The sequence below is a fragment of the Streptomyces sp. NPDC030862 genome (genome assembly GCF_055571835.1).
The window spans coordinates 1-55,334 of the sequence record NZ_JBVIEN010000013.1; the positions used below are offsets into that span (position 1 = coordinate 1).

At 73.7% G+C, this 55,334-nt stretch carries 54 protein-coding genes and 1 pseudogene; 30 read left to right on the top strand and 25 right to left on the bottom strand.

All coding sequences use genetic code 11. From position 1 onward, the window contains the following. Positions 1-106: 106 nt before the first annotated feature. From ACZ42X_RS29550 to ACZ42X_RS29560, 3 genes are all read right to left on the bottom strand, one after another. Complete coding sequence (locus ACZ42X_RS29550) at positions 107-277, bottom strand: hypothetical protein (protein WP_468296322.1); 171 nt, start codon at positions 275-277, stop codon at positions 107-109. After that, a complete protein-coding gene (locus ACZ42X_RS29555) occupies positions 270-1,625 on the bottom strand; it encodes an MFS transporter (protein ID WP_468296324.1) in 1,356 nt (451 codons plus the stop codon). Before ACZ42X_RS29555 ends, ACZ42X_RS29550 begins: the two co-directional genes overlap by 8 nt. Positions 1,626-1,938: 313 nt before the next feature. After that, the gene (locus tag ACZ42X_RS29560) at positions 1,939-2,730 is read right to left on the bottom strand and encodes a DeoR/GlpR family DNA-binding transcription regulator (protein ID WP_468296326.1); all 792 of its coding nucleotides are present in this window, start codon (positions 2,728-2,730) and stop codon (positions 1,939-1,941) included. A gap of 259 nt (positions 2,731-2,989) precedes the next feature. Between ACZ42X_RS29560 and ACZ42X_RS29565 the strand changes: the two genes are divergently transcribed. The 6 genes from ACZ42X_RS29565 (at position 2,990) to ACZ42X_RS29590 (ending at position 9,030) form a co-directional block, all read left to right on the top strand. Then, a complete protein-coding gene (locus ACZ42X_RS29565; protein ID WP_468296329.1) occupies positions 2,990-4,501 on the top strand; it encodes an FGGY family carbohydrate kinase in 1,512 nt (503 codons plus the stop codon). After that, entirely contained in the window at positions 4,494-5,978 is a 1,485-nt protein-coding gene (locus tag ACZ42X_RS29570; protein WP_468296332.1) for an FGGY-family carbohydrate kinase, read from the top strand. The genes ACZ42X_RS29565 and ACZ42X_RS29570 overlap by 8 nt, the downstream gene beginning before the upstream one ends. Beyond that, positions 5,975-6,598: a histidine phosphatase family protein gene (locus ACZ42X_RS29575; protein WP_361423621.1), complete on the top strand. Its 624-nt coding sequence runs from the start codon at positions 5,975-5,977 to the stop codon at positions 6,596-6,598. Before ACZ42X_RS29570 ends, ACZ42X_RS29575 begins: the two co-directional genes overlap by 4 nt. Positions 6,599-6,619: 21 nt before the next feature. After that, positions 6,620-7,663, top strand: coding sequence for a 2-hydroxyacid dehydrogenase (locus ACZ42X_RS29580; protein WP_468296335.1), 1,044 nt, complete (start codon positions 6,620-6,622; stop codon positions 7,661-7,663). A 348-nt stretch (positions 7,664-8,011) separates the two neighbouring features. Beyond that, entirely contained in the window at positions 8,012-8,467 is a 456-nt protein-coding gene (locus tag ACZ42X_RS29585) for a YybH family protein (protein WP_468296338.1), read from the top strand. A 20-nt stretch (positions 8,468-8,487) separates the two neighbouring features. Beyond that, positions 8,488-9,030 carry an allene oxide cyclase barrel-like domain-containing protein gene (locus ACZ42X_RS29590; protein ID WP_468296341.1) on the top strand — a complete coding sequence of 181 codons (543 nt, stop codon included), beginning with the start codon at positions 8,488-8,490 and terminating at the stop codon, positions 9,028-9,030. Between the two features lie 88 nt (positions 9,031-9,118). On the opposite strand, the gene ACZ42X_RS29595 is transcribed toward ACZ42X_RS29590, so the two are convergent. Then, positions 9,119-9,973 (bottom strand): SDR family NAD(P)-dependent oxidoreductase, encoded by an 855-nt coding sequence (locus ACZ42X_RS29595; RefSeq protein ID WP_468296344.1) that lies wholly within the window; start codon positions 9,971-9,973, stop codon positions 9,119-9,121. 96 nt (positions 9,974-10,069) lie between these two features. Between ACZ42X_RS29595 and ACZ42X_RS29600 the strand changes: the two genes are divergently transcribed. The 4 genes from ACZ42X_RS29600 (at position 10,070) to ACZ42X_RS29615 (ending at position 14,076) form a co-directional block, all read left to right on the top strand. After that, positions 10,070-11,575 carry an MFS transporter gene (locus ACZ42X_RS29600; RefSeq protein WP_468296347.1) on the top strand — a complete coding sequence of 502 codons (1,506 nt, stop codon included), beginning with the start codon at positions 10,070-10,072 and terminating at the stop codon, positions 11,573-11,575. Positions 11,576-11,815: 240 nt separating this feature from the next. Continuing rightward, positions 11,816-12,229 carry an SRPBCC family protein gene (locus ACZ42X_RS29605; RefSeq protein WP_361423639.1) on the top strand — a complete coding sequence of 138 codons (414 nt, stop codon included), beginning with the start codon at positions 11,816-11,818 and terminating at the stop codon, positions 12,227-12,229. A 6-nt stretch (positions 12,230-12,235) separates the two neighbouring features. Continuing rightward, positions 12,236-12,547, top strand: coding sequence for a hypothetical protein (locus ACZ42X_RS29610; protein ID WP_468296350.1), 312 nt, complete (start codon positions 12,236-12,238; stop codon positions 12,545-12,547). Between the two features lie 62 nt (positions 12,548-12,609). Continuing rightward, entirely contained in the window at positions 12,610-14,076 is a 1,467-nt protein-coding gene (locus ACZ42X_RS29615) for an aminotransferase class I/II-fold pyridoxal phosphate-dependent enzyme (RefSeq protein ID WP_468296353.1), read from the top strand. 54 nt (positions 14,077-14,130) lie between these two features. Here ACZ42X_RS29615 and ACZ42X_RS29620 read toward each other — a convergent pair whose 3' ends face one another. The 3 genes from ACZ42X_RS29620 to ACZ42X_RS29630 all read right to left on the bottom strand — a co-directional run bounded on the left by ACZ42X_RS29620 (position 14,131) and on the right by ACZ42X_RS29630 (position 17,935). Then, complete coding sequence (locus ACZ42X_RS29620; protein ID WP_468296356.1) at positions 14,131-15,327, bottom strand: amidohydrolase; 1,197 nt, start codon at positions 15,325-15,327, stop codon at positions 14,131-14,133. Between the two features lie 109 nt (positions 15,328-15,436). Next, positions 15,437-16,609 carry a spore photoproduct lyase family protein gene (locus tag ACZ42X_RS29625; RefSeq protein ID WP_468296359.1) on the bottom strand — a complete coding sequence of 391 codons (1,173 nt, stop codon included), beginning with the start codon at positions 16,607-16,609 and terminating at the stop codon, positions 15,437-15,439. A gap of 90 nt (positions 16,610-16,699) precedes the next feature. Further along, entirely contained in the window at positions 16,700-17,935 is a 1,236-nt protein-coding gene (locus ACZ42X_RS29630) for an FUSC family protein (RefSeq protein ID WP_468296360.1), read from the bottom strand. Positions 17,936-18,074: 139 nt separating this feature from the next. On the opposite strand from ACZ42X_RS29630, the gene ACZ42X_RS29635 reads away from it, so the two are divergent. Next, entirely contained in the window at positions 18,075-18,890 is an 816-nt protein-coding gene (locus ACZ42X_RS29635; protein ID WP_468296363.1) for an SDR family oxidoreductase, read from the top strand. Between the two features lie 135 nt (positions 18,891-19,025). Here ACZ42X_RS29635 and ACZ42X_RS29640 read toward each other — a convergent pair whose 3' ends face one another. The 5 genes from ACZ42X_RS29640 to ACZ42X_RS29660 form a co-directional block, all read right to left on the bottom strand. Further along, entirely contained in the window at positions 19,026-20,684 is a 1,659-nt protein-coding gene (locus tag ACZ42X_RS29640; RefSeq protein WP_468296366.1) for a catalase, read from the bottom strand. Positions 20,685-20,796: 112 nt separating this feature from the next. After that, entirely contained in the window at positions 20,797-21,579 is a 783-nt protein-coding gene (locus tag ACZ42X_RS29645; RefSeq protein WP_468296368.1) for a metallophosphoesterase family protein, read from the bottom strand. After that, complete coding sequence (locus ACZ42X_RS29650) at positions 21,576-21,830, bottom strand: hypothetical protein (RefSeq protein ID WP_468296371.1); 255 nt, start codon at positions 21,828-21,830, stop codon at positions 21,576-21,578. Before ACZ42X_RS29650 ends, ACZ42X_RS29645 begins: the two co-directional genes overlap by 4 nt. Then, positions 21,827-22,564 (bottom strand): nucleotidyltransferase family protein, encoded by a 738-nt coding sequence (locus tag ACZ42X_RS29655; protein ID WP_468296373.1) that lies wholly within the window; start codon positions 22,562-22,564, stop codon positions 21,827-21,829. The genes ACZ42X_RS29650 and ACZ42X_RS29655 overlap by 4 nt, the downstream gene beginning before the upstream one ends. Positions 22,565-22,734: 170 nt before the next feature. Continuing rightward, entirely contained in the window at positions 22,735-23,586 is an 852-nt protein-coding gene (locus ACZ42X_RS29660; protein WP_468296376.1) for a GNAT family N-acetyltransferase, read from the bottom strand. Positions 23,587-23,634: 48 nt separating this feature from the next. On the opposite strand from ACZ42X_RS29660, the gene ACZ42X_RS29665 reads away from it, so the two are divergent. After that, on the top strand, positions 23,635-24,258 hold the full coding sequence (locus ACZ42X_RS29665) for a DUF6629 family protein (protein ID WP_468296379.1): 624 nt from the start codon (positions 23,635-23,637) through the stop codon (positions 24,256-24,258). On the opposite strand, the gene ACZ42X_RS29670 is transcribed toward ACZ42X_RS29665, so the two are convergent. The 3 genes from ACZ42X_RS29670 to ACZ42X_RS29680 are packed head-to-tail and all read right to left on the bottom strand — an operon-like array spanning position 24,255 to position 26,677. Then, entirely contained in the window at positions 24,255-25,025 is a 771-nt protein-coding gene (locus ACZ42X_RS29670) for an amino acid ABC transporter ATP-binding protein (protein WP_468296381.1), read from the bottom strand. The two genes, ACZ42X_RS29665 and ACZ42X_RS29670, sit on opposite strands and share 4 nt — an antisense overlap. A gap of 12 nt (positions 25,026-25,037) precedes the next feature. Then, positions 25,038-25,838 (bottom strand): amino acid ABC transporter permease, encoded by an 801-nt coding sequence (locus tag ACZ42X_RS29675; protein ID WP_468296384.1) that lies wholly within the window; start codon positions 25,836-25,838, stop codon positions 25,038-25,040. Further along, the gene (locus tag ACZ42X_RS29680) at positions 25,835-26,677 is read right to left on the bottom strand and encodes an ABC transporter substrate-binding protein (RefSeq protein ID WP_468296386.1); all 843 of its coding nucleotides are present in this window, start codon (positions 26,675-26,677) and stop codon (positions 25,835-25,837) included. The genes ACZ42X_RS29675 and ACZ42X_RS29680 overlap by 4 nt, the downstream gene beginning before the upstream one ends. Before the next feature lie 338 nt (positions 26,678-27,015). On the opposite strand from ACZ42X_RS29680, the gene ACZ42X_RS29685 reads away from it, so the two are divergent. The 11 genes from ACZ42X_RS29685 to ACZ42X_RS29735 all read left to right on the top strand — a co-directional run bounded on the left by ACZ42X_RS29685 (position 27,016) and on the right by ACZ42X_RS29735 (position 37,728). After that, positions 27,016-28,194 carry a 3-dehydroquinate synthase family protein gene (locus ACZ42X_RS29685; RefSeq protein WP_468296389.1) on the top strand — a complete coding sequence of 393 codons (1,179 nt, stop codon included), beginning with the start codon at positions 27,016-27,018 and terminating at the stop codon, positions 28,192-28,194. 16 nt (positions 28,195-28,210) lie between these two features. Beyond that, positions 28,211-29,434, top strand: a complete 1,224-nt coding sequence (locus ACZ42X_RS29690) for a sedoheptulose 7-phosphate cyclase (RefSeq protein WP_468296392.1) — start codon at positions 28,211-28,213, stop codon at positions 29,432-29,434. Then, positions 29,427-30,212, top strand: a complete 786-nt coding sequence (locus tag ACZ42X_RS29695; RefSeq protein WP_468296395.1) for a cupin domain-containing protein — start codon at positions 29,427-29,429, stop codon at positions 30,210-30,212. The genes ACZ42X_RS29690 and ACZ42X_RS29695 overlap by 8 nt, the downstream gene beginning before the upstream one ends. Next, on the top strand, positions 30,209-30,598 hold the full coding sequence (locus tag ACZ42X_RS29700; RefSeq protein ID WP_468296398.1) for a hypothetical protein: 390 nt from the start codon (positions 30,209-30,211) through the stop codon (positions 30,596-30,598). Before ACZ42X_RS29695 ends, ACZ42X_RS29700 begins: the two co-directional genes overlap by 4 nt. Further along, on the top strand, positions 30,595-31,140 hold the full coding sequence (locus tag ACZ42X_RS29705) for a VOC family protein (protein ID WP_468296401.1): 546 nt from the start codon (positions 30,595-30,597) through the stop codon (positions 31,138-31,140). Before ACZ42X_RS29700 ends, ACZ42X_RS29705 begins: the two co-directional genes overlap by 4 nt. Beyond that, the gene (locus tag ACZ42X_RS29710; protein ID WP_468296404.1) at positions 31,137-32,699 is read left to right on the top strand and encodes an FAD-dependent oxidoreductase; all 1,563 of its coding nucleotides are present in this window, start codon (positions 31,137-31,139) and stop codon (positions 32,697-32,699) included. The genes ACZ42X_RS29705 and ACZ42X_RS29710 overlap by 4 nt, the downstream gene beginning before the upstream one ends. 31 nt (positions 32,700-32,730) lie before the next feature. Continuing rightward, positions 32,731-33,852 (top strand): NAD(P)-dependent alcohol dehydrogenase, encoded by a 1,122-nt coding sequence (locus ACZ42X_RS29715; protein ID WP_468296406.1) that lies wholly within the window; start codon positions 32,731-32,733, stop codon positions 33,850-33,852. Positions 33,853-33,916: 64 nt separating this feature from the next. Continuing rightward, positions 33,917-34,606, top strand: a complete 690-nt coding sequence (locus tag ACZ42X_RS29720) for a response regulator transcription factor (RefSeq protein ID WP_468296409.1) — start codon at positions 33,917-33,919, stop codon at positions 34,604-34,606. A 256-nt stretch (positions 34,607-34,862) separates the two neighbouring features. Next, positions 34,863-36,956: a sensor histidine kinase gene (locus ACZ42X_RS29725; protein ID WP_468296412.1), complete on the top strand. Its 2,094-nt coding sequence runs from the start codon at positions 34,863-34,865 to the stop codon at positions 36,954-36,956. A gap of 40 nt (positions 36,957-36,996) precedes the next feature. Continuing rightward, positions 36,997-37,164 (top strand): hypothetical protein, encoded by a 168-nt coding sequence (locus tag ACZ42X_RS29730; protein WP_468296413.1) that lies wholly within the window; start codon positions 36,997-36,999, stop codon positions 37,162-37,164. Positions 37,165-37,308: 144 nt separating this feature from the next. Then, a complete protein-coding gene (locus ACZ42X_RS29735) occupies positions 37,309-37,728 on the top strand; it encodes a cold-shock protein (RefSeq protein WP_361423803.1) in 420 nt (139 codons plus the stop codon). A 27-nt stretch (positions 37,729-37,755) separates the two neighbouring features. Here the strand turns inward: ACZ42X_RS29735 and ACZ42X_RS29740 are convergent, their stop codons facing one another. From ACZ42X_RS29740 to ACZ42X_RS29750, 3 genes are all read right to left on the bottom strand, one after another. Next, a complete protein-coding gene (locus tag ACZ42X_RS29740) occupies positions 37,756-38,061 on the bottom strand; it encodes a hypothetical protein (protein WP_468296416.1) in 306 nt (101 codons plus the stop codon). Positions 38,062-38,150: 89 nt separating this feature from the next. Then, positions 38,151-38,396 (bottom strand): hypothetical protein, encoded by a 246-nt coding sequence (locus tag ACZ42X_RS29745; RefSeq protein ID WP_361423684.1) that lies wholly within the window; start codon positions 38,394-38,396, stop codon positions 38,151-38,153. Between the two features lie 55 nt (positions 38,397-38,451). Then, positions 38,452-38,922, bottom strand: a complete 471-nt coding sequence (locus ACZ42X_RS29750) for an NUDIX hydrolase (protein ID WP_468296419.1) — start codon at positions 38,920-38,922, stop codon at positions 38,452-38,454. Positions 38,923-38,965: 43 nt separating this feature from the next. Between ACZ42X_RS29750 and ACZ42X_RS29755 the strand changes: the two genes are divergently transcribed. After that, a complete protein-coding gene (locus ACZ42X_RS29755; RefSeq protein WP_468296421.1) occupies positions 38,966-39,733 on the top strand; it encodes a uracil-DNA glycosylase in 768 nt (255 codons plus the stop codon). Here ACZ42X_RS29755 and ACZ42X_RS29760 read toward each other — a convergent pair. Genes ACZ42X_RS29760 through ACZ42X_RS29770 form a run of 3 tightly spaced genes read right to left on the bottom strand, consistent with a single transcriptional unit; the run spans position 39,696 to position 43,755 of the window. Beyond that, positions 39,696-40,850 (bottom strand): NAD(P)/FAD-dependent oxidoreductase, encoded by a 1,155-nt coding sequence (locus tag ACZ42X_RS29760; protein ID WP_468296424.1) that lies wholly within the window; start codon positions 40,848-40,850, stop codon positions 39,696-39,698. The genes ACZ42X_RS29755 and ACZ42X_RS29760 overlap by 38 nt on opposite strands. Further along, the gene (locus ACZ42X_RS29765) at positions 40,847-42,232 is read right to left on the bottom strand and encodes an FAD-dependent oxidoreductase (protein ID WP_468296427.1); all 1,386 of its coding nucleotides are present in this window, start codon (positions 42,230-42,232) and stop codon (positions 40,847-40,849) included. The genes ACZ42X_RS29760 and ACZ42X_RS29765 overlap by 4 nt, the downstream gene beginning before the upstream one ends. A gap of 32 nt (positions 42,233-42,264) precedes the next feature. Continuing rightward, positions 42,265-43,755 carry an FGGY family carbohydrate kinase gene (locus ACZ42X_RS29770; protein WP_468296430.1) on the bottom strand — a complete coding sequence of 497 codons (1,491 nt, stop codon included), beginning with the start codon at positions 43,753-43,755 and terminating at the stop codon, positions 42,265-42,267. A 313-nt stretch (positions 43,756-44,068) separates the two neighbouring features. On the opposite strand from ACZ42X_RS29770, the gene ACZ42X_RS29775 reads away from it, so the two are divergent. Together ACZ42X_RS29775 and ACZ42X_RS29780 are read left to right on the top strand one after the other, a co-directional pair. Then, positions 44,069-45,067 carry a hypothetical protein gene (locus ACZ42X_RS29775; RefSeq protein ID WP_361423806.1) on the top strand — a complete coding sequence of 333 codons (999 nt, stop codon included), beginning with the start codon at positions 44,069-44,071 and terminating at the stop codon, positions 45,065-45,067. A 149-nt stretch (positions 45,068-45,216) separates the two neighbouring features. Continuing rightward, on the top strand, positions 45,217-46,743 hold the full coding sequence (locus ACZ42X_RS29780) for an amino acid permease (protein ID WP_468296433.1): 1,527 nt from the start codon (positions 45,217-45,219) through the stop codon (positions 46,741-46,743). Positions 46,744-46,769: 26 nt separating this feature from the next. Here ACZ42X_RS29780 and ACZ42X_RS29785 read toward each other — a convergent pair whose 3' ends face one another. Beyond that, positions 46,770-47,537, bottom strand: a complete 768-nt coding sequence (locus tag ACZ42X_RS29785; RefSeq protein ID WP_468296436.1) for a GntR family transcriptional regulator — start codon at positions 47,535-47,537, stop codon at positions 46,770-46,772. Between the two features lie 193 nt (positions 47,538-47,730). Here ACZ42X_RS29785 and ACZ42X_RS29790 point away from each other — a divergent pair, with 193 nt between their 5' ends. Next, entirely contained in the window at positions 47,731-48,921 is a 1,191-nt protein-coding gene (locus ACZ42X_RS29790; RefSeq protein WP_468296439.1) for a zinc-dependent alcohol dehydrogenase, read from the top strand. 7 nt (positions 48,922-48,928) lie between these two features. Here ACZ42X_RS29790 and ACZ42X_RS29795 read toward each other — a convergent pair whose 3' ends face one another. Together ACZ42X_RS29795 and ACZ42X_RS29800 are read right to left on the bottom strand one after the other, a co-directional pair. Next, positions 48,929-50,404 (bottom strand): FAD-dependent oxidoreductase, encoded by a 1,476-nt coding sequence (locus tag ACZ42X_RS29795; RefSeq protein WP_468296442.1) that lies wholly within the window; start codon positions 50,402-50,404, stop codon positions 48,929-48,931. A gap of 23 nt (positions 50,405-50,427) precedes the next feature. Next, positions 50,428-50,805, bottom strand: coding sequence for an ArsR/SmtB family transcription factor (locus ACZ42X_RS29800; RefSeq protein ID WP_355359436.1), 378 nt, complete (start codon positions 50,803-50,805; stop codon positions 50,428-50,430). A gap of 110 nt (positions 50,806-50,915) precedes the next feature. Between ACZ42X_RS29800 and ACZ42X_RS29805 the strand changes: the two genes are divergently transcribed. Together ACZ42X_RS29805 and ACZ42X_RS29810 are read left to right on the top strand one after the other, a co-directional pair. Continuing rightward, positions 50,916-52,892 (top strand): heavy metal translocating P-type ATPase, encoded by a 1,977-nt coding sequence (locus ACZ42X_RS29805; RefSeq protein WP_468296445.1) that lies wholly within the window; start codon positions 50,916-50,918, stop codon positions 52,890-52,892. 41 nt (positions 52,893-52,933) lie between these two features. Continuing rightward, on the top strand, positions 52,934-53,158 hold the full coding sequence (locus ACZ42X_RS29810) for a hypothetical protein (RefSeq protein ID WP_468296448.1): 225 nt from the start codon (positions 52,934-52,936) through the stop codon (positions 53,156-53,158). A gap of 74 nt (positions 53,159-53,232) precedes the next feature. Here the strand turns inward: ACZ42X_RS29810 and ACZ42X_RS29815 are convergent. Next, a pseudogene (locus tag ACZ42X_RS29815) lies at positions 53,233-53,325 on the bottom strand (PadR family transcriptional regulator); the annotation flags it as partial. Positions 53,326-53,824: 499 nt separating this feature from the next. On the opposite strand from ACZ42X_RS29815, the gene ACZ42X_RS29820 reads away from it, so the two are divergent. Then, on the top strand, positions 53,825-55,300 hold the full coding sequence (locus ACZ42X_RS29820; protein ID WP_468296450.1) for an MFS transporter: 1,476 nt from the start codon (positions 53,825-53,827) through the stop codon (positions 55,298-55,300). Positions 55,301-55,334 lie beyond the last annotated feature (34 nt).

Here is a 55,334-nt window from a genome sequence, read left to right on the forward strand (position 1 = left end):
CCCCCCCCCCCCCCCCCCCCCACCCCCCCCCCCCCCCCCCCCCCCCCCCCCCCCCCCCCCCCCCCCCCCCCCCCCCCCCCCCCCCCCCCCCCCCCGGCCCGGTCTCTCACGCCGTGTCCTCGCCCTTCGCCTCGCTCCCGACCTCCTCCGTCTCGGCGGTGCGCTCGCCCTCCGCCTGCGAGGGCGTCGAGCGGGCCACGTCGGGGTGTTCGTCGACGCCCGGCTCCCGCTCGCCTTCCGCCTGGGAGGGCGTCGGGTAGTCCCACGCATCACTCATGGCTCGCCTCCGGGGAATCGTCCCGCGCCCGCGCTGCCGGGGCGGGAGGCGACGAGTACCCGCCGGCCGCCGGTGATACCGCCTGCGGCAGCTTGAGGAAGAGGGTCATCACGGCGCTCGCCAGGTAGAGCAGGGCGAAGATCCACATCACCCCCTGCACGCCGAGCGGCCCGAGGAAGATACCCACCAGCGCCGGGCCCAGGAAGGTGCTGGCGCCCGCGCCCAGGTTGAGGGCCGACATCGCCTGGCCCTTGTGGGCCGGGTCGAGCGACGGCATGAGGGCCGAGAGCGGTACGTAGCCGGCGAGGGTCGCGCCGAAGAGGCCGACCAGCACCATCGCGAGGGCGTAGTGGTCGCCCGCCGAGACCGTGCCGTAGTAGAGCAGGAGCGTGGTCACCGCGCAGCCGACGCCGCCGCACCAGGCGACGGTGCGCTGCCAGCCGATGCGGTCGCCGACCACCCCGAAGATCAGGTTGAAGAAGATGTTGGTGGCGAACATCGCCGACAGCAGCTGAAGCCACTCGGTGAGCGAGAAGCCCAGCGTGTCGGTGAAGAACACCGGCAGGAAGACCAGGAACCCGAACTGCGGTGCCGTGTTGATCGCCCGTACCACCGCGCCCGTGCCGATCTTCGGGTTGCGCCAGACGATGGCGAGCGAGCCGAGCAGCGTGGCGACCGGGCGTTCCTTGGCGGGTGCGAGGCGGTGGGCGCCCGTGGGCTCGCGCACCAGCAGCAGCGCGATCAGACCGCCCGCCAGCACCAGGCCCAGCGAGAGCCACAGCGTTCCGTACGCGCCGATCGCCGGCACCGCGAAGCTGGCGACCAGCGAGCCCAGCGTCGGCAGGCCGCCCGTGAAGGCGAACCAGAACCAGCCCACCGCCGAGCCGAGGCGCCGCTGCGGCGTCACCGCCGTGACCCACACCAGGAAGCCGTACGCGAAGAGCGGATAGCCGAAGCCCCGCAGACCGTAGGCGGCCAGCAGGAGGCCGAAGTCGGCGGCCGGGACCGCGAAGGCGAGGAACACCACCTGGAACACCGCCCAGACGGCCAGGCCGAGCATCATGACGCGGCGCGGGCCCCACAGGTCGGACAGCGCGCCGGAGAACCAGGCCGCGACGCTCGCGGTCACGCCGTAGACGGTGAACAGCACCGCCACCCGCTCCTTGGACATTCCCTCGTCCAGGAGGTACGGCGACAGATATCCGGATTCGACTCCGTCGCCGATCATGAAAATGAGAACACCGAGGAATCCCCATGCGAGGGGCCGGGGAATGCCGATCCTGTCCAGCCAATGCCTCGGGGGTGATTCCTCGGCGGGGGAGGACGAGGGATCCAGAACGACGGCCACGAGAAACCACCTTTTCCACGGGGGACGGGGGAGGGGGGTGGGTGCCTAAGGCGTCACGATGAAACGGCCGCACGGGATGGCGGTCAATGCGCGGGGAGAAAACCTCGCCGTACGCGGACGCCGTGGCGTGAAATCGAGGGACACGCGCCCGGGCCCTGCCGCGCGAGGCGGCGGTTCTCCCAGCTCAGCGCGGTGGCCGGGGCGAGGCCGAAGCCGGGGCCCGCGTGAAGCCCATGTGATGTTCACGTGACCGCGTGACCGCTGACCGCGTGACCGCGTGGCACTCGGCCGGGGCGGCTCAGCCCGGAGGGACTCAGCCCTGCGTGCCCGACGCGTCGACCGTGCGGACGTCGACGCCTATGTCCCGCAGCCGCCGCACCTCACCCGCCGGCGCCGCGTCGTCCACCAGCACCAGGTCGAAGTCGGCGAGCGGCGCCAGCGCGTACAGCCCCTGGTTGGCGAACTTCGTGTGGTCGACCAGCAGCACCCGCCGCGCCGCCGAGGCCATCATCGCCCGCTTGACCTGCACCGTCTCCGGTGACATGTGGTAGCAGCGGCCCCCGGTCACGGCCGTGGTGGACATGAACAGCACATCCGCGCGGAACGACTCCACGCTCTGCGCCGTGTGCAGCCCCATGAACGCGTCGTACGCCGGGAAGTACGTGCCGCCCAGCGCGATCAGCGACACCCCGGGCTCCCGCGCCAGCGCCGAGATCGCCGGCAGCGAGTTGGTGATGACCGTCAGCGGCGTGTGGCCCGACATCTGCTGCGCCAGGCTGAGGCAGGTGGTGGAGTCGTCCAGCATCACGATCTGCCCGGGCGCGAGCAGGCCGGCCGCCGCCCGCGCCAGCCGGTGCTTGGTCCGCGCCATCGTCGTCATGCGCTCGCTGACGCTGCCGTGGAACTGCGTGGACGGCAGGCAGCTCGCCCCGCCCCGCACCTTCCGCAGCCAGCCCTGCGACTGGAGCGCGTCCAGGTCGCGGTGCACGGTCATCACACTCACGTCGAACTCCTCCGCCAGGTCCGCGGTGCGGACGAACCCCTTGGCGGTCACCAGATCGCGCAGTCGGCGCCGCCGCTCCTCCTGGGCGTCCATACGGGTCACGGCGTCCGGCTCCTTTCCGGTTCACTCCACCGGCGCGCCGGGAAGGGTGGGGGATGGGTGGGGTGAGGGATGAGAACCTCACGTGAAGTTAACACGACCGGAGTGCGGCGCCGCCCGGCCGACGGGAACGCCGTCGCGCACGCCCCCGCGTTTTCACACGGCGGCCCCGGCCGGTCACGGGAGGTTTTCCCAGCCGATTGACGCACCGCCCGACGGCACGTTTCCCTGACGTCCGCAAGTGCGAAGGGGCAGGTATTCCATGTCGGTTCTCACCATCGACGTCGGCACGTCGGTCATCAAATCGGTCGTGTTCGACGACCAGGGACAGGAAAGAGCGCTTTCCCGCATAGGGACCGAAGTGCTGCGCCCCCGCCCCGGCTGGGCGGAACAGGACATGGACGCCGTCTGGAACGCGGTCGTCTACACCGTCCGCAGCGCCCTCTCCCAGCTCGGCCCCGGCCACGACCCGGTATGGCTGGTGTCCTTCACCGCCCAGGGCGACGGCTGCTGGCTCGTCGACGCCGACGGCCGCCCCACCGGCCCCGCCGTCCTCTGGTCCGACGGCCGCGCGGGCGGCCTCCTCACCCGCTGGGCCGCCGACGGTGTCCTGGAGGAGGCCTACCGCCGCAACGGCTCCCTCACCTGCAGCGGCATGCCCAACGCCGTGATCAGCTGGCTCGCCGCCCACGACCCGGACCGCCTGGCGCGCTCCCGTACGGCCCTGACGGCGGCCGGCTGGCTCTTCCTCAAGCTCACCGGTGTCACCGCGATCGACGAGTCCGACGCGTCGGCACCCTTCCTCGACCACGCCACCGGCGCCTACGACCCGGCCGTCCTCGACCTGTTCGGCTTCGCGGAGCACGCCCGGCTGCTGCCCCGGGTGCTCGGCGAGCACGAACGCATCGCCGAGATCACCCATCGCACCGCGGGCGAGCTGGGCCTGCCCGCCGGGCTGCCCGTCGTCATGGCCCCGTACGACATCGCCGCCACCGCGCGCGGCGCGGGCGTCGTCGACCCCGGGCAGGCGTGCGCCATCCTCGGCACCACCCTCTGCACGGAGATCGTCACCCGCGAGGTCGACACCTCCGGCGAACCCTGCGGCATCAACATCGCCTACGGCGGCCGCGAACGCCTTCTGCGCGCCTTCCCCACCCTCTCCGGCACCGAGGTCCTCGACTGGGCCGCCCGCCTCCTCGCCGTCGACGGGCCCGCCGCCCTCGGCAAGCTGGCGTTCGCCACCCCGCCCGCGCCCGGCGGCCCGGCGTTCCTGCCGTACCTCTCGCCCGCCGGGGAGCGCGCCCCCTTCCTCGACCCGCACGCGCGCGGCACCTTCTGGGGCCTGTCCCTCGACCACACGCCCGCGCACCTCGCCCGCGCCGTCTTCGAGGGCCTGTCCCTCGTCGTACGCGACTGCCTGCGCGCCTCCCGGACCGACGTCCACGAACTGCGCCTGTGCGGCGGAGGCTCCGCCAGCGACCCGTGGTGCCGACTCATCGCCGACGTCACCGGCGTCCCCACCGCCCGCAGCGCCGACACCGAGCTCGGCGCCAAGGGCGCGTTCCTCACCGGGCTGGTCCTCAGCGGAGCCGAGCCCAGCATGCGCGCAGCCGCCGAGAAGTACGTCCGCATGCGCGCCGACTGGGAGCCCGACCCCGGGCGTGCCGCGCACTACGACGAGCTGTACGAGGCGTTCCTGACCTGGCGCGCCGCCGCCCGCTCCCTCGGCTGGGCACCTGTTCCCGAAACCGCACGGAAAGCGCCCCATGTCTGACGCCCTCACCGCCGACGCCGTCCACCTCGGCCTGGACCTCGGCACCCAGTCCGCCCGCGCGGTCGCCGTCGACGGCACCGGAAGGCTCCTCGCCGCCGCGTCCCGCCCGCTGACCGGCCACCGCGACGGACCCCGCCACGAGCAGGACCCCGAGCAGTGGTGGTCCGCCCTCGCCGCCGCCTGCCGCGAGGCGCTGGCCGGCATCGACCCGGCGCGCGTCCGGGGCCTGGCCGTCGACGCCACCTCCGGCACCGTCCTCCTCTCCGACGAGCACGGCACACCCCTCACACCCGGCCTCATGTACGACGACGGGCGCGCCCGCGCGTACACCGCACGTGTCAACAAGGCGGGCGCCGAGGTGTGGGAGGCGCTCGGCTACCGCACCATGCAGCCGTCCTGGGCCCTGCCCAAACTGCTCTGGCTCCTGGACGACACCGACTTCCCCGGCGCCCGGCTGCTGCACCAGGCCGACCTGATCACCTGGCGGCTCGCCGGCCGGCAGGTCCCGAGTGACGCCAGCCACGCCCTCAAGACCGGTTACCACCTGGTCGACGACCACTGGCCCGACGAGGAGCTGGGCGCGCTCGGCGTCCCGGCCGGCCTCCTTCCCGACGTCGTACGGCCCGGCACCGTCGTCGGCACCGTCTGCCCCGACGCCGCCACGGCGACCTCCATCCCCGCCGGAACGCCCATCGTCGCGGGCATGACCGACGGCTGCGCCGCCCAGATCGGCGCCGGAGCCCTCACCCCCGGCGCCTGGAACTCCGTCCTCGGCACCACCCTCGTCCTCAAGGGCGCGAGCCCCCACCTCGTACGCGACCCCGGGGGAGTGGTCTACTGCCACCGCGGTCCGGGGTCGACGTGGCTGCCCGGCGGCGCGTCCAGCAGCGGCGCGGGCGCCCTCGCGCACCGGTTCCCGGGAGCGGACCTGGAGGCCCTCACCGCCCGGGCCGCCGCCACCGGCTCCACCGCCGTCGCCTACCCCCTCACCGGCGCGGCCGGCGAACGCTTCCCCTTCCGCGCGCCCGACGCCACCCCCTTCGTGCTGGGCGACCCGGTCGGCGACGCGGAGGAGTTCCACGCCCTCCTCCTCGGCGTCGCCTGCGTCGAACGCCTCTGCTTCGACTACCTCGACCACCTCGGCGCCCCCGTCGACGGCCCGCTCACCCTCACCGGCGGCGGCGCCCGCAACCGCTACTGGTCGCAGCTGCGCGCCGACGTCCTCGGCCGTACGGTCGCCGTCCCCGAACACGCCGAGAGCGCCACCGGCATGGCGGTCCTCGCCGCGACCGCCTCGGGCGCCACGCTGGAACAGGCCGCGGCCGCCATGGTGCGCGTCCGCGAGCAGCTGACCCCCGACCCGTCCCGTACGGCCCGGCTGACCCCCGTCTACCTCGGCTTCGTCGACGAACTGACCCGACAGGGCCGACTGGACCCGTCCATGGCGGCACACGCCCGCAGAAAGGCCGAGCAGTGACCGACTTCATCCTCGTACGCCACGGCGAGACGGAATGGCACGCGGAGAACCGCTACGCCGGCCGCACCGACGTGCCGCTCACCGAACTCGGCCACAAGCAGGCCGCCACGCTCGCCGCCTGGGCCGCCGGGCAGCGCCTCGACGCCGTGCTCTGCTCGCCGCTCTCCCGCGCCCGCCTCACCGCCGAACCCGCCGCCACCGCCGTCGGCCTCACCCCGCGCGTCGACGAGCGGCTGTACGAGGTCGACTTCGGGCGCGGCGACGGGCTGACGCGCGCCGAGATGGCCGAGGAGTTCCCGGACGCGCTCGCCGCCTTCCTCGCCGACCCCGTCGCCCACCACCTGCCGGGCGGCGAGGACCCCGCGGCGGCGGCCGACCGGGCGATCGCCTGCCTGGAGGAGGCCGCCCGCGAACTCCCCGACGGGCGCGTGCTCGTCGTCGCCCACTCCACCCTCGTACGCCTCGTGCTGTGCAAGCTCCTCGGCATCCCCCTCGCCCGCTACCGCCAGGTCTTCCCGGCCCTGGAGAACGGCGCCCTGACCGAACTGCGGCTGCCGCCCGGCGGACAGGCGTCCCTGCTGCGTCTCAACGCACCCGCCGCCCTCGGCACCACCCACTGAACCCCCGTCTGGAGCACCACCGTGACCACCACCGTCCTCGCCGCCGGCGACCACTTCGTCCTGCCCCGCCTGCTGACCGAGGAACTGCGCGCCGCCACACCGGCCGCCGACCTGGACGTACGCGAGCTCGGACTGCCGTGGCCGCACACCCCCTTCGGCACGGTCGCCGAGGTCGACGAGGCGTCCGGCACCGAGGACGAGCTGATCGAGGCGCTGCGCGGCGTACGGATCTGCCTCACCCAGATGGCCCCGCTCACCGAGCGGATCCTCAAGGCCTGCCCCGACCTGGAGCTGTTCTGCGTCAGCCGCGGGGGCCCGGTCAACGCCAACCTGGAGGCCGCCACCCGCCACGGCGTCGCCGTCTGCTACGCCCCCGGGCGCAACGCCGTCGCCACCGCCGAGCACACCCTCGCCCTGATCCTCGCCGCCGCCCGCGGCATCGGCGACGTCCACACCGACCTCAGGCACGGCACCTGGCGCGGCGACTACTACGACTACGACCGCTGCGGTCTCGAGATCGACGGCGCGGTCGTCGGACTGGTCGGCTTCGGCGCGATCGGCTCGCGCGTGGCCCGCGTCCTGGTGGCCATGGGAGCGAAGGTCCTCGTCCACGACCCGTACGTCAAGCCCGAGGCGGTCGACGGCATCGCCGACCTCGTGCCCCTCGACGAGCTGCTCGGCCGCTCCCGGATCGTCTCGCTCCACGCGCGCGTGACCGACGAGACCCGCGGCATGATCGGGCGCGAGCAGATCGCGGCCATGCAGCCCGGCTCCGTCCTCGTCAACTGCGCGCGCGGCGCCCTCGTCGACTACGACGCCGTCTGCGACGCCCTCGACGCCGGCCACCTCGCGGGCGCGGGCTTCGACGTCTTCCCCGTCGAACCCGTCCCGGCCGGCGCCCGGCTGCTGTCCACGCCGGGCGTCGTCCTGACCCCCCACATCGCGGGCGGCAGCCGCGAGGTCGCCCACAAGGCGGCCCGCATCGTCGCGGCGGAAGCCGCCCGCTTCCTGCGCGGCGAGACCCTCGCCCACTGCGCCAACCCGGAGGTGCTGCGGCGCCGCTAGGGCCTGTATTCCGGATCTTGCCGGGCTCGCGTGCCCTGGTGCCGCTCCCCCAGAGCTTCGCCTGGGGGTGCCCCCACGCCGCGTTGTCGTCGGTCGCCACTGGCCCCCGTAGCCCTGCGGGCAACGGGGGAGGCTCCCTCCTCCGCCTTGCGATGCGTCCCCTCGGCCCCAAGGGGCCTGGGGAGACCCCATGCACCAGACCCCGCTCCCTTGTCCGGCCTGATCCGAAAGACAGGCCCTAGGTCGTGACGGCGCCCCGTGTCACATTCCGCCGGGCCGTCTCGTCGTACTGGCAGCGGGACCGGAAGCAGGCGTCCCGGAGGCACCGCACAACCGAAGGAGTACGCGATGACCACCCACGACACGACCACCCACGAGTCCGAGATCCGGGCGCTCCTGGCGCAGCGCGCCGACGCACAGCAGACGAAGGACATCGACCGGCTCATGTCGTTCTACGCTCCCGGCGCCGTCTACTACGACGTCGTCCCCCCGCTGCGGTTCACGGGCACCGACGAGATCCGCCGCAACTTCCAGCGCTGGTTCGACGGATACGTCGGCCCGATCAGCCTGGAAACGCACGACCTCACCCTCGCGGTCGGCGGGGACACCGCGTTCGCGCACATGCTCCACCTGGACTCGGGGGAGCGGAAGGGCGGGCTTCAGGCGTCGATCTGGGTACGGGAGAGCGTCTGCCTCCAGCGGACCGACGGCACGTGGTCGATCACACACGAGCACGTCTCGATCCCGATCGATCCGGCGACCATGACGGTCTGGCTCCCGTCCGACCGCGACCAGCTCGCCTGACACCGTGAGGAGCTTCCACCATGGTCACCACCGGTTCGGCGCCCACCGCCGTCGCCGTGCGTCGGGGGAGAGGACGGAGTACGCGCAGACGGGTGACGCTCACGAGGTTCGCCGCCGCAACGCTCGCCGCGGCCGCGGTGGGTGCGTGGGCCGTTGACGGTGCGAACGCCGGAACCCCGGAGAAGGCGCGTGTCGAGGTCCTCGAAGTCTCGGTGCAAAACGACCAGTACACGGCTGTCGACCTCGGCCCCAAGGGGCCGAGCCTGGGCGACATGGACGTCTACTCCGGCACCGCCGTCAAGGACGGGCACGCCATCGGACGCGGCGGCGGAACCTGTCAGGTCATACAGATGAAGGGCGACGCACAGACGTCGCAGTGCCTCATCACGATGGAGGTCGCGCAGGGGTCGGTGACGATGCAGTCGTTGTGGACGAAGGGCGTGGGCTCCCTCGACATGGCCATCACCGGCGGTACGGGCGCGTACAGCAATGCCCGGGGCATCGCTCGCTTCTGGGACATCGCGACACCGAACGAGCGGGCGCGGCTCGAGATCCGGCGCTGAGAGCACGACCTCACGCACGAGCCCCCCGAGAGGTGCCTTGGTGCCCTCGCTCCACTTCCGACGTGGGCGCGACACGCTGAGACGACCCCTAGGGCCGCCGCCCCACCTTCCGACGACGGCCTCGCCGCCGCCCGCCCCGCCGGCCCGGTCCGGCCGCGGCGGGCGGCTCCGACAGGTACCGCTGCCCGGCCGCCTTGAGCCGGTCGGGCACGGCCTTGACGGCCGTTCCGAGGACCCGGCTCCTCACCGAGCCCGCGACGATCCGGTTCCGGCCGCGCATCAGCGCCTCGAAGGCGTCCTCGGCGACCCGCGCCGGATCGTCCTTGTGCCGGAGGCGGCCCAGGCGGGTGTCGTCCATGCCCGCGCGGTGGAAGAAGTGCGTCTCCGTGGCCCCCGGCATCAGCGAGGTGACGGTCACCCCCGTGTCCTTGAGCTCCTCGCGCAGCGCCTGCGCGAAGGACTGGAGGAACGACTTGGAGGCGCTGTAGACGGACTGGAACGGCCCCGGCGCCATCGAGACCACCGAGGAGGTGATCAGCAGCCGGCCCTCGTCCTCGTCGACCATGGCGCGCAGCAGCCGGTGCGCGAGGTGCACCGTCCCGCTGATGTTGACGTCGATCACCCGGGCGTGGTCCGCCAGGGCGGTGTCGGTGAACGCCCCGCCCGTGCCGACGCCCGCGTTCAGCGCCGCGGCGGCGACCGGGCGGCGGGTGGCGAGCACCGCGGCGTGCAGTTGCTCGACGCCGTCGTAGGTGGCGAGGTCCGCCCGTACCGCCGTGACGTCGGCACCGCGGCCACGCAGCTCGTCGGCGACGGCGCCCACCGCCGCGTCCTCGGCGCAGAGCACCAGGTCGAAGCCGTGTGCGGCGAACGTGCGGGCCAGCTCACGGCCGATGCCGCTGGAGGCGCCGGTCACCACGGCCAGGGGTCTCACGGTGTCCATGACCGCCGGGGTACCCGCTCGCCCGGCGTGCAGGCCCGTTTCGCTGGATTGATCATGGGGTACACGCGTCGCGCCACGACACCCCGGAGGTGACCCATGAGCGAGCTCGGTCAGTCGACGAACGGGACCGTCACCACGCAGGTCCCCGCCAGATTGGACCGGCTGCCGTGGTCCCGGTGGCACTGGATGATCGTGATCGGCCTGGGCACCGTCTGGATCCTCGACGGCCTCGAGGTCACCATCGTGGGCAGCATGGCCAGCCGCCTCTCCGAGGAGGGCAGCGGCCTCGCCATCAGCAGCGCCCAGGTCACCGGTGTCGCCGCCGCCCTGTACGTCGCCGGCGCCTGCACCGGCGCGCTGTTCTTCGGCTGGCTGACCGACCGCTTCGGCCGCAAGAAGCTCTTCCTGATCACCCTCGCCGTCTACCTGGCCGCGACGGCGCTGACCGCGCTGTCGTACTCGTCCTGGTGGTTCTTCCTCTTCCGCTTCCTCACCGGCTTCGGCATCGGCGGCGAGTACGCGGCCATCAACTCCGCGATCGACGAGCTGATCCCCAGCAAGTACCGCGGCCGGGTGGACCTGATCATCAACGGCAGCTTCTGGCTCGGCGCCATGGGCGGCGCCCTGCTGTCCGTCGTCTTCCTGGACACCGCCATCTTCCCGAAGGACCTCGGCTGGCGGGTCTCCTTCGGCCTCGGCGTCGTGCTCGGCCTGGTCATCCTGCTGGTACGCCGGCACGTCCCGGAATCACCCCGCTGGATGTTCATCCACGGCAGCGCCGAGGGCGCCGAACAGCTCGTCTCCGACGTCGAACGCGAGATCGAGCGCGAGAAGGGCGCGCCGCTGCCCGAGCCCGCCGGCGCGATCACCATCAAGCAGCGGCACAGCGTCGGATTCGTGCAGATCGCCCGCACCCTGATCCGGGCCTACCCCCGGCGGGCCGTGCTGGGCCTGGCGCTCTTCATCGGGCAGGCGTTCCTCTACAACGCCATCACCTTCGGCTTCGGCGCCATCCTGGTGACCTTCTACGACGTGCCGAGCGGCTCCACCGGCTACTTCTTCGCGGTCATCGCCGCCGGGAACTTCCTCGGGCCGCTGCTGCTCGGGCACCTCTTCGACACCTGGGGACGCCGCCCCATGATCGCCGGTACGTACCTGCTCTCGGGCGTCCTGCTCTTCGCCACCGCCTGGCTCTTCGGCGACGGCAGGCTCACGGCGACGACCCTGACGGCCTGCTGGTGCGTGGTCCTCTTCTTCGCCTCGGCGGGCGCGAGCTCGGCGTACCTCACCGTGAGCGAGATCTTCCCGATGGAGACCCGCGCCATGGCCATCGCCTTCTTCTACGCCATCGGCACCGCCGCCGGCGGGATCTCGGGGCCGCTGATCTTCGCGGGCCTCACGGAGAGCGGCGTTCCGGCCGACACCGTGCTGGCCTTCTCCATCGGCGCCACCGTGATGGTCCTGGGCGGTCTGGTGGCCCTCTTCCTGGCCGTCCCGGCGGAGCGCAGGTCGCTGGAGGACATCGCGACGCCGCTCTCGGCGCAGGCGGCGGCCACCGCGACGGCCGCCCCGGGGCGTACGGCGCCGCAGTCGGCGCTGTGAGGACCGGGACGGCGGAAGTCCTGCCGGAGGCCGATTGGCATCCTCCCGCAGGAATGGTTTATCGTTCATGCAGTCGGTTGTGAAGACGCCTTCACAACCGCCCCCTTGACTGCCCCGGCTGGTTCCCCCGTCCAGCCGGGGCTCTCTTTTGCCCGCTTCGGCCCTGCCCCGCTTCAGCCGCCGCCCGCCGGGAACCCGTCCCGGGAACGACCGACCCCGAGCCGAGGACGGTAGACAGCGATGACCGAGTACGAACGCTCCCGCACCATGCCCGCGCTGCCCGAGCACGTCTTCGACCAGGCGGCCAACATCGACCAGATGGACACCTGGCTCCCGGCCGAGCTGCACGTGCACGCCCAGGACCTGCCCGCCGTCACCGTCCACGAGGACCGCACCGACGAGGACACGGCCGCCCTGCTGCGCGCCGAGCGGGACCAGATGCGGCTCGAATGGGGCACCCGGGAACAGGGCAGCTACACCGGCTGGCTCCAGGTCGCCGGCATCGACACCGGCACCAGCGAGGTGACCGTGCACCTGTCCTTCTTCGACGAGAGCCACGACCCGGGCGACAAGGCCGTCTCCGACGCCCTCGACCGCAGCCTGGAACGGCTGGAGCAGCAGGTCCGGCTGCGCGTCGACAACGCCGCCGGCTGACCGCCCATGGCCCCGCGCGCCAAGCGGTACGCGGTCGCCGCCTCGGGCCAGTGGACCGACGAGGACGGCGGCCGCCGCCGACTGCCCGCGGGCGAGGTCCACGCCTGGGAACCGGGCCTCAACCAGACGGTCTGCGGCCTCTCCCTCAGCCGCTCCGAACTGGCCCGCTTCCCCCACCTCACCTGGACCGACACCTTCCCGGAGTCGGGCGGCGCCGCCGACCGCGTCCAGCGGCTCTGCCCGCGCTGCGCCTCCGTCGCCGGCCGCCGCGGCCCGGACGCCCGCCCGCGCTGGCAGCGCACCAACCCGCGGCCCTGAGCACGGGCGCGCGCCCCGGGCGGTCCCGTTTCCTGGGCGGGCGCGCGGGCACCCGCGACTACATGGACCACTCGAAGGCACCCGTACTCGACGCCCTGCGGGCGTACCACGCCGAGAACCAGACCCCCTTCACCCCGCCCGGGCACAAACAGGGGCGCGGGGCCGATCCCCGCGTGCGCGCGGTGCTCGGCGACGCCGTGTTCCTCTCCGACGTCCTGGCCACCAGCGGCCTCGACGACCGGATGTCGTCGAAGGGCATCGTCGAGCACGCCCAGGAGCTGATGGCCGACGCGGTGGGCGCGGAGCACACCTTCTTCTCCACCTGCGGCAGCTCCCTGTCCGTGAAGGCGGCGATGCTGTCGGTCGCGGGCCCGCACGAGAAGCTGCTCGTGGGGCGCGACGCGCACAAGGCGGTGGTCTCCGGGCTGGTCCTGGCCGGCATCGTGCCCATCTGGGTCGACCCGCAGTGGGACGCCGAACGCCACCTGGCACACCCCCCGTCCCCCGAGGCCTTCCGTGCCGCGTTCGCCGAGCACCCCGACGCGCGCGGTGCGCTGGTGACGACGCCGACGCCGTACGGCACCTGCTCCGACCTGCCCGGCATCGCGCGCGTCTGCCACGAGCACGGCGTGCCCCTCATCGTCGACGAGGCGTGGGGCGCCCATCTGCCCTTCCACCCCGACCTGCCGACCTGGGCCATGGACGCCGGGGCGGACGTCTGCGTCACCTCCGTCCACAAGATGGGCTCCGGGCTGGAACAGAGCTCGGTCTTCCACCTTCAGGGCGACCTCATCAAGCCCGAGGTCCTCAAGAACCGCGAGGACCTCCTCGGCACCACCAGCCCCTCGGTACTCGTCTACGCGGCCCTCGACGGCTGGCGCCGCCAGATGGTCGAACACGGCCACGCCCTCTACGACGACGCGCTCGCCCTCGCCAAGTCCGTACGGGCGCGGATCGCCGACATCGACGGCCTGCACGTGCACGGCCGCGACGACTTCTGCGGGCCCGGCCGCGCCTCCGACATGGACCCGCTCCAGGTCATCGTCGACATCACCGCCCTCGGTACGACCGGCTACCGCGTCGCCGACCGGCTGCGCGAGAAGCACCACATCAACCTGCACCTCTCCGACCACCGCCGCAGCAGCGCTCAGCTCACCCACGCGGACGACGAGGCGAGCGCGGACGCCCTCGTCACCGCCCTGGCGGAAGCGGCCGCCCACGCCGACGAGATGCGCCCCGCCCCCGAGATCGAGGTGCCCGACCCGGCCGAGCTGCGGCTGGAGCAGGTGCTGCTGCCGCGGGACGCGTTCTTCGGCCGGACCGAGCAGGTTCCGTGGGAGAAGGCGGTCGGCCGGGTCACCGCCGAGATGCTCACCCCGTACCCGCCCGGCATCCCGGCGGCCCTGCCCGGCGAACGCCTCAACGCCGAGGTCCTGCGCTACCTGCGCAGCGGCGTCGACGCGGGCATGGTCGTGCCGGACGCGGCGGACACGGAGGTCAAGAGCATCCGGGTGTCCATCGAGGACTGACTGAACGACGCCCACGGCACCCGGCCGAACCGGACCACCGGCGGCGGGCCCGGGTCACAGCCCGGCCGCGGCCTTGTCCCGCAGGCAGGCCCACGCCCGCTCCCGCACCTCCGCACGCAGCAGGACGTCCGCCGCCGTACAGGCGAGCGCCTCGGCGGCCGCGAGCATGGCCCGCCGCGCGCGCGGGGAAGCGGCCGCGGCCGCGAACCGCGGGGTGTGGTCCGCGCCGTCCTCCGGGTCCATGATCGAGACCCACGGGTGGATCGCGGGCACCCGGTTGCTGACGTTGCCGATGTCGGACGAGCCGAGGTAGATGCCCGGCACCGGCTCCGAGAGCCGCAGCCCCGACCGCTCGATGTGGTCCGCGAACCGGCCGGACAGCACGTCGTTGTCGCGGAAGTGCTCGTATCCCTCGCCCACCCGCTCCACGTCCACCGTCGTACGGGTGGCGAGGGCGATGCCCTGCGCGCAGGAGCGCAGCTCCGCCTCCAGCTCCTCCCGGGCCGCCGTGGTGCCGCCGCGCAGCCCGAAGAGGCCCTCGGCGTACTCCGGGACGATGTTCGTGGCGCGGCCGCCGTCCGAGACGATGCCCTGGACGTGGGAGCCGGGCGGCAGCCTCCTGCTCAGCACCGGCAGGGTGTTGAACAGCTGGATGAGGGCGCCGAGCGCGTCGATGCCCTCCGTCGGGTTGCCCGTGGGGTGCGCGGCGCGGCCGTGGAAGCCGACCCGCAGCTGCGCGCTGGCCGTCAGCGGTGCCCATGTCCAGTCGTACACGCCCGGATGCACCATCAGCGCGGCGTCGACCTCGCCGAAGAGCCCGGCCTCCACCTCGACGACCTTGCCGCCGCCGTGCTCCTCGGCCGGCGTGCCGACGGCCAGCAGCGAGCCCTCGACCCGGCCGAGCGCCGCCCCCGCGGCGAGCGCCGCGCCCAGACCGGCCGCGGCGATCAGGTTGTGGCCGCAGGCGTGGCCGAGGCCGGGCAGCGCGTCGTACTCCAGCAGCAGCGCCACGCGAGGCCGCCCGCCGCCACCGGTCCGGCCGGCGAACGCCGTCGGCAGGCCGGCGACGCCCCGCTCCACGTCGAACCCGGCGGCCTCCAGCTCACCGGAGAGCAGCCGCGCCGCCCGGTGCTCCTCGAAGGCGGTCTCCGGGTCGCGGTGCAGCGCGAGGGCGACCTCCCACAACCGGTCGGCACGCGCGGCGACCTCCTGGCGGACGCGGGCGTACACGGGCTCGAGGGCGTCGGACACGTCGGGGCCTCCTCGGGACGGCGGTCGGTCGGGCCGGCGCTCTCGCACGGCCTGGCGGACGTGTTCCACGCCTCCGCCGCCCGATGCCCCCGGAGCCGTACGCGTCGGGTCAGAACGCGTACCGCACGCGCAGCCAGGGCGCGTGGGTGCCGATCAGCGCCGTGAGGCGCGCGACCGACTCACGCTTGACCTCGTTGCGGTAGCGGACGTTGCGGGCGCCGTTCTGGGAGCGCTTGGCCTGCTGCAGGGCGGGCTGCCACAGGACGTCCTCGGCGCGCGGGTGCCAGGTCCGGTTCACCTCGTGCAGCTCGCGGTTGTGCGTGAGCATGATGACCTCGGCCGCCGCCTGCGCCTTGACGGCGGGAGGCAGGACGTCGTCCATGTGGCGCAGCAGGTCGGCCCAGTCGGCTTCCCAGCCGGGCCGGACCACGACGGGGGAGAGGTTGAAGTGCACCTCGTACCCGGCGGCGAGGAAATCGCCCGCCGCCGCGATCCGGTCCGCCACCGGGCTCGTACGGATGTCCAGGAGCCGCGAGTCGGCGGGTGGCATGACGGAGAAGCGGATACGGGTGGCGCCGCGCGGGTCGAGGCCGAGGAGCTCGCGGTTGACGTACTTGGTGGCGAAGGACGCCTTGGCGGTGGGCCGGTGCCGGAAGGCGTGGACGAGTGCGGCGGTGCCGTCGCCGATCAGCGCGTCCACCGAGCAGTCGCCGTTCTCGCCGATGTCGTACACCCACCGGTCGGGGTCGCACTGGTTGGGCTCAGGCTTGGGCCCCAGCCCGTCGATGTGGCGGTCCAGGGCCCCGATGATGTCCTCCACGTTGGTGAAGAGGGTGATCGGGTTGGCGTAGCCCTTCCGCCGGGGCACGTAGCAGTACGCGCAGGCCATGGCGCACCCGTTGGAGGCGCCGGGGGCGATCCAGTCGGCGGAGCGGCCGTTCGGGCGGACGTCGAACGACTTGCGGACGCCCAGCACGAGCGTCTGCCGCTTCACGCGCACCCAGCGGTCCGCGTTGCCCTCGTTGCCGTGCAGGTGCGGGATGTTCCAGTGGGAGCCCACCTCGACGAGGCGCGCGCCGGGGAACCGTCCGATGATGGCGCGTCCGCGCGGGGACAGCGCGGCGGCCGGCTCGGCGTGGATCTCGGTCACGTCGAGGAGCTCGTGACCTCCCGGTTCCGGCCGGGGCTCCGGCTCCTCGGTGGTGCCCAGCAGCTCCTGGAGGCCGAAGAGGGCGTCCGGGCCATCGGGCGGCGGGGGCGGGGGCGGGGGCGGGCGGTGCATCGGTTCTCCACGGGGCGGCGGCACTCCCTCCAGCGTGCCACCCCCCTCTGACACCGGCCGCGCCGAAGGCCCTCCGCCCCGGCCCCCGGTCTACGCCTCCACCCGGGGGCGGCGCTCCGCGCGGCGGCTGCGCAGCCGGCGGCCCACGGCGAGGAACCGCGGGTGCCGCTCGCCCAGCTCGGCCGAGCGGCGGTCCAGCTCCTCCATGAGGCGCTCACTGCGCTTGTCGAGGTCCAGCTCGTCGAGGATGCGGTCGATCTCGGCGAGCAGCGCCCCGTGCAGCTGCCACTGCCGGGGGTGTTCCTGTACGTCCTCCAGGAGCATGTCGGCGACCCGGTCGCGGGTGGCCCGGCTCGCGGCGAGCGCCTCGGTCAGCCGCTCCTCGGCGCGCTCGGCGTTGGCCGCCACCTGCGTGGTGATCAGCCGGGCGAAGCTCTCGATGGCGTCGGCCATCTGCCCGAACAGCTCCTTGAGCCCGTCGGCCACGTCCGGCGGGAACAGCGACTCCTCGGTGCGGAACTTCGCCAGGTCGGTCAGGCTGCGGGTCAGCACCCGCAGCACCACGGCGCAGATCTCCAGCGTGTCCAGGCCGGTACGCAGCACGATCCGCGACAGCAGCCCCTCCCGCACCCGCGGGTTGTACATGAGGCTCTCCTCCGCCTGCCGCAGCGAGGCGTCGACCTCCACGATGTCGTGGTCCAGCCGCCGCGCCTCGTGCAGCCGGGCCGCCGCGTGCGCGAACGGGATGTGCCCCGCGCCGATCTCGTCGCCCATGGTCCGGAACATCCGGCCCATCCCGCGCGCCAGGCCGTCGATGGAGGCCCCGGCGCTCTGCACCCACACGGGTGGCGCGAACAGCAGGTTGAACAGCAGGCCGACCCCGGCGCCGATCAGCGTCTCCAGCACCCGGTGCCAGGCCATGGAGGCGATCTGCGACACGCCGAGGACCAGCATGGCGCTGATGGCCACCTCCGGTACGAACTCGTCCACCCGTACCAGCCGTCCGATGATCAGCGAGGTGAAGATCGTCAGGCCGAGGCTCCACCAGGTCAGTCCGACCAGCGCCGAGAAGCCGATGGCGATGAGGACGCCGACCACGACCGAGTTCACCCGCCGGATGCCGGTGGTCAGGGTCGAGTAGAGCGTGACCTGCACGACCAGCAGCGCCGTGAGCGGCGCCGTCAGGGGAGAGGGCTGGTCGGGCAGGACGGCCAGTGCGACGACGAACGAGATGACGGCCGCGGCGGTCGAGCGAATGGTCTGAGCTGCGACAGGTTCGGTCGTCCGCCGCACCAGTTTGATCACAGGAGCTGATACTTCTGGCATTTCATTCCCCTGCCCGATCATCAGTCACTCAGTACACACGCGTCCCGGTAACCGCCCGGACGCCCGCGTTTGCCGCCCGGGTGACGTGGTACCGCCAAAGCCCTGACCACCGTCGAGTGACCACCGTCGAGGAGGAGCGATGCACTCACCCGCCCGCGACCGAGCCCACACCCCCGTCGCCGTCGTGACCGGGTCCGACTCGGGCATCGGCCGCGCCACCGCCGTCCGGCTCGCCGCCGAGGGCATGGACATCGGCATCACCTGGCACACCGACGAGGAGGGCGCCCGGCGGACCGCCGAGGAGGTACGGGCACACGGGCGCCGGGCCGCCGTCACCCACATGGACCTGACCAAGCTGCCGGACGCGGCGGACGCGGTCGACCGGCTCGCCGAGGAGCTCGGCCGCATCGACGTCCTGGTCAACAACGCCGGCACCGGCACGGCCACGCCCTTCCTGGACATGGCGTACGAGACCGTACGCGGCGTCCTCGACGTCGACCTGATCGGGCCGTTCCTCTGCGGCCAGATCGCCGCACGCCGCATGATCGGCCAGGGCGGGGGCGGCCGGATCGTCAACGTCACCTCGGTGCACGAGCACCAGCCGCGGGTCGGCGCCGCGCCCTACTGCGCCGCCAAGGGCGGCCTCGGGCTACTCACCCAGGTGATGGCGCTGGAGCTGGCCGAGCACGGCATCACCGTGAACGCGGTCGCTCCCGGCGAGATCGCCACGCCCATGACGGGCCAGGAGGACGAGGACGTGACCCGGAAGTCCCGGCCGGGCGTACCGCTGGGCCGGCCGGGCGACGCGCGCGAGGTCGCCTCGGTCATCGCGTTCCTCGCGGGGGAGGAGTCCTCGTACGTCACCGGTGCGTCCTGGGTTGTGGACGGCGGGATGCTGCGGATGGGCCCGCAGGCCGGGTCCCACCTGGAGAGCGACGCCTGGCGCCGCCCCTGAGCCCCGCGCTCCCCTGAGCCCGAAGCCCCGCGCCGCCCCTGAGTCCCGAGCCCTGAGTCCCGAGCCCTGAGCGCGGCGCACGACGAGGGCCCGCCCGAACAGCCGGGCGGGCCCTCGTCGTGCGCCGTCAGCGCGTCAGCGCGTCACCACATGCCGCTCGTCCGGCACGCAGTGCGTCATCGTCAGGCCTTCGACGTCCCGGGGTGCGTTCTCCCCGAGGTTCGCCAGCCGCTTGCGGTCCTCCTCGGTGAGGTCCTGGCTCGCGAGCGGTTCGAGGTGGGCGACGTCCTGCGGGCTGATGCCCAGGCCCTCGCCGACCCGGAGCCCGAGGTCGTTCTCGACCAGCAGGAAGTGCCAGACCATCCGCTCCTGCACGGGGCGGTCGCACTGCTTCAGGGCGTTGACGAAGTTGCGCACCAGGTCGTCGCGCTCCCACTGCTCCATCAGCAGGTACCGCTGCCCGGCCTGCAGGTAGTCGTTGGTGCGCGGGATCCGCTTGCGGGTGAGCCGGCCCCGGATCTCCGGGCCCTGCTCGTCGTGCGTGGGGTACTGCCCCTCGCGCAGCCCGCCCCTGATCGACGGCTCGTAGTTGACGTCCGGGTTCTCGCCGTGGCCGTCCTGGCGGTAGGTCATGAAGCCGTCGCGCTGGTTGGTGCGCACGTCGGCGTTCTTGGCCTGGTTGACCGGAAGCTGGAGGTAGTTCGGGCCGACCCGGTAGCGCTGGGTGTCGCTGTACGAGAAGGTCCGGCCGACCAGCATCTTGTCGTCGGAGAAGTCCAGCCCGTCCACGAGGACGCCGGTGCCGAAGGAGATCTGCTCGTTCTCGGCGAAGAAGTTCTCCGGCATCCGGTTGAGCACCATCTTGCCCACCGGCTTCGGCGGGAATTCCTGCTCCGGCCAGGTCTTGGTGTCGTCCAGCGGGTCGAAGTCCAGCTCCGGGTGGTCGTGGTCCTCCATCATCTGGACCAGCAGCTCCCACTCGGGGTAGTCGCCGCGCCCGACCGCCTCGTACAGGTCCTTGGTGGCGTGCCCCAGGTTCTCGGCCTGGACGTTGGCCGCGTCCTCCTCGGTCATGCTGCGCACGCCCTGCTTGGGCATCCAGTGGTACTTGACCAGGACGGTGTTGCCCTCCTGGTTGACCCACTTGTACGTGTTGACGCCGAAGCCCTGCATGTGGCGGTAGTCGGCGGGGATGCCACGCGGGCTGAAGAGGTTCACCAGCATGTGCATGGACTCCGGGGTCTGCGACATGAAGTCGAAGATCCGGCGCGGCTGCTGCTGGAAGGTGACCGGGTCGGGCTTGAGCGAGTGGATCACGTCCGGGAACTTGATGGCGTCCCGGATGAAGAACACGCCCAGGTTGTTGCCGACCAGGTCCCAGTTGCCGTCCTCGGTGTAGAACTTCACGGCGAACCCGCGCGGGTCGCGAGCGGCCTCCGAGGAGTCGCGGCCGCCGATCACCGTCGAGAAGCGGACGGCCAGGTCGGTGCGCTTGCCGCGCTCCTGGAAGATCTTGGCGCGGGTGTAGCGGCTGATCGGTTCGTCGCCCCAGGCGCCGTACGCCTCGAAGTAGCCGTACGCGGTGACGCCGCGGGCGTGGACGACACGCTCGGGGATGCGTTCCCGGTCGAAGTGGCTGATCTTCTCCAGGAACTGGTAGTTCTCCAGCGTCGCCGGGCCGCGGGCGCCGACGGTGCGCTGGTTCTGGTTGTCGTAGACCGGGTGCCCCTGGCGGTTGGTGAGCACCTTCCGGTCGTCGCCGGGCGCGGGACCCCGGCTCGATACGTCCGTCACGATCCTCGGCTCCTTTTGATGCCATCTCTACGGTTTGGTCCGATGTGTCGCAGTATCCTCCGTTACCCCCGCTTCGTGGAGGACTAACGCGAGCGCTGCGCCACTGCCGCGACTACCGCACCGCCCCCGCCCGCTCCCGCGTCCGCGTGCCCTCCCCGTCCCCGGACGCCGTGTGCACCGGCAGGTGGTAGATGGCGAAGGCCCGGCCGATCACCGGCTGGGCGACGTTGCGCACCCGGATCCCCTCGCTGGTCATGCCGTGTTCGACACCCATGTGCGCGTGACCGTGCACGGCCAGGTCCGCGCCCGCCTCGTCCACCGCCTCGGCGAGCAGGTAGCTGCCCAGGAACGGGTAGATCTCCAGCGGCTCGCCCGCCAGCGTGTCCGGCACGGGGGAGTAGTGCGTCAGGGCGATCCGCACCGCGCAACCGGCCTCGTCCAGGGTCTCCAGCGACCCCCGCAGGCCGTCCGCGCAGCGCCGCGTGTAGCGGATGAACGACTTCATCTCCGGCTCGCCGAACTCACCGCCGCTGCGCCCGGCGAAACCGCCGCAGAACCCCTTGGTCCCGGCGACGCCGACCCGTACCCCGTCGATGGAGAGCACGGTGCCCTGGCCCTCCAGCACCGTCACACCGGCGGCGTCCAGCGCCGCCGTCACCTCCGTCTCCTGATCGCTCTGGTAGTCGTGGTTGCCCAGGACCGCCACGACGGGCACGCCGAGCCCGCGCACCTCCCCGGCGACCACCTCCGCCTCCTCGACGGTCCCGTGCCGCGTCAGGTCCCCCGCCAGCAGCAGGAGGTCCGCGCACTCGCTGAGCGTCTCGAAGGCGGGTCGCAGCGTTCCGCCACTGTCCGGCGCCAGATGGATGTCGCCGACGGCTGCTACTCGGATCACGACAGCTCCTCGGAGTGGTCGGGCGGGTTCGAGGAGGCCACCACCAGGTCCTCGCGCAGCGGGAGCCCGGCCAGTTCCTCCTGGGCGATCCGCAGGATCTCGGTGCGGCAGGCGGAGCTGGAGACGGTGCCGTACAACATCACACCCACCCCGCGCTGCTCGATGCGTACGCCGAGCTCGGCGATGTCCTCGCTGGCCAGCCGGTCCCGCAAGTGGGCGATGCGGTAGTCGGCGGTGTCGGCCGCGCTCATGACGGTCCCTCCCGTCGTTCGGTGACCGGTTCGATCACGTTCAGGCGCTCCAACAGGAACAGGAACGCCTCGGGCATCGCGGACCCCCGGCTCTCGCGCCGCAGCAGATCCCAGTCGATCTTCTCCCGCAGGGTCCGGGCGATCGGCAGGACGGCCCCGAAGTCGCAGTGGTGCTCGGAGAAGGCCGCCAGCAGGCTGCCCACGAGGTCCGTCGGCGCGAGCACCGGCATCCGCACCGAGTCGACCGGCAGGACGTCCGCGCGCTCCAGCAGGTCGGGCGTCACCGGGTGCCGGGCCAGCTCGAAGATCAGGTCGATGTTCTCGCCGTGGGCCGTCGCCTTGATCAGCCAGTCCTCCGGCGGCTTGCGCACCGGGATCCCGGCGCCCTCCAGCACCCGGGCCACCTCCTCCGCGTCCTCGCGCAGGATCGCGAAGTCGGTGTCGTGCTGCAGGTTGCCCGGCACGCCGTGGGCGTACGCCGCGACGCTGCCCGCCAGGGCGAACCGGAGCCCGGCGCCCTTGAGCAGCCCCGCCACCTGTTTGGTGGCCTCCAGGATGGCCTGCATCCTGTCCCGTGGCAGCCAGGCGTCCCCGGCCGCCCCTCCGCCGCCCATGGCGACGTCCAACGGCACGGCGGCGGGGTCGCCCTCCACCGCTCTGCCCCCGGCCAGCCGCAGCCCGGCCGGTTCCGCCGGCCCCTCGGGCCGGGTGGCGTCGTGCGAATGATGTGTCACGGTGCTCCGTCCTCCCCTCCTCGGCTGCAGGAGGGGGTCCGGGTACCCGCAATGCGCGAAACGACCCCCCATCCGAGGGGATCATTGAAAGGAAACACCCGGATGGTGCCGTCCTCGCCGTACGAGACGAGCGGCGACCGCCGGTGTCGAAGGCCACGCCACGGCGACCCTCAGCCCAGCTCCAGGGAGGTGACGCCGAAGATCCGCTCCCGCGCCACCGGACGCACCGGCCCGGTGTACATGCGGGCCGTCTCGAACGACGGCGCCAGCCCCCGCCCCCGCGCCAGCGCGACGGCGGCCGGGTTCGTCTCGGGCACGTCCACGGCGATCCGCGTCGCGCCGGAGGCGGCGGTGAGCGCGTCCAGCAGCGCCTCGGCGTCGGCCGCCGTGTCCGCGAACAGCGGCCCGATCCGGGCCTCTTCGTGTGCCGGTCGGATCACTCCGTACCCCCGCAGCCGCCCGTCGACGACCCGCGCGAGCGCCCGGTGCCCGGGCGCGGTGAGCCAGCGCTCCAGGAACCGCGGCCGCTCGGCCGGGTGGCAGGCGCTGTCGTACGCCGCGAGCGCGGCGGCATCGACCTCCGCCACGGGCACCACCCCCGGTGCGGTCCGGCCCGCAGCCCCGGTCGCGGTACCCGTCCATCGGGCCGTGCGGTAGGCCAGGCCGAAGCCCGAGCGCCGGTAGTTGTGCTGCTGGTCCGGTACCCCGTCCAGGCCGACCGTGCGGTCCCCGGCGTGCGCGAGCGCCGCCTTCCAGGTGGCCACGCCGTGGCCGCGCCCGCGCAGGTCCGGGCGGACCAGGTAGAAGCCGAGGAAGGCGTACCGGTCGTCGTACCGGACGACCGAGACGGCCGACACCGGGTCCGGGTCCCCGTCGAGCCGGCCCACGAAGAACCCGTCGGGGTCCTGCGCGAAGAAGCACGGCCCGTCGGACAGGCCGGGGTTCCACCCCTCCGCCACGGCCCACGCGTGCACGGTCGACCAGTCCGCCGGTGTCGCGCGCGACACCTGAAGCCCTGCCATGGGTTCTCCTCCGGGCCGTTGATCGCTTGCCCCCGTACGCTACCCACCATGTGCTGGAGCGCCACGGCCGATCTGGCGGCGGGCACGGTCGTCGCCGCGATCGGCGTGGCCTGTACGGCGCGGGCGCGCCGGGCCCGCGAACTGCCGCTCGCCGCGCTGCCGTTGCTCCTCGGCGCCCACCAGATCGTGGAGGCCGCCGTGTGGCGGGCGGGCGGCGGCAGCGGCCCGGCGACCCTCGCCTGGGCGGTGATCGCGCTGCCGCTGCTGCCGGTGTGGGTGCCGCTCGGCGTGCTGGCCGCCGCGCCGCCGGGCGGCCGGCGGCGCCTCGCGGCCCCGGCCGCCGCCGGAGCCGTGACGGCCGCCGCCCTGGCGTACTGCCTCGCGACCCGGCCCGTCACCGCCGAGATCCGCGGCCGCACCGTCGGGTACGTCCTCGACCTGCCGTACGCGCCGCTGCTGATCGCCGGCTACCTCGTGGCGACGGTCGGCGCGCTGCTGCTGGCGCGGGACGGGCTCCTGCGGCTGCTCGGCGCGGTCGTGGCGGCGGGCGCGGTGGTGTGCCTCCTGCTGTGGCGCCTGGAGTTCGTCTCCACCTGGTGCGCCTTCGCCGCCGTCGCGTCGGCGCTGCTGCTGGTCCGGGCTGTGCGGACCCACTCCCCGGACTCCGCCTAGGACTTCTCCTCGGGGCCGGGGGCCGCGGCCGGGTCCAGGATGCGGGTGAGGAAGTGGCGGGTGCGCTCGTGGCGCGGGTCGCCGACCACCTGCGCGGCCGGGCCCTCCTCGACGATCACGCCGCCGTCCATGAAGACCACCCGGTCGGCGACTTCCCGGGCGAAGCTCATCTCGTGCGTGACGACCATCATCGTCATGCCCTCCGCCGCCAGCATCCGCATGACCGACAGCACATCGCCCACCAGCTCCGGGTCGAGCGCCGACGTCGGCTCGTCGAAGAGCATCACCTCCGGGCCCATCGCCAGCGCCCGGGCGATCGCCACCCGCTGCTGCTGCCCGCCGGACAGCTGCGCCGGATAGGCGTCCGCCTTGTCGGCGAGGCCGACGCGCGCCAGGTTCTCGCGTGCGACCTTCGCCGCGTGCTCCTTGCCTCGCCCGAGCACCCGCCGCTGCGGCAGCGTGAGGTTCTCGGTCACCGTCACGTGCGGGAAGAGGTTGAACTGCTGGAACACCATGCCGATCCGGCGGCGTACGGCGTCGATGTCGACGTCGAGGTCCGTGACCTCGGTACCGCCCACGAACACCGTGCCCCTGGTCGGCTCCTCCAGCAGGTTCACGCAGCGCAGCAGCGTCGACTTGCCGGAGCCGGACGGCCCGATGACGCACACCACCTCACCGGCGGCCACGTCCAGGTCGATGCCGCGCAGCACCTCGTTGGCACCGAAGGACTTGTACAGGCCCCGGATCTCGATCTCGTTCTCTGGCATCGGCTCGTCCCCTCACTTCGCCCTGGCGGCACGGGCTTCGAGCCGCCGGGCCAGGAAACTCAGCGGAATCGTCACCAGCAGGTAGCACAGCCCGGCGACGAGGATGGGCGTGGAGTTCGCGGTCTGGCTGGCCAGGTCCCGCCCGAACTTGGTCAGCTCCCGCTCCTGCAGCGTCACCCCGAGGAACAGCACCAGTGAGGAGTCCTTGAACAGCAGCACCAGCTGGTTGGTCAGCGGGGGAATGATGATCCGGTACGCCTGCGGGAGGATCACCGACACCATGGCGCGGGCGTGCGAGAAGCCCAGCGAGCGTGCCGCCTCCATCTGGCCCTTCGGCACGGCCTGGATGCCCGCCCGGATCGTTTCCGCCATGTACGCCGCGGCCACCAGCCCGAGGCCGAGGGCGACGTTGCCGTACGTACCGCCGGGGATCTCCGTACCGGGGAACGCCAGCGGTACGGCGACCCCCACGAAGATGAAGATCAGCAGGGCGGGCAGGCCCCGGAAGGTCTCGATGTAGACGCCCGCGGCCCACCGGTACGGCGCCACCGACGACAGCCGCATCAGGGCGATGAGCAGGCCCAGGACGAGACCGAAGACGAACCCGGAGACGGTGTACACCACCGTGTTGCGCAGCGCGGTGGTGATGATGTCGGGGAAGAGCCGGGTGGCCAGGTCCGCCTGCGCGAACTGGTTCTGCAGGCGGTCCCAGTCCGCCAGGACGCCGAGCAGGACGAGGGCGGCGACGAAGACCGCGTACTGCACCCCCTGCGAGATCCGCCGCCGCTGGCGCCGCGTCAGCCGTGAGGTCACGACACGCCCTTGGGCATCGGGCCGATCCACTCCTCGTACACCTTCTTGTACGTGCCGTCGGCCTTGGCGTCGGTGATCGCCTTGTCGATCGCGGCGCGGAGCTTGTCGTTGCCCTTCTTCACCGAGAAGCCGTACTGCTCACCGGTTTCGATGTTCTGCCCGAGCGCGAACGCGTCTGCGGTGGCCTTCTCCTTCAGCCAGCCCTGCACGACCGGGTAGTCGATGACGACCGCGTCGACCTGCCCGGTGCGCAGCCCGTTGAGGACGGCGTCGGAGCTCTCGAACGCCACCGGGTCGAAGCCCTGGCTCGTGGCGTAGCTCTCGCCGGTGGTCTCCGCCTGCGCGCCCAGCTTCAGCTTCTTCGCCTTGACGTCCGCGAGGGTGGTGGCGCCGCTCTTCTTGCTCGCCAGGAGGGCCTGGGTGGCGTCGAAGTAGGGGACGGAGAAGTCGACGTTCTTCTTGCGCTCGTCGGTGATCGTCATGCCGGCGGCGGCGAGGTCGCACTTGCCGGAGTTGAGGAACGCGCCCGTCTTGAAGTTCTCGAACGGCGTGTCGAGGATCTTCTGTTCGACCTTGAGGTTCTTCGCCACGAGGTCGACCAGCGCCACGTCGAAGCCGACGATCTCGCCGTTCCGCTCGAACTGGAAGGGCGGGTACGGCAGATGGGTGCAGACGGTGAGCTTGCCCTTCTCGACGACGGGCACTCCGCCCGCGGCCTCACCGGGTCCCTCGTCGCCGTTGCCGCACCCGGCGACCAGCACCAGGCCGGCCACGGTGGCACAGGCGGTGAGGGCGGTACGGGGACGAGGGGCGCGCTTGCCGACGGTTGTCCTGAGCACGGTTGACCTCCATGACCGGGGAGCGGCGGACGGTACCGGGTGAGGCGACCGCCGACCATGATCGTATGCCACCCCGGCCGGGACGTCGCGGCGTTTGCGTACGCCTGTGCGGACGCCGGTCCGGTCGTTGGCGCGGACGCCGGTCCGGTCGCGGGTACGGCCGCCGGTGGGGACGGCAGCCCGGGGCCCGGGGCCCAGGGGGTCACGGGCGGCCTGTCCCGGGACCTCCGGGCCGGGACAGGGGCCGCATGGGGGCCGGCGCCTCATGCCGCCGGGACGCCGGGCGGCGGAGCTTGAAGGGGCGACATTCCGAACCCCACGTGATGAGTGAGCCCCCCATGATGCGCACCACTTCCGCAGCGTCCATCGACCGCGCCATGCTCGCCGGCAACGTCCACTACCCCGTCCTCGTACGGAGCGGTGACACCGGCCGCGACGAGCTCACCCGGCGCGCCGCCGGACTCGCACCGGACGCGTTCTGGCTCGTCTCGCGTGCGGGTCTGCCCGAGGCGCACACCGCCTGGGCGGAGCGCCTGCTCGGCCCGGTCGCCCCCGTGCGGCGGCTGACGGCGCCGGACACCCCCGATACCCCCGGCAGCCCCGACGCGTTCTGGGCCGTGCGCCCCGCGCCCGGCTCCGTGGTCGTCGCGCTCGGCGGCACCGGCGTCCTCGACGCCGCGGCCCGCCTGGCCGTCCGCGCCGCCGACACCGCCCGGGGCGACCCCACCGGGCGCGGACCGCGGCTGATCCTCCTGCCCACCACCCCCCGGGCCATGACCGACACCGCCTTCACCCTGGAGCGCCCCGGCGCCCCGGGCACGGCGCCCGCGCTGGTCTGGGCCCAGCTGGACCTGCTGAGCAGCCTGCCGCCGAGCGCGCTGCGCCCGGGCCTGGCCGCCCTCGTCAGGAACGTCCTGGCGGTCAGCCCGGCGTTCTACGACTCGGTCGGCGCCCTGCTCAGGCCGGACCTGACCGGCTACGACGCGCTGCCGCTGGCACGCGCCGTCGCCCTGAGCGCCGAGATCCGCGCCACGCTCATGTACTACGACCCGCGCGAACAGGGCCCGGCCACGGCGTTCCGCTACGGCCACACCGTCGCCGACGCCCTGCTGTCCCTGCGGACCGGGCTCGCCCACGGTGACGCCCTCGCCCTGGGCATGCTCGTCGCCGCCCGGATCGCCGTCCTCGCCGGGCTGCTCAGCCCGGCCGCCGAGCGGGCCCACCACGAGCTGATGGACCGCTGGGGAGCCCCCCGCGAGCTGCCCGCCCCGCTCACCGCCGCCGACGTGGCGACCGCGCTGCGACGCGGCCCCACGGCGGGCCCCGTGCCCGCCCCGTACTCCGGACCGGCCCGCATGGTGCTGCTCGACGCGCTCGGACAGCCCCACGTGGCGCGCGGCCGGCTGCTCACCGAGGTCGACGACGACCTGGTGACCCAGGCGCTCGGCGTGATCGCGCCGACCGCCACCCCCACCCCCACCACCACCCCTCGCGCACGCGAACTGACCTTCCACTGACACCGAGGAGAACCCCGTGCCCCTCCCGCGCACCCACACCCACACCCACGGCCTGTTCACCACCGACGGCCCCGCCCCCGGCTGGACCGTCGCCACCGCCAAGCCGGTCACCTACCGCGTGCGCTTCGCGCCGGACGTGTTCGCGCCGGACAACCCGGCGCTCGCGGCCGCCGGAGCCGCCGACGGCGCGCCGGCCCCCTCCCGGCGGCTGCTGGTCGTCGAGGAACGCGTCGACATGCTCTACGGCGACGCGATCCGCGCCTACTGCGACGCCCGGGGCCACGACGCGTACGAGATCCACGTCCTGCCGGCCCACGAGCGGCTGAAGACCATGGAGTCGGTGTACTCCGTGGTGGAGGCCATGGACCGGTTCGGCGTGGACCGCCGCCGGGAGCCGGTCGTCGCCATCGGCGGTGGCGTGCTGCTCGACATCGTCGGCCTCGCCTGCAGCCTGTACCGCCGCTCCACGCCGTACGTCCGCGTGCCCACCACCCTCATCGGCCTGGTGGACGCCGGCGTCGGCGCCAAGACCGGCGTCAACTTCAACACCGGCAAGAACCGGCTCGGCACCTACCACCCGGCCACCGAGACCCTGCTGGACCCGGCGCTCCTCGCCACCCTCGACCGGCGCCACGTCGGCAACGGCATGGCCGAGATCCTCAAGATCGCGCTCATCAAGGACGCCGAGCTGTTCGAACTCCTCGACCGCCACGGGGCGAGCCTGGTCGCCGAGCGCTTCCAGGGCGCCGGCCCGCTGCGGGCGGCCGGGGACGAGGTCCTCGCCCGGGCGGTCCACGGCATGCTCGAAGAACTCCACGACAACCTCTGGGAGCACCGGCTGGAGCGCGTCGTCGACTACGGGCACTCCTTCAGCCCCACGATCGAGATGCGCGCCCTGCCCGCGCTGCTGCACGGCGAGGCCGTCAACCTCGACATGGCGCTGACCACCGTCATCGCCTGGCGCCGCGGCCTGGTCACCGCCGTCCAGCGGGACCGCGTCCTCGGCGTGATGCGCGCCCTCGGCCTCCCGGTGCACCACCCCCTGATGGAGCCCGGCGTGCTCAAGGACGCGCTCGCCGACACCGTCCGCCACCGCGACGGCAAACAGCGCCTGCCGCTGCCCGTCGGCATCGGCGGCTCCGTCTTCGTCAACAACCTCACCGCCCGGGAACTGGACCGCGCCGCCGACGACCTGGCCGCGGTGGCGGGCGACCTCAAGGAGGTGGGCTCCCATGCGTGAAGCCGTCGTCATCGCCGACGTCCACGCCCCCGCCGACGTCCACGGCGTCCACGACGCCGACGGGCACTCCCGCTGGTCCTGCCTGGCCCGCCGCACCGGGCTGCACGGCGGCTGGGAGGCCGTCGAGTGGGCCTGGCTGCCGCCGGGCGGCGTCAGCGGCGAGCACCTGCACTCCCGCACCGAGGAGCTGTACTTCCTGCTCTCCGGGCGCGGCGAGATCAGCCTCGACGGCCGGCCCCACCCGGTCAGGGCGGGCGACACCGTCCTGACCGGGCTCGGCACCCGCCACGCCCTGCGCAACACCGGACGCCGGCCCCTGGCCTGGCTCGTCGTCGAAGTCCCCGCTCCCACCACCGTCCCCGTCCCCACCACCGTCCCCGTCCCCACCACCGTCCCCGTCCCCGTCCCCACCCCCGTACACGCACAGAAGGAGCACCCCATGCGCGAGACCCCCCGCAGCGCCGTCGTCCGCGACCTGCGCGGCCACGGCCCCCTGGACGCGTCCACCGTCCTCACCGGGCCCCTGCGCACCGTGCGGCTGAACCGGCTGCCGGCCGGCGGCAGCGCCGCGCTCGACGCCCACGGCGAGGAGCACACCGTGTTCATCACCGGCGGCACCGGAACCGCCCGTACCACCGGCCGGCACGTGTCGGTGGCCCGGGGCACCGCGCTGACGCTGCCGCTCGGCACCTCCGCCTGGCTGACGGCGGACGCCGACGGCCTGGAGTACTTCCACGCCGTGCTCGCGGTGGAGGGAGCGGGGGAGGAGAAGCCGTGATCATCCACTCCGGCCACCGGGCCACCCTCCTCCTCGGCCCCGGCACCGAACGCACCACCATCCGCTGCCTCGCCCGGCGCGGCATGCTGCACAGCGAGTGCGAGGCGTTCGACCACGTCCACCTCGACCCCGGCACCCACCTGGACCTCGCCGGCCGGGACGGCACCGAAGCCGCCTGGTACGTCCTGGCCGGCTCGGTCCTCGCCGACGACCGGCTCCCGCTCGGCGAGCGCGCCCTCGTCCTGTCCCGCCACGGGGAGGGCGTACGCCTCACCGCCGGCCCGTACGGCGCCGACCTGCTGTGCCTGACCCTCACCCCGCCGGCCGTCACCCGCACCCTGCCGCCCCGCACCCCCAGCACCACACGTGAGGAGACCTCCGCATGACACCCCCCGCCCTCGCCGTGCCCGGCGCCACCGCCGTCCACCACATCGCCTACACCGTGCCCGACCTCGACGAGGCGGTCGGCTTCTTCACCGGCGTCCTCGGCGCCGAACTCGCCTACCGCACCGGCCCGATAGCCGACCCCGACGGCTCCTGGATGTCACGGCAGCTCGGCGTCCACCCCGACGCCGTCGCGCACATCGCCATGCTGCGCCTCGGGCCGGTCACCAACGTCGAGCTGTTCCAGTACGAAGCGCCCGGCCAGCGCCGCGCGTATCCCCACAACAGCGACTGGGGCGGGCACCACCTCGCCCTGTGGACCGACGACCTCGACGCGTCGCTGCGCCACCTCACGTCCCACGTCGGCGTCGAGGTGCTCGGCGAGCCGCAGACCGTCGGCGAGGGACCCATCGCGGGCACGCGCTTCGTCTATCTGCGCACGCCCTTCGGCCTGCACCTGGAGCTCGTCCACGCGCCCGGCCGCCCGCCCTTCCACGACACGACCGCAGTCCGTCTCTTCCAGCCGGAAGGAACCCTGTCATGACCGACCCGACCGACCTCTTCGGCCCCGGCACCCCGCCGGTCGTACGCCGCGAACAGGACGTCTACGAGGCCGATGTGGCGATCATCGGCTCGGGCGCCGGCGGCTCCACCACGGCCTGGGCGCTGGCCTCCACCGGCGCCCGCGTCCTGGTCGTCGAGCGCGGCGGCTTCCTGCCGCGCGAGGACGCCAACTGGTCACCCGAGGCCGTCTTCGAGGAAGGCCGCTACCACAACGCCGACACCTGGCGCACCGCCGACGGGCGGTCCTTCTCCCCGGCCGTCCGCTACTACGTCGGCGGGACGACCAAGGTCTACGGCGCCGCCCTGCCCCGCCTGCGCGAGAGCGACTTCACGGCCACCGAGCACCTGGACGGCACCTCGCCCGCCTGGCCGTTCGGCTACGCCGACCTGGAGCCGTACTACGCCGAGGCCGAGCGCCTCTACCGGGTGCACGGCCAGGACGGCGCCGACCCGACCGGGCCGCCGCGCTCGGAGCCGTACCCCTACCCGGCCGTCGCGCACGAACCGTTCATCGGCGAGCTGGCGGACAGGCTGCGGGAGCAGGGCCTCAACCCGTACCCCGTCGAACTCGGCGTGGACCTGCGGCCGGACGGCGCCTGCCTGCGCTGCGGCACCTGCGACGCCTTCCCCTGCCGCGTGGAGGCCAAGAGCGACGCCGAAATCCGCGCGCTGCGCCCCGCCCTTCGGACCGGGTCGGTGCGGCTGCTCACCCACACGCGGGCGCTGCGGCTGCACACCCATCCCTCGGGCCGCGTGGTGACGGCCGTGGACGCGGAGCGCGGCGGCCGTACGGTACGCATCCGGGCCGGGACGGTCGTGGTCTCCTGCGGAGCGGTGAACTCCGCGGCGCTGCTGCTGCGTTCCGGGGGAGCGGCGCACCCGCGCGGGCTGGCCAACGGCAGCGGGCTCGTCGGACGCAACCTGATGATGCACAACAACAGCATGCTCGTGGCCGTCGACCCGCGCCGCCGCAACCCGGTGACGTTCCAGAAGACCCTCGCCGTCCACGACTTCTACCTGCCGGGACCGCACACCGAGCACCCGCTCGGCGCGATCCAGCTCATGGGCAAGGTGCACACGGCGGCGCTCGCCGCCGCCCACCCGCGCCTGCCGCGCCGGCTCCTCGGCGCGCTGGCGTCCCGCAGCGTCGACTGGTGGCTGATGTCGGAGGACCTGCCCGACCCGGCCAACCGCGTCCTGCCCGCCCCCGACGGCGGCGTGACCGTTCGCTGGGAGCCCACCAACACCCGCGCCCACCGGCGCCTGGTGCGCGGCGCCGCCCGCATGATGCGCCGCGCCGGCCACCCGCTGGTCTTCAGCCGCTCGATGGGCGTGGAGGCCGGACACCACTGCGGCACCACGGTCGCCGGGACCGACGCGGCGCGCTCGGTCCTCGACCCGTACTGCCGCAGCCACGAGGTGCGCAACCTCTTCGTCGTCGACGGCGGCTTCTTCCCGTCCTCCGCCGCCGTCAACCCCACCCTGACCATCGCCGCCCAGGCCCTGCGCACCGCCCGCGAGGGCGGCGTCCTGCCCTGAGCGGTGGAACCCCTTCGCAAGGAGACCCCCCATGCCCCTCGCCACCGCCGCCGTGGTCCGCGCCCGCGGCCATGCCTTCGCCTTCGAGGAGGTGCGCGTCGACGCGCCACGCCCCGACGAGGTCCTCGTGCGCGTCCGCGCCGCCGGCATCTGCCACACCGACCTGAGCGTCCGCGCCGGTCACACGCCCTTCCCCGTCCCGGCCGTCCTCGGGCACGAGGGCACCGGCACTGTCGAGGCCGTGGGCTCCGCCGTCACCGCGGTCGCGCCCGGCGACACCGTCGTCATGAGCTTCGCCTCCTGCGGTACGTGCCCGGCCTGCCGTACGGGCCGCCCCGTACGGTGCGAGCACTGGCCCACGCTGAACCTCTTCGGCGGCAGCCGTCTGGACGGCAGCGCGACCGTGCGCGGGACCGGCGCGCACGCGGGCGCCGCGCTCCACGGGCACTTCTTCGGCCAGTCGTCGTTCGCCACGCTCGCCGTGACGGGCGCCCGCAACGTGGTGCCCGTCCCCGCCGACCTGCCCCCGGAGGTGCTCGCACCCCTCGGCTGCGGCGTCCAGACCGGGGCGGGCGCGGTGCTCAACGTGCTGCGCCCGGAGGCGGGCCAGAGCCTCGCCGTCTTCGGTACCGGCTCGGTGGGCCTGGCGGCGGTGATGGCCGCCCGCCTCACGGCCGCCACCCGTGTGATCGCCGTGGACCCCGACCCGCGGCGGCTCGCCCTGGCCCGCCGCCTCGGCGCCACCGACACCGTCGACCCCCGGGACACCGACGTCGTCGAGGCCGTACGGGACCTGACCGGCGGGCGCGGCGCCGACCGGGCGCTGGAGACCAGCGGCCTGCCGAAGGTGCTGCGGCAGGCGGTGGACGGCCTCGCCGTGGGCGGGGTGTGCGGAGTCGTCGGGGCGCCGCCCGCCGGGACCGAGGCGGCCTTCGACGTACCGTCCCTGCTGGATCGGGGGCCGCGGATCGTCGGGGTGAACCAGGGCGACGTGGTCCCGAGCGTCTTCATCCCTGCCCTGGCCGAGCTGCACCGCGCGGGGCGGCTCCCGGTGGACGCGATCGTGGAGACGTACCCCTTCGACGCGATCGAGGCGGCGGCGGGGGCGGCGCTCGACGGCCGGGTGGTCAAGCCGGTCCTGCTCATGCCGTGACGCCGGACGTCGGGCGATGCCCGGAAAATATGCCGGTGTCACAAAGATCACTTAGGGTCGAGATGTGAGTGAAGCTGGCGAACACCGTGAAACCGCGGACCGGCACGTCCTGCGGACCCTCATCGTCGAAGACCACCCGCTCTTCCGCAGCGGCCTGAAGACCGCCCTGGAGAGCCTCGGCGAGGTGGCCGTCGTCGGGGAGGCGGAGACCGTCGCCGAGGTGCCCGACGCCGTGGAGAGGTGCCGGCCCGAGGTCGTCATCATGGACCTCGGGCTGCCGGACGGCTCCGGCATCCAGGCGATCCGCACCCTCGCCGAGCTCCATCCCGGCCTGCCCGTGCTCACGCTCACCATGTCGGACGACGAGGGCGACCTGCTGGCCGCCCTCCAGGCAGGGGCGCGTGGGTACGTGGTCAAGGGCGCCGGCGCCGAGGAGGTCCTGCACGCGGTCCGGACCGTCGCGGCGGGCGGCGCCGTGTTCGGCGCGGGCGTCGCCGCACGCCTGACCGGCCTCGTCTCCGGGAGCAGGCGGCGCGACGCGGAGCAGCTGTTCCCCGCCCTGACGGCCCGCGAGTGCGAGGTGCTGGACCTGATCGCGCGCGGGTTCGACAACCGGCGCATCGCCCGGGAGCTGGTCCTCTCCGAGAAGACCGTGCGCAACCACATCACGCACATCTTCGAGAAGCTCCACGTGGCCACCCGCGCCGAGGCCGTCGCCCGCGCCCGCGACGCGGGCCTCGGCGAAGACGCCTGATCCCCGGTCGCCCCCACCCACCGGCCCACTCACCAGCCGACCCACCGGCCGGTCCCGCCGCGACACGGGACCGCGACGGGACCCGCGCCTCATGCGGCCGGGACGCCGGGCGGCCGACCCTGGAAGGCCACCCGGCGATGGCGAGGAGCACACGATGCCCCGACCAGGACCACGGACGACCAGAGCACCGGCGCCCGGCGCACCCGCGGCCGACGGCGCACCGACGACCCCCGGGGCGCGACCCGCGCGAACGCCCGTGACCAGGAAGCCCCCCGGCGCGGGCCCGCCGCTGCTCCCGGCGTACGGAGTCTGCGTGGCCACGGCGCTGTCGGGGATCCTGTGGGTCGTCCTGACCATCAGCCACCTCGGCCACCCGGCCTTTGTGGCGACCGAGCTCCACTACACGGCCATCGGCCTGCTCCTGGGCCTCGGGCTGGCCCTGTCCGGCATGTCGTTCATCGCCCGCGGCTCCGGCAGCGTCTTCGGCTGGCTGCTGCTGTGCGCCGGCGCCGCGGCCGCGGTGGGCGCGACCCTGTCGACCGCGGCCGCCATCGGACTGGCCGGTCCCGCGGCCGGCCCGGCCGCCGTCGCGGCGGCCGTCGTCGACTACACGCTGTTCGGCGTGGTCATCTACACCCTGCCCCTCTGGCTCCCGGACGGCCGCACCCCGCGAGGCTGGTGGCGGATGTACGTGATCGCCCTGGCCGTGTGGAGCCTGGCACAGCAGCTCTTCGAATGGGCGGGGGAGGACTCCTGGTACGAGGTGCGCAACCCGCTCGCCACCGGAGTGTGGGGGCGGGTGCGCGACTGGGCGGCCCCCTTCATGGAGCCCGCCCGCCACTGGGTTCCGCCGATCGTCGTCGGCTTGTGCCTGGTCATCCTGGTGGTGCGGATGGCGCGCTCGGCGGAGTACCGCCGCAGCACCTTCGTCGTCGTGCCGTACGCCGCCTGGGTCACCGTCCTGTACCTGCACAACTACGCCGATATTCCCGAAGGCGTCCGGATCGCCCTGCAGTACCCGGCGGCCGTGGTGTGGCCCCTGGCCCTCGGCTACCTGCACGCCCGCCGGCGCACGTGGGTGCTGGACCGGGCCGCGCGCCGCGTCCTGACGGCCATGCTGCTGACCCTCGTCCTGTTCGTGGCGTACGGCATCGGCGGCCTGCTGCTGTGGACCCTCGCGCCCGGCACCGCGGACCCGGCGCGTCTGCTGCCCGCGTGCGCCGTCGCCCTGGTCGTCGGCGTCCTGCTCCGGCCCACGGCCCGGTGGGCCTCCCGCGTGGTCGACCACTACTACTACGGCGAACGCGCCCACCCCTACCAGGTGGTCCGCGACCTCGCCGACCGCCTGAGCCGGGCACCCGACCCGGGGGAGGCGCCCCGGCTGCTGTGCGGCATGGCCGTGCACACGCTGGGCCTGCCCGCGGCGGCCGTCACCGTGCACACCCAGTACGGGCCCCGGGAACTGGCCAGGTCCGGCGAGCCGGACGGCGGCGGCGAGCGCGCCACGGAGAGCTTCCCGCTCCTGTACCGGGGCGGGGAGATCGGACGGCTCGCGGTGGAGCCGCGCACCGGCGAGCTGGCGCTCGACCCGCAGGACCGGGAGGCCGTCCAGGTGCTCGCCGAACACGCCGCCCCCGCCCTCGCCTCCCTGCGGCTCCACCAGGACCTCCAGAGCAGCCGGGAACGCATCGTCCTCGCCCGCGAGGAGGAGCGCCGCCGCCTGCGGCACGACCTTCACGACGGGCTCGGCCCCGCCCTGTCCGGACTGCGCCTCCAGGTCGACGCCGTCCGCCGGAGCGCCGCGCCGGAGGCCGCGCAGCCCCTGAACGCCGTCTCCGACGGCATCGGACACGCCATCGAGGAGCTGCGCCGCATCACCGACGGCCTCGCACCGGCCGCCCTGGACGGCGCCGACCTGTCCCGCGCGCTGCGGCAGCTCGCCGAGCAGCTCAGCACCCGGACGCTGTCCATCTCGGTGACCGTCGACCCCGATCCGCTGCCCAGGCTCTCCGCCGCCCTCGAAGTGGCCGTGTACCGCATCACCGCGGAAGCGCTCCACAACGCCGTACGCCACTCCCGCGCCGACCACGCGCACGCCACGGTGACCGTCGCCGACGGCACGGTGGCCGTCAGCGTCGCCGACAACGGCGACGGCTTCTCCGCCCACCCGCGCGGCCCCGGGGTGGGGCTGCGCTCCATGGCGGAGCGGTCCGAGGAGCTCGGCGGCCGCTTCACGCTCAGCAGCACCGCGGACGGCACGGTCGTCCACGCGGCACTCCCGGCCCGGCCTGGGACCACGATGGGACACCAGTCCCATGCGCCCGGGGCGGGGAGCGAACCAGACTCGTGAGCGTCGGACCACACACCACGAGCGATACGAGGAGTTCCCCATGGCCCGCACCCGAGCCCGCACCGTGGCCGCGGCAGTGGCCGCCGCCACCGCGGCAGCCACGGCCGTCCACAGCTGGGTGAAGCACCAGCAGGACCAGCCGCGTCAGCGGTACTGGCAGCGCTTCGGCGCCAGAGGCTCGAACAAGACCTGCTGGCCGAAGTGCTGACCCCGAGCACCGATCACACGGGCCCGGCATCGCCGGGCCCGTTCCCACGCACGTCGGTGACTTCTCTCCCCGGGCCGTACCCCACGGCCGCCCACGCCTGTAGATTCACGCCGCAGAAGTGGTGTTGGCGTGGAGGTAACGGCTGTGTTGATGGTGGGCAAGATCCTGCGGTTCGACGAGGTCCGCGGTTACGGGTTCATCGTCCCCAGGGAAGGGGGCGAAGACGTGTTCATGCACGCGAACGACCTGGTGGACGACAAGTACCTGTACCGAGCGGGGCGCGAGGTGGAGTTCTACCTGGAGATGGGCGACAAGGGACCCAAGGCGTCGGAGATCCGCCTCGTCGACCAGCCCGCGCGCCGCCCCGCGGTGCCCGCGCCCGCGCCCGCCCCGGGAGACGACCCGGACGACGACACGCTGGACGTGCTCACCACGGCGGAGTTCCAGGCCGAGCTGACCGAGGCGCTCATCGACGCGGACGGCACCCTGACCGCCGCCCAGCTCAAGCGCGTCCGCGCCAGCGTCACCGACCTGGCGCGCTCCTACGGCTGGCTCGACGCCTGACCCCCGCCCCCGCCCCGCGCAGGTCGTTCAGCGTTCCTCGTCCGGGTAACCCCACTCGATGACGCCCTTCGCCGCCGGGGCGGCCTCGGTCACGGCGAACGCGAACGAGCTCTCGAACTCCGGCTGCCAGCGGCCGAAGCGGGTGATGCTGAGCGGGAACCGCGTCTCGCCCGACACGAAGTGGACACCGTCGTCGCAGGCCGTGCCGTAGCTGATCTGGTCCTCGATGCCCTCGTCGCGCAGCAGCTCGCCGATCGATGCGGCGACCGCCTCGGCCTGTGCCGCGTCCGTGAGCTGAGAGACGGTGAAGTGCAGATTGATGTTGACCGACATGCCCGCAGGCTACCCCCCCGCCGTCGACGGGGCAGGCCCCGCCAACGGGCGACGGCAGGAGGCCGGGGGCGGTCTCGTGGAACGACCGGTCAGTCCCGGTCCGGTGGCGGCGCGGGGGCGCGCAGCGCCGAGGCCAGACGCAGCAGACGGGTCTCGTTCCCCCGCAGGCCCGCGCGGGCGAGGGCCTCGTCCGCCTCCGCCAGCGACGACGCCAGGTACACCCCGGCCATCGGCGCGAGCTCCGGGTCGCCGAGCACCGCCTGCGCCGCCTCCACGAGTCGTAGGTACGCCTGGGCCGCCGCGCGCTCGCGCATGCCGAAGGTGGTCGTGGTCATCTCTCGCTCCTCGTCGACCGGTTGGGAGTTCCACTCTCCCGCACGGCACTGACAATCAGCGTGCGCGGACGTACCGCTCCAGCCGCTCCAGGAACACCCGCTGCGCCGACACCAGCCGGGGCGACGCCTCCTCGGGCGTGCACCACGCGACGCGGTCCACCTCCGGGAACTCCCGTGTCACGCCCGAGCCGCGCGGCCACTCCATGGTGAACGTGCCGGGCACCACCGCCTCCGGGTCGAGGTCGCCCTCCACCGCCCACACCGTGACCACCTTGCCGCCCGCCTGCCGCACCTCGCCCAGCGGCACCGCGTCCCCGTCCGGCACCGGCAGCCCCAGCTCCTCCACGAACTCCCGGCGCGCCGCCGCCTCGGGCGACTCGTCCGCCGCGTACTCGCCCTTCGGCACCGACCAGGCCCCGGCATCGCGCGAGGCCCACAGCGGCCCGCCCATATGGGCGATGAGCACCTCCAGGCGCCCGCCGGAGGTGCGGAACAGCAGCAGACCCGCGCTTCGCTTCACCGTCATACCGAAACGCTACCGTCGGTCCTACAGCGTGAACGGAGGACCGATGCCAGCAGAGCCCAGCTCACCCGACCAGCCGGACTTCCCCGCGTACGAGGCCGCCCGCGCCGCCTCCGTCCCCGGGCTCGACGAGCGCGTCACCCACTGCCGCGCCTGCCCCCGCCTGGTCGCCTGGCGCGAGCAGATCGCCCGCGAGGGCCGCCGCGCCTACGCGGGCTGGGACTACTGGGCCCGCCCCGTCCCCGGCTTCGGACCCGACGACGCCGCGCTGCTCGTCGTCGGCCTCGCCCCCGCCGCCCACGGCGGCAACCGCACCGGCCGCATGTTCACCGGCGACCGCTCCGGTGACGTCCTCTACGCCGCGCTGCACGGCCTCGGACTCGCCAGCCAGGCCGAGGCGACCCACCGCGACGACGGGTTGCGCCTGTACGGGGTGCGCGTCACCGCCCCCGTCCACTGCGCCCCGCCCGCCAACAAGCCGACACCCGGCGAGCGCGACACCTGCCGCCCCTGGCTCGCCGGCGAACTGCGGCTGCTGCGCCCCACCGTCCGCGCGCTCGTCGTCCTCGGCGCCTTCGGCTGGCAGGCGGTCCTGCCCGCGCTTGCCGCCGCCGGCTGGGTGGTGCCCCGCCCCCGCCCGGCCTTCGCGCACGGCGCGCACCTCACCCTGCCCGCCGGCGGAGGCGGACCGGACCTGGAACTCTTCGGCTGCTACCACGTCAGCCAGCGCAACACCTTCACCGGCCGCCTCACGACCGACATGCTGACCGACGTCCTCAGCCGCGCCGCCCACGCCGCGGGACTGCGACCGTGACCCGGACCGGTCCGCCGTCCGGATCGACCCGGCCCGTCCAGCCGCCCGCCAGCATCACCGAGCGCGACGGCGCGGCCGGGCACCACACCCGCTGCCGGTGCAGCACCGCACCATCCTGATGGACCGTCACCACCGGGAGCACCAGGCGCTCGCGCGTACGCAGCAGAAGACCGCCGGCCACCGGCCCGTCGATCCGGTTCGGCACCACCCAGCGCAGCGGCGCGTCCACCACGACGGGAACCGGCCGACCCGGCCAGGGAGCACGCCCGGCCAGGTGGGCCAGGACCGCCCCCGCCACCGCCCGGCCCTCCGCGGCCGCCCTCCCGGCGCCCTCCACGGCGTGCAGCAGGTCGCCCACCGCGAACACGCCGGCCTCCGACGTACGGAACGCGCCGTCCACCGCGGGGCCCCGTGTGCCCGGGTCGAGCACGAGGCCGCCGTACCGCGCGAGTTCGTGCTCCGGGATCCAATCGCCGGCGAAGACCACGGTGTCGCACGCCAGGGTCGCCGTCCGCCCGTCGCGGTGGCGCAGCCGCACGCCCGACAGGCGCCCACGGCCGAGCAGTTCGGTCACCGTCGTCTCGCCGAGCACCGGGACGCACCCGTTCCCCGGACCGAAGGCCGCCGGCATGCCCCGCGGCTCCTCCGTGACCAGTGCGGCGACCGCCACACCCGCCCGCCGCAGGGCCCGTACCACGTGACGGGTCACCGGCTCCTCGGCCCCGACGACCAGCGCGCGCCGGCCCGCACCGCACCCGGACACCGTCCGCAGCACCTCACCCGCCGTCAGCACCCCGGCCGGCCGGGTCCCCGGCACCAGACGCGCGGCGCGCGGCCGTTCCCGGGCGCCGGTCGCGAGCACCACCGCCCGCGCGGTGATCCGCTCCAAGCCGCCCGGACCCGTCGTGTCGAGGGTGCGCGGGCCCGCCCACCCGGTGGCGGTGACGCCCGTGCGCAGCACCGCGCCCCCCGGCCGGCCCCGCAGGTCGGCACGAGCCCCGCGCTCCAGCACCTCGACCGTGCCCGCGCCCGCGGCGGCCAGCCGGGCGGCCGCGGCGCGCCCCGCCGGTCCCGCCCCGACCACGAGCACGTCGACCGTGCGCGTACGACGGGTCATGGCCGGGCCTCCTCGAACAGCGCGCGCACCGCCGCCCCGCAGACGGAGCCCTGGCACCGCCCGGCCCGCGCCCGCGTCCGGCGCCGCAGCCCGTCCAGCGAGGCGGGCGGGATCACAGCGGCCAGCGCGTCGCGGATCTCGCCGCGCGTCACGCGCTCGCAGGGGCAGACGATCGTCCCGTACGCCGGGTCCGCCGCGATCAGTTGGGCGTCGAGGTACGGCCGGGGGAACGCCTCGCCCACGTTCGGCATCCGCACCTTCGGCAGCTCGCGCGCGGCCCCGGTCTCCAGCCCCGCCTGCCTCAGCAGCTCCACCACATGCGCGCCGATCGCCAGGGACGCGGTCAGCCCGGTCGAGCGGATACCGCCGACCGTCACGTACCGCTGCTCGGCGTGGCACGCGATCCGATAGTCGTCCTCCTCGGTGGCGGCGCGCAGCCCCGCGTAGACCGCCGTGACCTCCTCGTCCAGCAGCTCCGGCAGGATCCGGCGGCCGTGCTCGCGCAGGGACGCCAGCCCCTCGGCCGTCGTGCCCGTCGCGCCCTTGTCCTCCAGGTCCTCGGCGGTCGGCCCGAGCAGTACCTTGCCGTGCACGGTGGGGGAGACCAGCACGCCCTTGCCGAGCGCGGTGGGCACCGGCAGCAGGATGTGCTGGACCAGCCCGCGTGCGAACGCGTCGAAGACGATGAGCTGCCCGCGCCGCGGCCGTACGGTGAAGTCGCGGTGCCCCAGGTGCCGGTCCAGCTCGTCGGCGTACAGCCCGGCGGCGTTGACCAGGTGGCGGCCCCGCAGCACGCCCCGCCCGGTCACCACCTCGTGCCACACGTGGCCCGCGCGGGCCGGGCGGACCGCCTCCACCCTGCACCCCAGATGCAGATCGACCCCGGCGCGTACGGCCTGGGTGGCGTACGCCAGCGTCGTCGTCCACGGGCAGATGACGCTCTCGTCCGGCACGTGGAGCGCGCCGAGCGCGCCGGGGCCCAGACGCGGCTCGCGGGCGTACAGCTCGGCGGCGTCGACGATCCGCGCCCGGTGGTAGCCGTTCCGCTCCGCCTTCGCCGCGAGCGCGGGCAGCGCGGCGCGCTGCTCCTCGTCCCAGGCGACGAGCAGCGCGCCCAGCCGCTCCACCGGGATGCCGGTCTCGGCGGCGTACGCGGCGAGCCGCCGGTGCCCGTCCCGGACGAGCCGCGCCTCCAGCGACCCCGGTACGGCGTCGAAACCGGTGTGCAGGATGGCGGTGTTCGCCTTCGACGTGCCCTCACCGACATCGTCGGCGGCCTCCACGACCGCCGTACGCAGCGGAAAGCGGGCCAGCTCGCGGGCGACCGCGCAGCCCACCACCCCCGCGCCGACGACGATCACGTCGTACGGCTCCGACGGCACCGGCCCACCCCGGGTCACGCTCCCGGTGCCGGTCACCGGGGGCCGTCCACGAGCGCCGCCACCGCAGCCCGGAAGGCGCCCATCCGCTCGGCGGCCTCACTCGCCGGGATGCGCGGCTCGTAGACGGCGGACGGCTTCCACTCCGGCAGCGCCCGCTCCACGGAGAGCGAGGGGTCGAGGCCCAGCCGCGCCAGCACGGCGGCGCCGAGCGCGGTGGCGTCGGGCAACGCCGAGACCTCGACGGGGCGTTGCAGCAGGTCCGCCTGCGTCTGCATGAGCAGAGCCGACCGGGTCAGCCCACCGTCGACCCGCAGCACGTCCAGCGGCGCCCCCAGCTCGGCGCCCGTCGCGGCCGCCAGCTCCACCACCTGCGCCGCGATGCCCTCGCAGAGCGCCCGCACCAGGTGTCCGGCCGTCGTGTCCAGACCGAGTCCCGTCACCGACCCGCGCGCGTCGTCCCGCCACCACGGCGCCGCGAGCCCCGCGAGCGCCGGTACGAAGGTGACGCCGCCCGCGTCCGGCACGGAGGAGCCCACCGGGTCGAGGTCGGCCGCGCCGCCGATGACCCCGAGGTCGGTGAGCCAGCGCACCGCCGAGGCCGCCGCGTACACCTGCCCGTCCAGGCAGTAGGAGGTCCGCCCGCGCAGCCGCCACGCCACGCAGCTGACCAGGCCCGAGCCGCCGCGCCGGGGCCGGTCGCCGGTCTGCGCGAGCAGGAACGCCCCGGTGCCGTACGTGCACTTCGCCGCGCCGGGGGCCGTCGCGCCCTGGGCGAGGAGCGCCGCCTGCTGGTCGACGAGCAGGCCGGTCACCGGCACCTCCGCGCCGCCGGAACCGCCGCCGGAACGGCCGCCTGGACGGCCGCCGGAACCACCGAAGAGCGATGTGGTGCCCACCGGCCCCGCCGCGTCCACGATGGCGGGCAGCCGCTCGTCGGCCAGCCCGTAGACCTCCAGCGCGTACGGCGACCAGTCGACGGTGTCCAGGTCGAGGAGCTGGGTGCGGCCGGCCGTGGCCGCGTCGGTGACGAACGCGCCACCGCCCGTGAGCCGGTGCGTCAGCCAGGCGTCGCTGGTGGTCACCACGCCCTCGCGCGTGAGCCGGCGGCGTATCCAGGCCATCTTCGGCGCGGCGAAGTACGGGTCGAGCGGCAGCCCGGTCGCCGCGCGCAGCGCGTCGCCGTGCGGCGCGAGCTCCGCACAGACGTCCCGCGCCCGCTTGTCGTGCCAGACGATCGCGTCGGTGAGCGGCTCGCCCGTCCTCGGGTCCCAGGCCAGGACGGTCTCGCCCTGGTTGGCAAGACCCACCGCCGCGACCGGCTCGCCGGCGTCGGCCAGCGCCGCGCGCCCGGCGGTGACGACCGAGGCGAGCAGCTCGTGCGGATCGACCTCGGCCCGTCCGCCCGGCAGCCGCCGGGGCCGCACCGGGGCCGTGCCGGAGCCGATCACGCCCCGCTCGGGGCAGACCACCAGCGCCTTGGTGCCCGACGTGCCCTGGTCGACGGCGAGTACGGGGCCCGTCATCGCCCCTCCTCTCCGGTCGTCACGTGCGCCCTCGCGGGGCCGGTAACAGACATCGGGCTCCTCCGACTTCTGGCTGACTGCTCGGTGACTTCTCGCCAAGTTCCTTGTGTGGCCGAATGGTTACGACCTTTGTCAAAAGTGGATCGCAATCGTCCAGCACACTCTATAGTGATCGCCGATCAACGCCGCGTAATCGGCCGCCAGTTCGCCCGTCCGTTCCGTGTTCCATCTGCCACCCCCCGCTCAGAGGATCCATGACCAGCACAGCCCCACCGGCCGCTCGTCCGGCCTGTCCGCCCTCGGGGACGAGGTGATGCCCGGCCACGACTTCCGGCCGGTGTACCACCCCGCGGGACACGACACCGCCTTGCGCGCGGTGGTACAGGACCTCCGGACCGGGCGCTGGCTCTCCATGGCCCAGCTCCTCGCCGACACCACCGACTGGTCGCTGTGGACCCAGCGCACCCAGGTGCTCGCGGCCGTCGCCGCAGGCTCCGACGTCGTACAGGCCTGGCGGGCGGAGGACCCGTACAGCGTCGCCGCCACCGTGATGCACGCCCGGGTCGCGGCCGAGCGCGCCGTACGCGCCCACCGCGAGCGGCACCCGCGCACCCAGGAACTCTGGCAGCTCGCCTGGCAGGCCTGCCACACCGCCGCCCGGGTCTCCCCGGCGGACCCCGTGCCCTGGGTGTGCCTGCTGGCGCTCGCCGTCCTGGACGAGGGCCAGCGCATGGAGGAGCACCGCCTGCGCCCGCCCGGCCCGATGCTGCCGCCCGGCCCGTGGGGCCTGCTCGCGGAGGCCGACAAGCGGGACCCGCACAACCGCGAGGCGTACCACCGGATGCTCCAGTTCCTCTACGCCCGGCGCCCCGAGCCCACGTCCGGGTCGCTGTCCGAGGCCGTGAACTTCGTCCAGTGGGCGGCCGGTTCCGCCCCGCCCGGCTCGGCCCTGCACGTCCTGCCGCTGTACGTACGGGTCGAGCGCTACCGCCGCGAGCGCGGCCAGGAGAAGGCGCTCGACCTGCACTGGGTCGCCGAGGACGCCACCCGCGACGCGCTGCGCGCCCTGCTCGCCTGGTTCGACCACGCCGTGCCCGCCACCGCGTCGCTGCTCGACCTCAACCACCTGGCGCACGCCCTGTGGGGGGCGCTCCGGTTCACCGAGGCCGCCCCCGTCTTCGAGGCGCTCGGTCCGTACTACACGCCGCAGCCGTGGGCGTACCGCACGGACGACCCGGGTGACCGGGCGCTCGCCGAGGAGGTGTTCCGGCGCGCCCGCACCCGCTGCCTCGGCGCGGCCCGCGACGGCTGAAGCGGCTCCCGGAACCGCCTCCCGGAACCGCCCTCCGGGCGGCCGCTTTCCGGGCCCGCTTTCCGGGGCCGCTGAACCCGCGAGGGACCCGGCCCCGCCCCTACCGCCACCCTGACGCCCCCCTGCCACCACCACTCGGAGGTACCGCCATGTCCCGCACCCTGTGGGCCCGCCCGGAGCGGCAGGCCCCGCCCCTGGACGACGAGCAGCGGCTCAGAGAGCTCGGCTACCAGCCGGTCCTGGCCCGCCGCATGGGCAGCTTCGGCAATTTCGCCATCAGCTTCTCCGTCATCTCCATCCTCTCCGGCTGCATGACCCTGTACGGCTTCGGCCTCGGCACCGGCGGCCCGGCCGTGATGCTCTGGGGCTGGGCGGGCGTCGGCCTGTTCGTGCTGTGCGTCGGCATGGCGCTCGCCGAGGTCACCAGCGCGTACCCCACCTCGGGCGCGCTGTACTACATGGCCGACCGGCTCGGCGGCCGCCGCTGGGGCTGGTACACCGGCTGGCTCAACCTGCTCGGGCTCCTCGGCGCGATAGCCGGCATCGACTACGGCGCCGCCCTCTTCACCGGCGCGTTCCTGAACCTCCAGTTCGGTTTCGTGCCCACCCCCGGCTCCACCTTCGCGATCTTCCTCTGCATCCTGCTGCTGCACGCCGTGCTGAACCTCTTCGGCGTCCGCCTCGTCAGCGTCCTCAACTCCATCAGCGTCTGGTGGCACCTGACCGGCGTCGCCGTCATCGTCGGCGCGCTCGCGCTCGTGCCCGACCGCCACCAGTCGGCCGAGTTCGTCTTCACCGAGTTCGTCAACGACACCGGCTGGGCCAACCCCTTCTACGTGGCGGCCATCGGACTGCTCCTCGCCCAGTACACGTTCTCCGGCTACGACGCCTCGGCCCACCTCTCCGAGGAGACCTCCAACGCGTCCGTCTCCGCCGCCAAGGGCATCGTCCGGGCCATCTGGGTCTCCTGGATCGCCGGTTTCGCCCTGCTCGCCGGGCTGACCTTCGCCATCCAGGACTACGCGGGCACGCAGAACAGCGCGACCGGCGTACCGCCCGCGCAGATCCTCATCGACGCGCTGGGCACCGCCGGCGCCACGGCCCTGCTCCTGGTGGTCATCGTGGCGCAGCTCTTCTGCGGCAACGCCGAGGTCGCCGCCGCCAGCCGCATGGTGTTCGCCTTCAGCCGGGACAACGCCCTGCCGGGCTCCGCTCTCTGGCGCAAGGTCAGCAGCCGCACCCAGACCCCGGCCAACGCGGTGTGGCTCTCGGTCGCGGTCGCGGCCGTGCTCGCCGTCCCCTCGCTGTACTCGGCGACCGCCTACGGCGCCGTCACCGCCATCAACGTCATCGGCATCACCCCCGCCTACGCCATCCCGATCTACCTGCGGCTGCGCGCGGGGGACCGCTTCCAGCCCGGGCCCTGGTCGCTGGGCCGCTGGTCCAAGCCCATCGGCTGGACGGCCGTCGTCTGGGTCGCCGTCGTCACCGTGCTCTTCTGCCTGCCCCAGAAGGCACCGGTGACCATCGACTCGATGAACTACGCCGTGATCGCGCTCGCCGTGGTGCTGATCCTGGCGAGCGTGTGGTGGTACGTCGCCCGCCGCTCGTACGGCACGCCCGCGCCGTACGGCAACGCCCGCGAACAGGCGGAGATCGCCGAGGGCATCGTCTGACGCCCTCCGTGCCCGTGGCGCGTGGCTCAGCTGGTGAACTCGTACGTCCAGGAGGCGGACTCCGGCGCGAAGCGGATGTCCGTCACCTCCAGCACGTGCCCGTGCTGGTCGCTCACCTCGCGGTGCACTGCCAGGCACGCGGAGGCGCCCGGGCCGTGGTCGACGCCGATGGACTCGCGCCGCGTCAGCCGCAGTCCGGCCCGGTGCATCCAGTGGTACAGCAGCCGCAGGTCCGGCCGGCCGGGCCGGGCCTGCGGGCGCCGGTAGCGGGCCAGTTCGGGCACCTCGGCCAGCGCGTACCGGGAGAACCGGGTCACGGCCCGCTGCCGCACGGGCGCGGAGCCCCCGCCGGAGCCGCGGAGGCCACCGGCCGGCCCCGTCCCCAGCAGCCGGTGGCGGTGGACCAGCGTCGGCTCACCGGGCAGCAGCCCCAGCCGCTCGGCGAGGTCCGGCGGCGCGGGCTCCCAGGCGAGGTCCACCTCGGCGAGTGCGTCCGGGGCGCCGGGCCCGCACGGGAACTGCAGCAGCCCGGGCGCGAGGACCGGCTTGGGCGCCTGCTGGCCGCCACCGGTGGCGGCGAAGGTGCCGCGCCGTTCGGTGACGACGAGGCGTTCGTCGCGCAGCAGCCGCAGGGCGCTGCGTACGGTCTGCCGGTTGACCTGGAAGCGCTGCACCAGGGAGCGCTCGGACGGCAGCCGGGAGCCCGGCGCTATCCGCCGGTGTACGAGCTCGTCGCGCAGCGCGGCGGCGACCTGGAGGTAGAGCGGGAGCGCGGGGGCCTGAGGCTCAGCCATGTTCAACCCTCAATTTCCTTCGCTCAGCGTAGCCGAGCGTGCTGTTTGGGTGAGGAATCCTTATCATTGGTCTAAACCTTCCCGGAAGGGGGGTCCGGTCTTTCCCTCGCACTCTGGCCGAAAACGGATTCACCGGCGACGCGCCCGGGTACCCGGGCCGCACCCCGCAGGAGCCGGTGAAGGGACATGCACGATGAGGGCCGTGACATGGCAGGGCAAGCGCGACGTCCGGGTGGAGACGGTGCCCGATCCGAGGATCGAACGGCCGACGGACGCGGTCATCAAGGTGACCTCCACCGGACTGTGCGGCTCGGACCTGCACCTGTACGAGGTGCTCACGCCGTTCATGACCCCCGGTGACATCCTCGGGCACGAGCCGATGGGCATCGTCGAGGAGGTCGGCGCCGAGGTGCCCGGCCTCAAGCCCGGCGACCGGGTGGTCGTCCCCTTCCAGATCGCCTGCGGCCACTGCTGGATGTGCGGCTCGGGGCTGCCGACCCAGTGCGAGACCACCCAGGTGCGGGAGGAGGGCATGGGCGCCGCCCTGTTCGGCTACTCGCGGCTGTACGGCTCCGTGCCCGGCGGCCAGGCCGAGTACCTCCGGGTGCCGCAGGCGCAGTTCGGCCCCATCAAGGTCCCCGAGGGCCCGCCCGACGACCGCTACCTGTACCTCTCCGACGTCCTGCCGACCGCCTGGCAGGCGGTCCGGTACGCCGACATCCCGCCGGGCGGTTCCGTCGCCGTCCTCGGCCTCGGTCCCATCGGCGACATGTGCTGCCGCATCGCCCTCCACCAGGGCGCCGCCCAGGTCATCGGCGTCGACCTGGTGTGGGACCGCCTCCAGCGCGCGAAGGCGCGCGGCGTCGAGGTGTTCGACCTGACCGGCCACGACAGCCAGGACGAGCTGGTGGACGCGGTCAAGGCCCACACCCGGGGCCGCGGCCCCGACGCCGTCATCGACGCCGTCGGCACCGAGGCCCACGGCAGCCCCCTGGCCCGCACCCAGCAGCAGGCCGCCGGGCTGCTGCCCAAGTCCTGGGCGGCCAGGCTCCACCAGAAGGCCGGGGCGGACCGGCTCGCCGCCCTCTACCTCGCCATCGACCTCGTACGGCGTGGCGGCACGATCTCCCTCAGCGGTGTCTACGGCGGCGCCGCCGACCCGCTGCCGATGATGACGCTGTTCGACAAGCAGATCCAACTGCGCATGGGCCAGGCCAACGTCCGCCGCTGGGTGGACGACATCCTGCCCCTGCTCACCGACGAGGACCCGCTCGGCGTGGACGGCTTCGCCACCCATCACCTCCCGCTCGCCGACGCCCCGCACGCGTACCGGATGTTCCAGCACAAGGACGACGGCGCGGTGAAGGTCGTCATGCGCCCCTGACGCCTGGTCAGCCCTCTGTGGACTCCCGCCACATCTGCGGTTCGGTGGGCGCCTCGCGGACCGGCCCGAGCAGCACCGCCCGCGCGATCCGCGGCGCGAACAGCGCGGTCGGCGGCTCCACCAGCGACAGGACCGAGCGGAAGGCCGCGCCCACCTCCGGGTCGCCCACCGCCCGCGCCTGGACCCGCTGGAGGTACCAGGCGACGGCCCGGTCGGCGGCCCGCGCCCGCGCCGCGTCGCCCCGGGCACCCGGCATGTTCCGGTCCGCGCCCGCCGAGACGTCCCACGCCTGACGGGAGGCGTCGAACAGAGCCCGCTGCACCCGCCGAGTCGTCGGCGTACGCCGCGGGTCGTCGAGCGCGTCGCGCAGCGCCACCGCGGAGAGCGCGGCGACGGACATGCCCTGCCCGTAGATCGGGTTGAAGGTGCACAGCGCGTCGCCGGTGGCGAGGAACCCGGCCGGGCGGCGGCCCGGACGGTCGTAGCGCCGCCGCACGTTCGCCGTGCGGCGGAAACCGTGGACCGGCCCGTCGGGCTCGGCCTTGGCCAGCCACTCGCTCACCAGGGGGTGCGGCAAGCGGGCCGCGTACGCCACGAACCCCTCGCCGTCCGTGGGTGGTTCGTCGCCGCGCAGCCCGGACAGCGTCACCAGATGGCGGCCGTCCTCGAGCGGCAGCACCACGGCGCCGCGCGTCTGCTGCGGGTGGGGGACGATGTACTGGCCCAGTCCGTCCGTGCCGTCGCCCGCCGAGCCGGCGCGGTACAGCCGGGTCGCGTACGCGAGGCCCGTGTCCAGCGTCTCCTCGTGCGGCGGCTCGGCGCCGAGCGCCGACAGCCACGCGGCCGCACGCGAGCCGCGCCCGGACGCGTCCACGACCAGGTCCGCCGCGAGCGGTCGTGTGTCCCGCCCGGCACCCTCGCTCGCACCCTTGTTCCCGTCGCTGTCCGCGGTGCTTCCCGCGCCGGTGCTGGTGCCTGCGCCCGCCCCCGCGCCGCGCTCGCGCAGCAGTACGCCCCGCACGCGCGCGGCGTCGCCGATCAGCCCGACGGCCTCCGTGCCCTCGACGGCCCGGATCCTGGGGTCGGCCAGCACCCGGCGGCGCACCACGTGCTCCAGGTGCGGGCGGGAGCCGGTGAGCAGGTACGCCGTCGCGGGCGTGCGGCGGTACCAGCGCCCGCCCTGCCACTGCACGAGGTCGTCGGGCATGCCGACCCGGGGCGCCCCCTGGGCGCGCAGCTCGTCCACCACTCCGGGCAGCAGCGTGTCCAGGGCCCGCTGGCCGCTCTCCAGCAGGACGTGGATGTGCCGGCCCTGCGGCACGCCCGCGCGCGGCTGCGGCCCCTCGGGGAAGCGGTCCCGCTCGATGACGGTCACGCGCTCCGCGTGGTCCGCGAGTACCCGGGCCGCGAGTAGTCCGGCGAGGCTCCCGCCGATGACCACCGCGTGCCGCACGCCGTGTGCCGTCTCCAACTGGTCGGTCATGCCCGCCCCTTCGGGTCGTCCGCCTAGGACTGCCCAGTATCCACGGCGGATTGGGGCAGATCACGCGCGCCGAGCCGAAGGTGCTCGATGTGGTACACGGCCTCGTCCAGGAGCTGGGCCACGTGGTTGTCGTAGAGGCTGTACTCGATCCGGCGGCCCTGGCGGACGCCGGTGACCAGCCCCAGCGCCCGCAGCAGGCGCAGCTGGTGCGAGACGGCGGACTGCTCCATGGCGACCGACTCGGCGAGCTCGGTCACCCCGCAGGGGCCCTGGCGGAGCCGCGTGAGGATCATCAGCCGGGACGGCGTGGCGAGGGCCTGGAGCGTGGCGGCGATGGTGGCCGCGGACTCCGCGTCGAGGCGGGCTGCGGGGGTCGTCTCGCCATGCACTCCGTGTCCCATGCAGGTCATCGTAACCGCGTGTCCACTCGTACAGATGAAGACCTCTTCATGTGTTCGGGTATGGTGAGCACGTTCGCGCCGTCCCCTTCCCCTGGAGAGGTGTGCCCCCGATGGCTTCCCCGGTGCTCGACACCGCCCGGTCCGCTTCCCGGTCCGCGGCCCCGTCCGCCGCCACCGCGCCCCCCGCCCGCCGGACCCGGCTCTTCGCCCTGCCCGAGGTCCGCTGGGCGGCCCTGTCCGCCGTCGCCTTCCTGGCGGCGTTCCCGCTCGACCTGGCCGGCGCGCCGGCGTGGGCCTGGGGGCCGCTCTACGCCCTCTGCTACGCCGCCGGCGGCTGGGAGCCGGGCTGGGCCGGGCTCCAGGCACTGCGCGAGAAGTCCCTCGACGTCGACCTGCTCATGGTCGTGGCGGCCATCGGAGCCGCCGCGATCGGCCAGTTCCTCGACGGCGGCCTCCTCATCGTCATCTTCGCCGTCTCCGGAGCACTGGAGGCCCTCGCGACCCGGCGCACCGCCGACTCGGTGCGCGGCCTGCTCGACCTCGCCCCCGCCAAGGCCGTACGGCTCACGGACACCGGTGAGGAGCCGGTCGACGTGGCCGACCTGCGGGTCGGCGACCTCGTCCTCGTACGGCCGGGGGAGCGGCTGCCCGCCGACGGCACGGTCCTCGACGGCGCGAGCGACGTCGACCAGGCGACCATCACCGGCGAACCGCTGCCCGCCGCCAAGGCCCCCGGCGACGAGGTCTTCGCGGGCACCCTCAACGGCACCGGTGCGCTGCGCGTCCGCGTCGACAAGGACGCCTCCGCATCGGTCATCGCCCGGATCGTCGCCATGGTCGAGGAGGCCAGCGCGACGAAGGCCCCCACCCAGCTGTTCATCGAGAAGATCGAACAGCGCTACTCGGTGGGCGTGGTCATCGCGACCCTCGCGCTGTTCGCCGTGCCCCTCGCCTTCGGCGCGGACTTCACCGGGACACTGCTGCGCGCCATGACGTTCATGATCGTGGCCTCGCCGTGCGCGGTGGTCCTCGCCACCATGCCGCCGCTGCTGTCCGCCATCGCCAACGCCGGGCGCCACGGCGTCCTCGTCAAGTCGGCCGTGGTGATGGAGCGCCTCGGCCAGGCCGACCGCGTGGCCCTCGACAAGACCGGCACCCTCACCGAGGGCGCGCCCCGCGTCACCGGCATCCGGCTGCTCACCGACACCGGCACCGACGCCGTCGGCGGCACCGCCCTCACCGAGGCCGAGGCCCTGTCCCTCGCCGCCGCGGCCGAGCTCCCGAGCGAACACCCCCTGGCCCGCGCGGTCGTCGCCGCCGCGCGCGAGCGCGGCCTGCCGGTCCCCGAGGCCACCGGTTTCACCTCCACCCCGGGTGTGGGCGTGCGGGCCCTCGTCGACGGCCGGGAGGTCACGGTCGGGCGCCCCGACGCCCCGTCCGACACCGTGCGCGAGGTCGAGGCCGAGGGCCGCACCGCCGTCGTGGTCACCGTCGACTCCCTCCCCGTCGCCGTCCTCGGCGTCGCAGACCGCCTCCGCGACGGGGCCCCCGCCGCCGTCGCCGCCCTCGCCCGGCTCAGCGGCACCGCCCCCGCCCTGCTGACCGGCGACAACGAGGCCGCCGCCCGCCGCGTCGCCGCCGAAGCCGGGATCAGCGACGTACGAGCCGGGCTGCTGCCCGAGGACAAGGTGGCGGCCGTCCACGCCTGGGAACGCGCCGGGCAGCGCACCCTCGTCGTCGGCGACGGCGTCAACGACGCCCCCGCCCTCGCGGCCGCGCACAGCGGCATCGCGATGGGCCGCGCCGGCTCCGGCCTCGCCCTGGAGACCGCCGACGCCGTCGTCGTACGCGACGAACTGGCCACGGTCCCGGCGGTCGTGGCCCTCTCCCGCCGCGCCCGCACCCTGGTCGTGCAGAACCTCGTCATCGCGGGCGTCTGCATCGGCGCCCTGGTGATCTGGGACCTGGCCGGCCACCTCCCGCTGCCGCTCGGCGTCGCCGGCCACGAGGGCTCCACGGTCCTCGTCGGCCTCAACGGCCTGCGGCTGCTGCGCGAGTCGGCGTGGCGGAAGGGGCTCTCCGCATGAGCCGGACCCCGTACCGCCGCTGCCCGGCAGAATGCGGAAGCATGACCGACACCGCACCCTCCCGCCTCCTGCGCGTCCTCCTGCGCGCCGACGCCTTCACCACCTCCACGCTCGGGACGATCACGCTGGTCGTGGTCCTGCTCATGCTCGTCTTCACCGACACCGCCGCCGGCTTCGTCGCCGCGGCTGTCCTCTTCGCCGCATGGGTCGCCGTCGGCTGGGCCGGGCGCAGGCATCAGCGGCTGAGCGGGCGGAAGGGGGGATGAGGAAGCCTCAGTGACTGCACGTTGCCGCCGTCTTCATCCGGTCGGCAACGTGATCCACAAGCAACGGCCCAGGCGCTCTCCAGGCCGGTGAGGGTGGTGCGGAGCCAGGTGAGTTCCGCCTGGGTGGTGGCGCGGGCGATGGCCAGGACGCCTTGGCGGAACGGGTCGCTCCGGACGGTCGTTGACCAGGCGGTGCCGACCGTGCCCGTCATCGACGAGCAGAGCCTCAGGGCCGAGTTCCGCGACACTGCTGACCTGACCGCCAGGTCGCGATCACCGGGCGCCGGCTTTGATCTTGCTCGGGCAAAGGACCCTTTCTGAGAGCGGAGGCCCACCGCCTGGTGTGCGTCGGGGGCCTGGGATGTCGTACCGTGGACGTGTTCCTGTGCCGAGGTATCGGTGGCAGCGACCGGATGTCCTGTTCCTTCTGTGTCGATCTTGAGGTGACGACTTATTAACCGGGCCATGTAGTCGTCCGCGTTCCCGCGTGCTGTTGTGTCGCACGTGTCTGGGGGCGGACGTCGCGCTGGCCTGAGTTGCGTCATCTTCCCCGCAGTTTTCTGTCCCGGGTGCAGCTCTGCCGTCTGCCCCGGGTTTCGTGTTCTCCGGCCCCGGTGCGGCCGTCGGCAGGGCTCCCCGATTCCTTTGGATCAGGAGTTTCCCGTCGTGTCTTCCTCCGCGCTCGACAACGAGCCGAAGCACACCACCCAGTCCCCAACCCAGCCCACCCCCGGCCTGTCGAAGATGGGCCTTGCGGCCTGGATCGCCCTCGTGGTGCTCCTGGGCGCCGAGCTGATGGACATGATCGACCAGTCGGTCGTCCTGACCGCCCTGCCCGCGATTCAGGAGTCGACCGGTGCCGGACCGGACGCGGTGCAGTGGCTGACCACCGGCTACTCACTGCCCGTCGCCGTCGGGCTGATCACCGGCGGACGCCTCGGCGACCTCTACGGCCGGCGCAGGATGCTGCTCATCGGCACCGTCGTGTTCACCACGGCCTCACTGCTGTGCGGCCTTGCTGCCGGGCCGGGCATGCTGGTCGGCGCCCGCGGGCTCCAGGGCGTGGGAGTGGCCCTGATGATCCCGCAGATCCTGGCCACCCTCCATGTCACCTTCGAGGGCCGGAACCGCAGCAAGGTGTTCGGTCTGTACGGGGCCGTCATGTCGCTCGCCAACGTCCTGGGCCCGGTGATGGGCGGTCTGCTGACCGAGGCGGACCTGCTCGGCCTGTCCTGGCGGCCGATCTTCCTGGTCAACGTGCCCGTCGGCCTCGCCGTGATCCTCCTGGGGCGCAGGTTCATCCCCGAGTCGACCGTGCAGAAGGCCGTCCGGCTCGACCTGACCGGCATGCTGCTGTCCGCGCTGGCCGTCGTCCTGATCGTCTTCCCGCTCACCGAGGGGCACCTGCATCACTGGCCGCTGTGGTGCTTCGTCCTGCTCGCCGCGGGCCTCCTCGTCGTCGCTGTGTTCCTGCGTCACCAGAAGCGCAAGCAGGGCAGCGCTCCGCTCGTGCCTCTGTCCCTCTTCCGGGGACGGCAGTTCTCGGGCGGCATGGCCGCGCAGCTGATGCACGGCCTCTTGTGCGGGCTGTTCTTCATGACCTGGACGCTCTACCTCCAGCGCGGACTGGGCATGAGCCCCTTCCACGCGGCTCTGGCCTTCGTGCTCCTCTCCGTCGGAGAGCTGGGCGGTGCGACGGTCGTGGCGAGGAGCGGCGGGCGCTTCGCCCGCCGGCTGCCGCAGGCCGGAGCTCTCATCACGCTTGCCGCGATGGCCGCCTACGGGCTCCAGATCGAAGCAGGCCAGGCGGACCTGAGCCTCATGGCGATGACCGCTCCGGTGGTACTGATCGGATTCGGTCTCGGCATGGTCGGTGGCCCGCTCGCCGACATGTCGCTGGCCCGGGTCCCGCACGAGGACGCCGGCGCCGCCTCGGGCCTGTTCAACACCGTCATGCACCTGGGCATCGCCCTCGGCACCGCGCTGACCGCCCTGGTGTTCTTCGCCACCACCGGCGGCTCATCCGACGCCGAACTCAACCGCGGCGCGTTCATCACCGTGCTGTGGTGGGTCGGCAGCCTCATCGCCCTGCTGTGGGCCCTGCTGTTCTGCCTGCCCGAGCAGGCCGACAAGTCCGATTGAGTAACCCCGGGCCCCGGCCGCAACGTCGGCCGGG

Excerpts from the sequence above, each read along its gene's own strand:
- ACZ42X_RS29550 (WP_468296322.1), bottom strand. The coding sequence starts at position 277 with ATGAGTGATGCGTGGGACTACCCGACGCCCTCCCAGGCGGAAGGCGAG.
- ACZ42X_RS29565 (WP_468296329.1), top strand. The coding sequence starts at position 2,990 with ATGTCGGTTCTCACCATCGACGTCGGCACGTCGGTCATCAAATCGGTC.
- ACZ42X_RS29570 (WP_468296332.1), top strand. The coding sequence starts at position 4,494 with ATGTCTGACGCCCTCACCGCCGACGCCGTCCACCTCGGCCTGGACCTC.
- ACZ42X_RS29585 (WP_468296338.1), top strand. The coding sequence starts at position 8,012 with ATGACCACCCACGACACGACCACCCACGAGTCCGAGATCCGGGCGCTC.
- ACZ42X_RS29590 (WP_468296341.1), top strand. The coding sequence starts at position 8,488 with ATGGTCACCACCGGTTCGGCGCCCACCGCCGTCGCCGTGCGTCGGGGG.
- ACZ42X_RS29595 (WP_468296344.1), bottom strand. The coding sequence starts at position 9,973 with ATGGACACCGTGAGACCCCTGGCCGTGGTGACCGGCGCCTCCAGCGGC.
- ACZ42X_RS29600 (WP_468296347.1), top strand. The coding sequence starts at position 10,070 with ATGAGCGAGCTCGGTCAGTCGACGAACGGGACCGTCACCACGCAGGTC.
- ACZ42X_RS29605 (WP_361423639.1), top strand. The coding sequence starts at position 11,816 with ATGACCGAGTACGAACGCTCCCGCACCATGCCCGCGCTGCCCGAGCAC.
- ACZ42X_RS29610 (WP_468296350.1), top strand. The coding sequence starts at position 12,236 with ATGGCCCCGCGCGCCAAGCGGTACGCGGTCGCCGCCTCGGGCCAGTGG.
- ACZ42X_RS29615 (WP_468296353.1), top strand. The coding sequence starts at position 12,610 with ATGGACCACTCGAAGGCACCCGTACTCGACGCCCTGCGGGCGTACCAC.
- ACZ42X_RS29625 (WP_468296359.1), bottom strand. The coding sequence starts at position 16,609 with ATGCACCGCCCGCCCCCGCCCCCGCCCCCGCCGCCCGATGGCCCGGAC.
- ACZ42X_RS29630 (WP_468296360.1), bottom strand. The coding sequence starts at position 17,935 with ATGCCAGAAGTATCAGCTCCTGTGATCAAACTGGTGCGGCGGACGACC.
- ACZ42X_RS29635 (WP_468296363.1), top strand. The coding sequence starts at position 18,075 with ATGCACTCACCCGCCCGCGACCGAGCCCACACCCCCGTCGCCGTCGTG.
- ACZ42X_RS29650 (WP_468296371.1), bottom strand. The coding sequence starts at position 21,830 with ATGAGCGCGGCCGACACCGCCGACTACCGCATCGCCCACTTGCGGGAC.
- ACZ42X_RS29660 (WP_468296376.1), bottom strand. The coding sequence starts at position 23,586 with ATGGCAGGGCTTCAGGTGTCGCGCGCGACACCGGCGGACTGGTCGACC.
- ACZ42X_RS29665 (WP_468296379.1), top strand. The coding sequence starts at position 23,635 with ATGTGCTGGAGCGCCACGGCCGATCTGGCGGCGGGCACGGTCGTCGCC.
- ACZ42X_RS29670 (WP_468296381.1), bottom strand. The coding sequence starts at position 25,025 with ATGCCAGAGAACGAGATCGAGATCCGGGGCCTGTACAAGTCCTTCGGT.
- ACZ42X_RS29685 (WP_468296389.1), top strand. The coding sequence starts at position 27,016 with ATGATGCGCACCACTTCCGCAGCGTCCATCGACCGCGCCATGCTCGCC.
- ACZ42X_RS29695 (WP_468296395.1), top strand. The coding sequence starts at position 29,427 with ATGCGTGAAGCCGTCGTCATCGCCGACGTCCACGCCCCCGCCGACGTC.
- ACZ42X_RS29705 (WP_468296401.1), top strand. The coding sequence starts at position 30,595 with ATGACACCCCCCGCCCTCGCCGTGCCCGGCGCCACCGCCGTCCACCAC.
- ACZ42X_RS29710 (WP_468296404.1), top strand. The coding sequence starts at position 31,137 with ATGACCGACCCGACCGACCTCTTCGGCCCCGGCACCCCGCCGGTCGTA.
- ACZ42X_RS29715 (WP_468296406.1), top strand. The coding sequence starts at position 32,731 with ATGCCCCTCGCCACCGCCGCCGTGGTCCGCGCCCGCGGCCATGCCTTC.
- ACZ42X_RS29730 (WP_468296413.1), top strand. The coding sequence starts at position 36,997 with ATGGCCCGCACCCGAGCCCGCACCGTGGCCGCGGCAGTGGCCGCCGCC.
- ACZ42X_RS29740 (WP_468296416.1), bottom strand. The coding sequence starts at position 38,061 with ATGTCGGTCAACATCAATCTGCACTTCACCGTCTCTCAGCTCACGGAC.
- ACZ42X_RS29745 (WP_361423684.1), bottom strand. The coding sequence starts at position 38,396 with ATGACCACGACCACCTTCGGCATGCGCGAGCGCGCGGCGGCCCAGGCG.
- ACZ42X_RS29750 (WP_468296419.1), bottom strand. The coding sequence starts at position 38,922 with ATGACGGTGAAGCGAAGCGCGGGTCTGCTGCTGTTCCGCACCTCCGGC.
- ACZ42X_RS29755 (WP_468296421.1), top strand. The coding sequence starts at position 38,966 with ATGCCAGCAGAGCCCAGCTCACCCGACCAGCCGGACTTCCCCGCGTAC.
- ACZ42X_RS29760 (WP_468296424.1), bottom strand. The coding sequence starts at position 40,850 with ATGACCCGTCGTACGCGCACGGTCGACGTGCTCGTGGTCGGGGCGGGA.
- ACZ42X_RS29770 (WP_468296430.1), bottom strand. The coding sequence starts at position 43,755 with ATGACGGGCCCCGTACTCGCCGTCGACCAGGGCACGTCGGGCACCAAG.
- ACZ42X_RS29775 (WP_361423806.1), top strand. The coding sequence starts at position 44,069 with ATGCCCGGCCACGACTTCCGGCCGGTGTACCACCCCGCGGGACACGAC.
- ACZ42X_RS29780 (WP_468296433.1), top strand. The coding sequence starts at position 45,217 with ATGTCCCGCACCCTGTGGGCCCGCCCGGAGCGGCAGGCCCCGCCCCTG.
- ACZ42X_RS29785 (WP_468296436.1), bottom strand. The coding sequence starts at position 47,537 with ATGGCTGAGCCTCAGGCCCCCGCGCTCCCGCTCTACCTCCAGGTCGCC.
- ACZ42X_RS29790 (WP_468296439.1), top strand. The coding sequence starts at position 47,731 with ATGAGGGCCGTGACATGGCAGGGCAAGCGCGACGTCCGGGTGGAGACG.
- ACZ42X_RS29795 (WP_468296442.1), bottom strand. The coding sequence starts at position 50,404 with ATGACCGACCAGTTGGAGACGGCACACGGCGTGCGGCACGCGGTGGTC.
- ACZ42X_RS29800 (WP_355359436.1), bottom strand. The coding sequence starts at position 50,805 with ATGGGACACGGAGTGCATGGCGAGACGACCCCCGCAGCCCGCCTCGAC.
- ACZ42X_RS29805 (WP_468296445.1), top strand. The coding sequence starts at position 50,916 with ATGGCTTCCCCGGTGCTCGACACCGCCCGGTCCGCTTCCCGGTCCGCG.
- ACZ42X_RS29810 (WP_468296448.1), top strand. The coding sequence starts at position 52,934 with ATGACCGACACCGCACCCTCCCGCCTCCTGCGCGTCCTCCTGCGCGCC.